Below are 57,671 nucleotides of genomic sequence, written 5' to 3'. Positions count from 1 at the left end.
TCGATCTGCCGGAAGTCGGTGTCGTGTTGCGGGTTGAACGGCGCCCGCAGCATGGCGAAGCTGACCAGTTGCTGATCGATGTATTCGCCGTCGCCTTCGCGACGCAGCAGTTGCAGGTAGCTGCCGGCCGGCCAGAGGTATTTGGCTCCCGCCTCCCAGGTATTCAGCACGAAACCGCTTTGCTGGCTGAACGTCTGGCTGTTGCTCTGCTCGGTATTGGTCAGGCCGCCGAGCAAGCGCCAGCCGCCGCGCACCTGCCATTCGGCACCGAGATGATTGACGTCGGTCTGCCGGACGTTCTTGCGCCGCTCCGGGGTGCTTTCGGTGTAATCGACAAAACTGTTCTGGGCCTCGGTCCGGCTGGCCGACAGAACACCGGTCAGGCGATGCGACAGCGCCCAGTTCCAGGCGCCGTTATAGTTCTTCGCCTGATAGTCGAGGTAGTCGTTCTTGCGGTAACGGTAGTCGATCAAGCTCGCATCGAACGAAAAGCGCTGCTGGGCGAAAGGTTTGCTCAGCGCCAGGGTCAGCGAGGTGGTCTGCACCGTATCGCTCTGCTCATTGGCGGCCTGGCGAAACAGGTTGCTGTCCTGCTGCGCGCCAGCGGCGACGTAGATATTGAAGGTATCGTCGGGATCGGCGAAGACCGGCGAGACGAGTGAAACGGCCAGCGTGCTGGCAACGAACAGACGATCAAGAATCGGCACGAGAAAAAATCCAGTCAGAAACCGGCCGGCAGAGCGCCGGCGCGGCAGGCAGCGGCGGGAGCGTCAAGCCTTTTCCGAAACGATGGAAAAGCGATATCCCATGCCGCGTACCGTTTGCACCATGCCGTCCAGCGCGTAGTTTTCGAGAATGCTGCGCAGGCGCCGGATGTGCACATCGACCGTCCGTTCCTCGATATGCGAGCGGCCGCCCCAGACCGAGTCGAGCAACTGGCTGCGGCTGTGCACCCGCTCGGCATGGGTCATCAAGAAGTGCAGCAGGCGGAATTCGGTCGGGCCAAGGCAGATCGGATCGTTGCCGGCCAGCGCCTGCCTGGTATGCGGCTGCAGGCTGAGACCGCCGAGGGCCACCGCCCCTTCGGCCATCTGCGGATCGCGCCGGCGCAGTACGGCCTTGACCCGGGCGACCAGCTCGCGCGGCGAAAACGGCTTGGTGACGTAGTCGTCGGCGCCGGCCTCGAGCGCCGAAATTTTGTCCACCTCGTCGGAACGCGCCGTCAGCATGATCACCGAGATATCCCGGTAGCGACTGTCCGCCCGGATATGGCGGATCAACTGATAGCCCGACATGCCGGGCAACATCCAGTCCACCAGCATGACCTCGGGCGGGGAGGCGATCAGCATCTGCCAGGCAGTTTCGGCATCCTCCGTCGCCATCACCTTGAACCCGGCGTGCACGAGGTTTACGACAATCAATTCATTGATCGCCGGTTGGTCTTCAACTACCAGAATTCTCGCTGACATCACTTGCCCATTTACGAACTTTTACGACTTCTCAGGATATTCGCTGCAGATTACGGGAATATGATGCTCAGATTGCCGACGGCATTCCGCTACCAGAAATACCAGGCGCCGGTCGCCAATACCCACAGGCCAAGCCCGGCGTTGGTCACGACATGGGCGAGAATCGCCGGCCACAGATTGCCGCTGCGCCGGTACAGCCAGCCATAGGCCAGGCCGGCCACGATACCGGCCGCCCACTGGCTATGCTCGAAGCCGAAGACCACGCTGGAGATGAGCAAGGCGGAAATTCCCACCCTGGCCGGGGCCACCGCGGCGAAGTCGGTAGCGACCAGCCAGCGCATCACCAGCGAGCGCCAGAACAGCTCCTCCATCACCGGCACGACCAGCGCCGAACCGGCCAGCCGCATCACGGCCAGCGGCCAGTCGAGCCTGCCGTCCGGCTGACGGGGATCGAAGCCGGACCCGGATTGGCCGATCACGAAAATGCCGGCATCGAGCATCAGCCAGGCGACCAGCACGGCCAGCCCGACCCCCAACGCCTGCAGGCATTCGCCAATCCCCGGAAAACCGGCCCCGAGTTCGCCATAACGCCGCCAGAACAGCGCCAGCCAGCCGGCCACGACAATCGACCGCCAACCATAGAGCCAGCGGGTATCGAAGACATTGACCAACTGCCGGGCCAGCCAGGGCTCGAGCGCCAGCAGGCCGATGAAGACGGCAAAAGGGATGAGCCGGATCAGCAGGGCCGACGAGAAAAGACCGCCAGGCCGGACGCCCCGGGCGGTCACAAACCGGCGCGCTGGCTATCCAGCTTGTCGCGCAGATCCTCGACGGCATTCTCGATCTCGACCCGTTTCAGGCCGGTCAAGGGTTCACGCTGGAAGGCGCTATCGAAGCAGGATTTCTTCTCGTAAAGACTGAGCACCTCGCCACTCACCTTGTGCATTTCCCGGTTGCGTTCGATGGCCACGGCAAGTTGCTGCTTTTCGCTAGCCAACGCCGCCTGCAGGCGCTTGCCTTCGGCTTCGGCGAGGCGTTGCTGCTCCTGGGTCCGGCGCAACTCGGCCTCGCTTTCGGCGAGTTTGCCGGCCACGGCGTCGCGTGCCGTGCGTAATGCACTCAGCTCTTTTGCCAGACCGGCCGCACGTCGCGTCTCAGCCTCGGCCTTTTTCCGGGCTTCGCCGAGCTCAGCTTCGACCGCCGCCTTCTCTTCGCCCAGTTTCGCCTTTTCCTGCTCCAGCTGGCGCTGCGCCTGCTGCAAGCGGCGCACCTGCTCCTTGCTCCGGTCCACGTTTTTCTCGGCAGCAAAGGCCGGCGCGGTCAGCATGACTGCCGCCAGAACGGTCGCGGCGAGCAGCACGGAAAGCAACGGTGATTTAGAAACGCACATTGACGTCAGCCTGCAGGAGATCCACCGCAAAGCGATGGGAAGGATTGAGCGAGAAGGATTCGATCGACTCGGCCGACATCCAGCGCAGGCTGAGCCAGGCATTCTGATCGACCCCGTAGGTCATGCCGAGCTGGTAGCCCTTCAGGTTGGTGCCGCCCAGCCCGAAATCGGAGTCGGTGAAGGCATCGACCGTTGCATCGGAGCCGAGATAACGATAGGCGAAGGATGCCTGCCAGTCGTGCCGCTTCTCCAGCTTCGGCATGCCAACGGTGAGCTTGTACATGTAGCCGTAGTTTTTGCCATCGGCCAGACGGATCTGAGTACGACGCTCGATTTCGCCACGATCGAAGGCGATGTTCTTGACGTAGTCGGTGGTCAGCACGACATGCACCGGGTCGAAATGGGCCAGATCGAGCGAAGCCGTCAGGTTGACCGGGCGGAACTTGGAAGCGAGGCCCCAGACCGAGGCCGAGGTGTTATCGGAAATGGCATTGGTACGAAACAGAGTATTGCCCTTCTGACGCAAGCCGGAACCGTATTCGTACTGGCCATAAGCCGCGTTTCCGAGCAGGAACTTGTTGTCATCCTCGACCCGCCCTTCCAGGTTGTCGTAGTCATACAGGGCAGCCCCGACGGTCAGGCGGGAATTGGGCATGAACTGCCACTTGGCGCCAACCTGGGCGCCATTGACCCAGCGGTTGTTTCGGGTTGGGGGACCTTCTTCGCGCAGGGGAAAAACCCCGACGGTCACGAAGGGGCGGAAATCGCCATCGGCGAAACTCGGCTTGAAGGTCGCGGCAAAGCCCTCGAAATTGATGTCCTCATCCCAGACCAGATCGGTCGAGAACCACGGATTGGCGATGCGACCGCCGGAAATCGACAGCCACTCGGCGGGTTCGTACTTGATATAAGCGCGATCGACCAGCAACTGGTACTTGTTGAAATCCTGGCCCATCGTCTGATTGGTCGACACGCGATCCGTCGTGTTGCCGGTGGCCAGCCGAACGCCGGCACTCCAGTCGTCGGAAACCCTGGCCAGCACGCCGAGGCGGGCCCGGACGCGGAAGCGCTCGCGATCATCTCGGGTGTTGCCGGTCGGCGCCGTGTTGCTGGCAGTCAGAAAGCCCGCAGAGCGCGTCACTTCCTTACCGGTCGGGTTGCTGCCAATGGCGGCGACGATGTAGTCGAGCGGCTCGGTATTGCTCTTATCGAACGCTTCCGTCTGATAGCGCACCCGCATGTCTCCTTCCAACTTGATCCGATCAAGCCAGGACGGCACGGCATTGGGTTCGGCCCAGCGCTCGTTCTTGGCCTGGGCCAGCACTTCCTGCTTCAGTTGCTCACGGATTTCGTTCTTCACCGTTTCCGGCACGTACTGAACGCGCACCGGGGCGCCGGCCTTCGGCGCCTGTTTCGCCGCCGACCGCGCCGCCTTGGCCTGGGCGGCCTTGATCACGGCGTCGGCTTTTTCGCGGCTGAAGATGCCCTGCTCAACCAGCGCATCGATCAGGTTCAAGGTCGTTTCGCGCAGCGCTTCGAGCGATTCGCGGTCATCGGCCTGGGCCGGTGTGCCGGCCACCAGCATGCTTACCAGAACGCCGGCCATGGCCTTGTGCAAAGGCTTTAGATTGAATTTCATCGATTTCTCACTGGATTGCTTCATAACAATTATTTACGTTGGGTCGGGCGGCAGCCCGACCTACGGAGAGCCGCGGGCGGTGACGCGGATACGGATCGGTTGCGGCATGTTTTCCGGCGGCGCATCGCGCATCGCCCCGACTTGCAGCAAGGTTTCCTTGAGCAGTTCATCGAGCGCGGCACTACCCGTGCTCTGCGCGAGATCGGCTTTCTCGACCGAACCGTCGCGGCGCAGCCAGACGCGCAGCGTGACGCGATAGTCGGATTCCTTCAGCTTGCGGTTGCGGTTCAGTTGTTCCTGCAAATGGCGTTGCAGACGGCCGGCATAGATGCCCTGCTGCGCCCCGCCACCGATATTGCCGCCGACGTAATCGCGGCCGACCGAACCGGCGCCGAAGGCGCTCGGACCGTCACCGGCCGCCCCTTCCATCTTGAGCGGTTCGTTCTGGGCCGGCGGCGCCTGTTCCTTCGGCTGCTCGACCTTGACTTCCTTCTTGTCGTCCTTCGGCGGTTCCGGTTTCTTTTCTTCCTTGGGTGGCGGCGGCGGTGGCGGCGGCTTGTCCGGCAGCAAGGTGACGACTGGCGGCTTGCGCGCCTTGCCGGATTTGCCGCCCATCAGGCTCATGACGCCCCAGACGGCCAGGCCAATCAGGGCGAGGCCGAGCAGTCCAAGGACAAGGAGGGTCAGCCAGCGACGCGGCCTTGATTTCGGGTTGGCCATGATCTTCAGTTGCCGATTCTGGCGGTGACAAGGCCGACCGAGCCGATGCCCATGGCGCCGGTCAGGTCGAGCACTTCGACGACGCGGGCGTAGTTCACCGCCGGGTCGCCCTTGAGCACGACGGACGCCTTCGGATCGCGCGCCATCGTGGCCTTGAGCTGGACTTCCAGCTCGCGCACGGTGACGCCGGCACCATTCAGATGCAGCGAGCCGTCGGGCCGGATCTGGATGACCTTGATCTCGTGCTTTTCGGTACTCGGCTTGTTCGACGGCTTGGGCAGGTTGATCGACATGCCCGATACCGAGGCCGTCGTCATCAGAATAAAGATGACCAGCAGCACATAGGCGAGGTCAAGCATCGGCGTCACGTTGATGCTGTCGTAGGGTTTGGTTTCGCTCTGGACGTGCATCGCCTTACCTCGTCGCCCGCGTCGTCGCCAGGCCGAGGTCGGTGATGCCGTTGCGCTTGAGCAACTCCATCACTTCCATCACCTTGGCGTACTGCGCCCGACCATCGCCCTTGATGACGATGGACAGCGCCGGGTTGGCCGCCAGATATTGCGCCAGGCGCACATCAAGCTGCTCCATGGTGACCGGGTAGGCATCGAGAAAGACGTCGCCGTTCTGCGCCACCGTCACCGCCTTGGTGCCCGGCTTGGCCAGGCTGGAACTGGCCACCGACTTGGGCAGATCGACCTTGACGCCCTGCACCGAGGCAGTCGTCATGATGATGAAGATGACCAGCAGCACATAGGCGAGGTCGAGCATCGGTGTGACGTTGATCTCGTCATAGGGCTGGTTGTCTTCCTGAACGTGCATGCGACTCGCCTGCGCTTAGACGGAGTAAAGCTCGGCCGACTTGGTCAGGAACTCGTCGGCGAACACCTGGGTGTCGGCCGAGACGTTCTTGATCTTGATCGCCAGCCAGTTGTAGCCGAACAGCGCCGGAATCGCCACGGCCAGACCGGCCACCGTCGCCACCAGCGCGGCGGCGATACCCGGCGCGATGGAGTTCACATTGACGTCGCCGGCTGCGGCAATCGCCGCGAAGGTAATCATCACGCCGACCACGGTGCCGAGCAGGCCGAGGAAGGGGCCGCCGGAAATGGCGATGGTCAGCAGCACGATCTGGCTGTTCAGGCGCTGGTTCTCGCGCACCATCGCGGCATCCATCGCCGCCCGGATGGAATTGAGCGCGGCGCCCGACAGGCTGATTTCCGTGCCGCTCTGGGCCTGGGTTTCAAAGCGGTGGCGCATTTCCTGGATGCCGATCTTGTACAGGCGATAGATCGTCGAATGGACCATCGCATCGTCTTCGGAGATCGCCTTGGTCTCCATCGAATCCGGCCGCAGCAGCTTGCGCGGGTTGTCGCGGAAATTGCTGAGGAAAGCGTTGTTGGCCTTGTCGGCCCGGCCGAGAAACAGCGTCTTGCCGATCATCACCGCGACGCTGACCACCGCCATCACAGCCAGAATGCCGATGACGATCCAGCCGTCCAGCGTCAGGGCGCCGAGCAGGATGCCGATGTAGGAAGCGCTTTCGCCCGCCGCCTCTTCCTCGGCACCGAGCATCGGACTATCCGATTGCTGGCTGCCATGCAGGGCCTTGATGTAATCGGCCGAACGCGAGGTGGCAGCCAGCGTGACCTCATCCAGCTCGCCGCGAAAACCGCTGCCGATCCGGATATCGCCGCCGCTGTCGGCAACGACAACGTCGGCTGTGCCGGCCTCAGCGCCTTCGATGTAGAAGGTCAGCCGGCCGCCGATCAGGGTCATCGCCACGTGTTGCCAGGCATCGGCCAGTACGGTGGCTTTCGCGGCGAATTCCTTGCCGTTGACCAGGGCCACCAGCTTGCCGCCCTTGATGGCCAGCGCCAGACTCTTGCCCGCTTCGCCCTGCTCGAACAAAGTGCCGGAAAGATCGGCGGCCGGCTTGATCCAGGCAGTAAAGGTCAGACCATTGGGAGTCACCAGTTTCAGCGATGGCGAAGCCGGAACGATCAGCCCGCCGCTGCCGTCCAGACTGAGCGCATCGCCGAGCGGACCGGCCACGGCCTTGGCCGTGAAATCACGCGGGTGGTTGCCATTGCCCGTCGCATCGCGCACCGGGCCGTTGTCGGAAAAATGCAGCACCAGACTCTGCGCGGCATCGTAGCTGCCCGGCGCATCGCTGGCGGCAGCGGCCTTTTCGTTGCCCCAATAGAGCGTCAGCGCATCGGCCTTGGCCGAGGACGGCGTCAGCTTGGGCTGTTGCACCCAGATCACCGCCAGCTCGTTGGTCGCATCGTATTTTTCAATATGGAAGTGCAATGGCGTCTTGCCGTCACCGGCCGTCACCCGCAGATCGCTACCGTCCGGCTTGGCCTCGGCAAAAGCGAAGTTGCCGGTATGCAGGCGTAGCGCCAGCGGCAACTGGGCGGCGCCCTGCTTCAGCTCCACCCCATCGGCGGTGGTGTTGATCACCGTCTTCTGCTTGTACTGCCAGTCATCCGGGTTGAAGCCGTCGGCCGCGTGCGCAGTCAGGGCAAGCAGACTTGCCGAAACGACCATCCAGTTTGCAATGTTTCTCATCATGTCGATCTGTGTTGGGTTATTGGAGTGTAGAAATCTGTCATTGCGGCTTTGTTACCCGGGGTTACAGGATTTGTCGTCGCTACCCTTGCTGCGGGCGGCTTCCGAACATTCCTCGCCGCCCAGCACCTCGACCGTGAGCATTCCCTGCGCCGTATTGCGATTGCCGGCCGCCGTCGGCGACTCCTCCAGCATCCGGTCTTCGGCGCTGGTCGGCGAAGTAATCGCCGCCACCGGCGTCGCAGTGGTCGCCGCAGCCGGCGCCCCGCTGACGCCACCGGCCGCCTGGATGTTGCTGGCATTGAGGATGGTCGGTGCGCCGAGCGTGATCCGGCCGGTACTGCGCAGACCGGCATCGCCGGCATCGATCGCGCCATTCGGGGCGAAAAGATCCATGTCGCTGGCCGGCGTGTCGTCGCGCGAAGCGAGTGCGCCGATGCCGGAACCGGAAATCGAGTTGGAAGCATCCAGGAATATCTGTCCGTCACGTACCACCAATACCGGCGGCGGCGTCGCACTGACCGTCTTGGCGCCATTGCCGGCATCAATCATGCCGTGGTCAGCCCAGACCAGAATGTTGCCGCCATCCAGCGTAAATACCCGGGACTGGTTGACCAGGAAGTTGTCCAGCACAAATGCCCGGATAGCCCCACCCTGGAAGGTAAACAACCCCTGATCGGCTGCCTTTTTCTCCGGTATGGTCTTGGATGGATTGGCGATACCGACCGTCACGCTGCCGCCAGGTGCCAGCAAGTCGATGCCGCCATCCTGTTCGGTCTTGACCGCGCTATAGAACAGATCGATATTGCCCTTGCTGACGCTGGAAGCAGGGAACAGCGCCTGAATTACGGCCCGTCCCTTCTCGTAGCTGGCATCACCTCCGCCGCTCTGGGCTTCTCTGCCGAAATCGAGCAACAAGGCATAAAAACGGTCACGCAACGCATTTGGCGAGAGGTCATTGCCTACAGGCAGGCCGTTATCCCGCATGTACTTCACGAATCCCGCGTAATCCGGCGAGGTCGTGCCTGCCAGGACCATGATGTCAGCACCGCCCACCGGTAGATAGGGGTTTTCAAGATTCCCCTTGGTGACAATCCCTTTGCTGTCGGCAAGGTCGACGCTACCACCGGCTATCACTTCTACCCGTCCAGGTCCATTAACCTTGATGCCCTGGCTGGGCAACGCACCGCCGTTGATGGTGTAGGTAATATCCCCCTCAGCCACGATCTTGCTGACGCTGTCTGTGGTCAGGTGCTGAACCGTCAGATTGAGATTCTTGATGTCGCCACCAGCCTCAATATCTACTGCTTCGGAAAACTCCGCATAGTTATCCCTCCCGCCAACGCCGGTGATGTCGCCCCTACGGGCGACCAAACGACTCGGTTCGCTGTCTTCCAAGTGCCAGGATGTCGCTGCATGCTTGCTGGCCGGCGCTGCGGTAAGCAAGCCTAGCAGTTCAAAATTTCGGTCCCCAAGCGGGTTGCGAACACTGGGCAAAGCGCTGGCCGGCACATCAAGCTGCTTGACCGACTCTGCACCAAGCTTAATGGCACCATCAGCCAACAGGTCAAGTTGGCCGCTATTGCCCGGTGCCTGATACAGGCTGCCGGAAATATTGCCGTTTAACGCCGCTACCTTCATTTTCGCTGGTGCCAGACGGTGTGCCTGGGGGTCATCCACCCCATAAAATAGAGCGCTGCTGTTGAGGTCCACATTGCCACTGACCGATACGAGATCCACTGCCGTCGCGTCGCTATAGGTACCAATGCGGACCCGATAGTCGTAATCACTGATACTGGCAAGGGATACCGAACCACTACCGCTATACGTGTTGTTGGCAGTTTTCTCGGCAAGAGTCCATAGCGGATTGAAAACATTACCAAGTGCCACATCGCCATCGGCAACAATTCGTGCCGTTGTATTGCCCAAAGCAATGCCGACATCGGCCTTTATTTCCGACGCATCGATCAGCAACTTACCGGTTTCGGCATAGTACAAGCCGCCAATCACAGCCCCACCAGCCCGCACGGTCAGATCGCCACCACCTTGAACCTCGACCAGATCAGGCTGGCGCTGACCATTGATGGTCGGTACGCGCCCGTTGGTTGGAATCGCCACGACAAAGTTCTTGATGTCGGTACCGGCCGTCAGAGCGATATCGCCGCCACCGAAAGCTGCCACCCCTTGCTGAAAAGCAGAGATGCGCGGCCACCACTGCAGGTCGCGCGTCTCGCCTCCGGCACGGAACAGCCATTGGTTGATGTGGCGTTTGTCTGGAGCTGTTTCCCCTGACTTGACCATCACGATACGCTCACCAGCCGTCAGGCTGATGTCACCGCCGCCCGACGGGAATACTGAATAAATACTGGTCGCGGTAGTTCCCGTGCCAGCTGGCGAGAACCCGGTCGGTTGAGTCGTATCGGCAACACCTGCGGTATATACAGCTGCTCGATCAAGCAGCTTGATATCCTTGCTGGCGGCCATGGCAATACTGCCGTTTCCGGTGCGCACCAGTTTGTTGGTTGCCACCTGCAGAGTCCCCAAAGAACCCGCCGCCTGGGTTGTCAGGGTAGCAGCGGCGGCGGTGTCGGCACCGGCGACCAGTCGATAGGACCAAGCGTTGCCACTGGTACTCAGTTTGGCATCTCTTGAAACCGCGGAATAAACTGGGCTAGCGCCAGAATTGGTGACAAAACCGTCGCTCAGAGTACCGTTGATATTCAGATTACCCTGCGCCCGCACCGTCAGCACGCCGGCCTCGTTCAGTACGCCCGCGTAATCCGGAAAGCGCAGACTGCCAAAGTCCAAGTCCGCCGTGCTTGTGCCAATATTGAAGTCCGCCGTCGAACTGCTCTTGATCTCAACCCCTGGCCGAACATGATAGATGGGGTTATTCGCGAAGCCGAGCAGCTTGCGGATTTCGTCCACATTAGTTACTGACTCGCCGTTTTTGTCCAGATGAGTTTCTGAATAGAGCGTGGTCAGGTCACCCTTGATTGATGCCAGACTCGCGGCCGTCAGTGAATTCGCGGTATAAGCGCTGACGATCTCGGCACCAACATCGCTGGCCCCGGTAATCTCTCCGCCAAGCTTAATGTTCACATCGGCAGCCGCCTTGATGACCGTCGCATTCGTTTTCCCAGCCCGGAAGGTTACCTTGCCACCTGTTGCCACGCTATCAGGTGCCGCGCCAACATCAATAGTGCTACCTGTCGCGGTAATCACACTTCCAGTACCGTCAGCCGCCAAGATGACGGTACCCCCTTGACCACGGGTACCGGCGTTGGAAGCAACGGTGATCCGCTCGGTTGCCTTGGCAATCAAATTACCCTCGAGATTGACGTTACCGCCGCCAGCATATAGCTCGATGTTGCCGCCCTTGGCTCCCGAGGCATCGATCTTGCCGGTCTTGTCAATTTGCACCCCACCCTTGTCGGCGGCAATGGCCACCTGGCTGGCCGAGATGGTTTTGGACAGACTCAGACTTCCCGTTCTTGAACGGATGTCCCACTGTCCTCCAAGATTGGTGCGCGTCGTCGTTTTGGACAACGTCTCGCTAACAGCCCCAGCCAACTCATCGAGCGAAACCGTCGCCGCATCGACCTTGAGAGTTCCCTGGCTCAGGCTTGGGTCAGCCTTGGCGGTGCCGCGCAAGGTTCCGTCTCCAACGGAAACTTTGCCCTCCGTGGCAATCAATGCCAATGTCCCCGCATCACCTCCGTCGGCATCAGCAGAAACCGAGATCAGAGCCCTCTTGGTGACTTTTTCGGTGCCCCCCTCGGTGACTACCGTGGTGACGGTAATGTCCCCCTTCCTGGCGGTCAGTTTTATCTCGCCGCCCGGGGCGTAAGCAAAGGTATCGGCAAATGCTACCTTGCTGCCTTTGGCAGCAATCACGGCCGTTTCTGTGATGGTCACGTTGTCGCCCCCATCTTCGCCGGTGGCAGCAAGCGTAAGTTTTCCGGACGGAGTTTCGATGCGTCCCGAAACATCGACGGACTTGCCTTGTATTTCAAGCGAGCCACCGAGACCGGTCGTCCCCCCCCCTTCTACCCCCCCCTTGATTTCGGTCTTGTCACTGGCAACCAGCAGGTGGTCAGCGGTACCGACAGTAACGACACGGCCGGCGTTGACCGTTAGTGCCGCCGTCTTGCCATTGCCCCCATAAATCACCTTGTCACCGCCAGTAAGTCCGTTGTCGGTGGCGTTGTTGACCGCCGTTACGCCCAGCCCCGAAAAGCGGACGTCTCCCGCGGTCGTCAAGTTGACTTTCTCGAATCCGCGGAAGGCGAAGCCAGTCGCCTTGGCGTCCCGCTTCGCCTGATCTTTGACGTTGCTCGCAAAACTGATGCCATTCTCAGCTGTAACGTTCAGGGTGACAGCACCCAGTCCGCTGTTGTCAAATTTGGCACTATCCGGGTTCGGGTTGTCGAAAACGACACTCTTCGCCGTAATCTGCGCTTCCCCACTCCCGTGACCGGCAATACCGGCTGCGCCGATGATCAGTTCGTTGAGATCTGATGTTCCAAGCGATGCATCGCCATATAGATCGAGGGTGGTGTAACTGGTCAGCCGCAACTGGTCGGTCTTGGCGAAAGCTGCCAGAGTGTTCTTATCCAGAACAAGTCCGTTGCTTGGCGCGCCGCTGTCGCCGATCACATTGATGCGTCCAGCGCCTATGCTCAGGGCGCCACCGCTGCGCGTGCCGTCAGCCTGAACGACACCGACCAAGACCGAGCCATCGATGATGGTATTTCGGGTGCCATCATTTTTCGTCGCGTCTAGAATGACCGACTTCCCGGCCACCGTGGCTCCGTCATCAACCACGAGGCTGCCGTTCTTCAACTTTACATCGCCGGTTCGGCTGATGCCCGCCTGATCGCCTTCGGCCACGCGCAAGAACGCACCATCGCCGTCAAGGACCACTTGACGCCTGGGAGCATCGCCCATCGACTCGATTCGGCTACCGGCTACGACCTTTAATTCATCCTTCGCCGTCAGCATCAGTTCCGGGCCGGTCAGCGCTTTGCTCTGGTCCTCCTCTGCCTCCCCCTTGTTCTCCACTCGCAGCAGGCTGGCGATGGTCTCTATTTTTGTCGCTTCGCCATCAGTCGAGCGTACCCCTCCCAAAAGCAGACTGGAGGCGCCAAGTGCTATCAGTTTGGCCTGCTCCAGCACCGACCATTCGGCATCCGGTGCAACCGCACCATCGGAGACCATCAACTTTTTCGCAGCAATATCGAGTTGCAAACCTTCACCGGCTCGTTTGCGTCCATCGGCAGCGGAAACTTCCGCCTGACGCAAGGCCGCAATGGTCGGATCGAATATCAGCTTGTCGCGCCCGACCACCGAAAGGAGGCCAACATCCCCCGGCAGTTTGGCGCCCGCCGTATCGTAGAAGAAATCGCTGGCACTGGTTACCTGATAGCGTGCCCGGGCATCAACCACCGTCGGGTTGGCCACTTCAAATGCCTGGGTTTTCTGCGAATAGGCAGTGGCACTGCCATCGGCATTGGCCGCCAGACGGCTACCGCTAACCAGCCATGATCCGTCTGCCTGGGCCTGGGCACCGGCAACGACGCTATTGGTAGCTGTTTTGACGGTCACCAGCCAGGCGCCGGGCAACAGCGCATAACGCGCCGGCAGCAAGGTGTATGAACCAGCGGCGAGGCCACTGCCATTGGCGGCCAGTTGGACCTGATCGCCGGCTTTGAGGGTTGGCACCGAGTCGTAGCGGTAGGAAACATTACCTTCGCTGTCCTTGACTGCTACCGGATTGGAAACGTTGTAATAGCCCGCCTGGCTATCTTGTGGAGCAAACTGCCCATTCCATCCGGGCAATACGGCAAACACCGTAGCCGCGCCATTGTTGGCGGCAGCCATTTCGGCTTCGTTTCGCACCAAAGTCGCCAGAATGTCGGTCTTGCCGCCAGGCCCGGGCGTGAACTCGGCAGCGATAGCTTCGCCTCCGGCGGAAAGATCGAGTTTCGCACCGGTCTTCACTTCGCTATCGGCTGCATCGATGCGGATCGCCTTTTCCGGAGCCTTGACCACATCGTAGGTAGCCGAGGTCAGGGCACGGGTCTTCGGGTCCCAGTAGGTTGACTCGAACCGCCAGTAGCGCCCCGACTGGTCCGTCTGACCCAATATCAGGGTTCGGTCGGCAGCGACCGAAGTAACACTGTTTTCATCGAGGGTCACTTTGCCGCCCGAGGCGCTGAAAACGATTTCCCCAAGCGGCGCGGTGACCGTACCGCTATGAAGAATTTTCTTTGCTGCAAATTCGAGGCGGCCACCGACCGACAGCGACTCGCCCGCCACCGCGTCAGTTGGCCGGGTAATGGTGATACTGCCGCTGGCATCCGAACTCAGGTCAACCCGGTAATCGCTATAAGTAGAGGGCGACAGGCGGGCGGCAGCAAATTTGACTTTGCCACTTGCCGTCATCTGGCCGCTGAAATTCCGCCCCCCAAGCCGATTGGGGGCGGAATTGGCCGTACTGTCGAAGTGAATCTCCCCACTGCTGTTGAAATCACTGGTCGCAAAGCCGTTCCAGCTGAAATTGCCGCTGATGCCGATATCGCGGGCCGAAAAAACCGCCGAGGCAGTACTACCAACAATGGCCGAGGAGGCCGGAGCCGCAGTCGGCGCGTAACTGCCAAGTTGAAGAGCTGCGGCAGTGAAGTCCACGCTCGTGCTATCGCCAGCAGCCGAAAATTTCGGCGCATCAAGGCGAAGTTGATTGTTTACGGTGGCACTAAGCGTGCCGTCGAAACCCATCTCACCGGGCGTACTTAGGTACCAGGAACCGAAGCCGGCCGACACCAACGGCGCAATATCAAGCCTTGCCTTGCCGTCGTAATCACCTGAGGCCAGCGTTTTTTTACCGGCCAGATAGGCTGCGGTATCGGCCGCAGAGAGCTTCCATTCCAGCGGATGGTCGTCGGGTGTCCATTGCAAAGGGGGGGTGCTACTGGATCTGGATTGGAATAGCGTCAACTGCCGCGGGCCGTTCATCGAATCAGGAAGTCCGACGCTATCCCAGGTAGCGGAGGAAGCCAGTTCGTAAAAGCGCAGCGAGAAGATGCCGCCCAGTGCGCCGTTCTTGCCGGCGGCCGCATAACCACCATCGAGAAACATCCCTTCGCGCGCCGCCAGCCCGATACGGCCGCCAGCGCTGCCCTGTGCTTGCACCGGGTAACTGACGCTATTGGCGCCACTGGCGATGGGGGTATTGAGCCGATCCTGTGCCCCGGAAACATCGATCAGGGATCCCTTCGCCATAACTAGATAGCCAAGACCGGCATCGACATCAACCGAACCACCGGCCAACACCTCGCCCTTGTAGCGATACAGCGCTCGCAGCGCATCCGCCGATATGCCCGCATCAAGTGCAACACGTGCCGTGGCATCGAGCTTCGTCGTCCCGCCGGCCAGAATGCGACTATCGGCACCGAGGAAGATCGACTCGGACTGCTTCCCCTCGGAGAAGGCAATGCTGTCCGAATTGTAGAGTTCCTCGGCACGATTGGCCGGTCGACTCAGGGTGACGGTGCCGGCTGGTGCTTCCAGCGTGCCGAGCATGGTGAGTTGAGCCCACGACTCAAGCTTGATGCTGCCTTGCGGCGACACCCCGAGATAAGCCCCCTTACCGATGACGAGGTCACCGTAATTCAGGCTGCGCGTTGCCAGGCTCAGTCGGGTCGGGGCGCTACGCAGATCCGGGTGGAGAACCACCGGCTGCGCAAAGCTGCTGATGGCGCTGCCGGTTGCCTGGTTACGATACCCGGCAACCTTGGCCAGCGACCAGCTGACCGGCGACGGCGCGATATGCGCGTCAGCCACGACATTGACGCCATCGCGTCCGACCAGCTTGAACTCATAGAACCCGCCGCGGTTGAAAAATCCGCCATCGAGAGCGACACCCACCTGTCCAGATGCCAAGCGATCGGCGCGCGACCATTGTCGGCTATCAGTGAAACTGCTTCCAAGTTGCACGGCCGAGGTATTGATTTCCAGCTTGCCGCCACTACCCAGCGCATAGCCTGCCAGCGTGCCATCCAGGAAAAGACTGGCATCCCGGCGATCAAGATCATTGGTGAAATTGAAGGCACCACCCTTGAGCATGCCGCCTGTTGTCAGCGAAATGCTGCCCGCGTTGCCCGCTTCAAGCTTGGCTTTGTCGTCGACGAAGGCACCTCCTGAAACATCGAGCGTGCTCCCGGCGCGCAAATCGATGTCGTAAGCCGAGTCCAGGGTTATCTTGCCGCCCTGGATGGCCTTCACAGCCGTCGATGCAGCGCCATCCTTGGCATCATTGACCCATCGCCCAGCTGTTGACAGGGTGGCGCCATTTTCGACAACCAGGGTCGAATACTTGGCATCTGAAATAGTCGGAAATGGCCCAGCCGACTGACTCATGTCGCTGGTACTGAGCGTAATGCTGCCGCCAGGCGTCGTGATATCGCCAGCAATATGGACCTGCCGGCCACTGAGCTTGAATTCACCACCGGACGCAAGATTCAGCGCCACATCGGCAGCCACATCGATACGCCCATCGCTCTTGATGTCAAACCGCGAGAAGCCCGAATCGACAAGCCGGCTCGAAAGCTCCAGAAGCGGCCCGGCCGTACTGTCGGCATCGAGACCATCTGCCGCGTGTGCCGCCCCACGGACAAAGGCAATTTGCGCCTGGGTGTAGGCGGCCATCTTTTCGGCCTCGCTGGCTGTGTCACGATCCGCCACCGCGTAGTGCTGGCCGGCATCCTTGATGATGAGTTGGCCGCCTAGTGGAATGGCGTGGCGGTCGGACGAGGCGCCAACATTACGCTGCTTGGCCCCGGGTGTTGTTGTCGCTTTCAGATTGCCATCCACAGCCAGACTGTGGCCGGTCAACTCGACCGTACCGGCGCTCTTGCCTTCGCTATAGGCCGCCACCTTGCGGGTCACTGTGGACAGACCGACATACTTGGACGAGACGGGCGCGTCATTGAGGCGGAAATGCTGGCCGCCGATCGTAATGGCGCTGGTCTCGGAGACATATCCCTCGGCATAGTCGACACGGCCACCCGAAACATCGATTTCTGCCTGTTGCTTGACGACAACGCTGCCCGTACTGCGTAGCGAGACGGTGCCGCCGCCAGCCGCCTTTTCCTCAACTGTCTGGCCCACCTTGCCGGTATAGCCCGTGAGGTCGGCAATCGCGATCTTGTCGCGAATATCGACCCACGCACTTTCGCCACGCAGCGCACCGTTGCGTTGAACGGGGTTGCCGGCAAAATTGTCGCCGCGCAGTTCAACCTCGATGAACAGGTCGGACACCGACTTTCTGGCGGTGACACCTGAGACATCGAGCTTGGCACCGTCACCGACAAAAACTCCGACACCTGCCGGTGGATTTGCCCCCTGCGTGAGGCTGATCGGGTCCCCCATGAACGCCCGCGTTAGGTCGAACGTTTCGCTGGTCAGCGCCTGGATCCGACCGCCGTGCGCCGTCAACTGGGCGCCGGCCTTGCCGTTGTCAGCCCCCTCAATTTCTATCTTCTTGGCGATCATATCGATCAGAGACGAGATAAAAGACTGATCGGGTGCGATGGTCTTGCCGCTACTGCCATCGATTGCAACAGTTGTCGTGCTTCCTTCGCCAAGAATCACGGTACCACCGGCACGACCAACCGCGAACAAAGGCTGGTTGGCCTTGTCATCGGCTTTATAGGTCTCATTCGCGACGTAGGCCGCCACCCCCTCGGAGTTGATGTTGCGCTGACCGGAAATGACCGGCGGTTCGCTGCCTTCGGCGGCCAGCCCCTTGTCGGCCAGTTGATCTCGTGCCAGAAGACGGATCGAGCCATTGGCCGTGGCCGAGGTGCTCGTCCACAAGTCGCCCAGCTGATTGATATTGAAACCGACCAGCGAAATATTGCCGAGTGCGGCAGCAATATTCCCCGTGTTGGTCACCATACCGTGGTCGATGACGCCCCACTTGTTTCCATCGTAAATCTTGACTGCATAGAGCGGATTGACCTCGGCCATGAAACCGCGCAAGCCCGCCGCGAAAGGCGGCCGGAGGTACACATCGGCACCAGCGGCAAGCAGGGTCTGCCCCTTGGGTGTTCTGATCTCTCCGTTCTGCTCGACCGTACCGCCGATCAGCATCACAAATCCATTATCGGCAGTGGTTGCGATCTTCGCCCCCTTGGCCACGACAACAGCAGCATCGGCAAAGGCAGCGCGCGCGCTGGCGCTTACACTGGCAAACGCGGCATCGCTAGCCGCGGTCAGTTGTTTTTTTGAAAGGTAGAAAGCGCGGCCACTGACCCCATCCTGGGCAAAAATCCCGTCACTCACCAGCGTCGGGCTAACCCCAAGGGCTGACGCAACGAAATTGGCCGCCTTGACGTCGGCCTTGGCGCCAAACGAAATTCCCTTTTCATTGATCAGGAAAAACTGACCGCTGGCCTTTAGAATGCCGTCAATACTGGATTTTCCGGCTACGTTCAAAACGCTGCCATCAACGGCCTTGCGGTCCGGATCGTAGACGTAGTTGTAGGCCACAGCCCCGGTCGACGACTGGACGAACTCGACCGTCTTGCCGGCACCGACATTGAAGCCGCTGACCCAGTCGATCTCGGCCTTGTCGCCGCGCTGATTGACCGTCAGCCGGTCGGTTTCGATGCTGCCCGAGACCAGCATCGTCGTGCCGTTCAGATTGACCGCCTTGGTCGCGTTGACGATGCCCTTCTGGTTCACGGCCAGGGCGGCAAGGCTGACCACGCCGCCATTACCCATGTCGATACGGCCATTGTCGCTGCCGGCGACGCCGTCGCTCTTGTTGGTGACCGTGCCATCCAGCGTCACGCTGTTGCCAAGTGAGTCCCGGCCGGTGAAGGACTTCGTTTCGACCAGCAGACCGCGCAAGGAAGGATCGTCCGGCGCCGTCAGGATGACCTTGCCGCCGGCCGCCAGAATGGCCTCGGCGCCACCGCCACCTTCGATCAACCCCATGTTCTCGACCGTCTTCGGGGCAATCAGCACGACCCGGCCACCGGACGGCGTGCGGATGGCCGCCCCGGCCTCAACGGTGACAAAACCGGCATTGAACCCGGCCGCCGAACCATCGAAAGCAAATTCAAGCTTGTCGCCCTTGGCGCTCGGCAAGCCGTTGTTCAACAACTGGCTGGCCATGCTCTCCGACAAATTCAGTGACGAAGCCACTAGGCCGCCGACATTCACCTGCGCGCCATTGCCGAACAGGATGCCGTTCTGATTGATCAGGTAAATCTGGCCGTTGGCACTCAGCTTGCCCATGATCTGGCTCGGATCGTTGCTCCAGATCCGGTTCAGCACCCGCGACGTGGCATCGGGCTGGTTGAAGGTGACCGAGGCACTACTGCCGATGTTGAAGCTCTGCCAGTTGAGGCCGAGCATCCGGCTATCGGTGTTGATCGTCATCGCATTGCCGACCGTGATCGGCTGGCCGCCGGTCACCGTGCCACGGTAGACAAAGGGCATGCTGCCGCTCGCCGGCACCGGCAGTGCATTGCCGGGCGGCGGCGCGGCGATTGCCTGGCCGCCACTACCGGCCGCAACAGCCGCCAGCCCGAGCAGAACGGCGGCGGCGCGGCGCCGCGTCGTCTTCTTGCCTCGTCCGCGTACATGTTCGGCGACCGCAACGAAGGCGTTGCGCTCGTGATTGAAAATCAGCCGATAGACTCCACGGTTCATGGCAAGCTCCTGTATCCGGCGTCGCGACGATCAGAATTCATAACCCAGCCGCACATGCACCCGCTGCGCGCCTTTTTCGGTACGCGGCCCGGCTTTCAATGCCTGTCCGGCATCGACTACCAGTAGCGGACCACCCTTTTCACCCTTCAGACGCAGCCCGAAACCGGCGCTGGCCAGCGAAAACTCGCTGGTCTGGCCGGGCAGCGGGCTGTTCAACCACAGCCGCGCGCCTTCGACGAAACCGATGGCGCGCAGGCCGAGGTCGCCGAAGGCGATCAGCGTCGGCGTCTTGATCTCGCCGCGCAAACGCCAGCCGGCATCGCCGGCCGTCTCGCCTTCGTAGTAACTGCGCACGCTGTCCATGCCGCCGGCCAGAATCTGCTCCGGCGAAACCAGCGGCTGCGAACTGATCTGGAAATCGAGACGGGACATGCCCTCCCAGCCGAGCAGGCGTTTCGAATAGGAAAGATCGCCGCGCACCACCGAAAAGCCGGCGCGGGCATAGGCCCGGCGACACTCGAACTGGTCCATGTCGACGCCCTGGCAATCGACGCGCCGCGAGCTGGTATTCAGATTGACGACCAAGCTGAGGTTGCCGGTGAACTCGCCGGACTCGCCAAAATTGCTGAAGGTGTATTGGGCGACCAGCGGCGTGTAGCGCAGCGGCGTGTCCTTCTTGTCGGCGCCCAGCGCGTTCTGCGATTCCGCCAGATTCTTGAAATCCATCCCGAGCGACAGCGAATGAAAGAAATTGGCGATACCGGCCGGTTGCGGCAAGGTCTGCGAGAACCGGGCGCCGAACGTGGTGCCCTTGCCGAGCACGGTGCTGCCGAAAGAGGTGGCGATGTTGCTGTTCGAGTGCTGGACGAAGGTCGACAGCGAACGGGTAGCGCTCAGCGGCGCGTTATAGAAAGCGGCCAGCACGCTCACTTCATCGGGATTCTCCGGGGCGACCACGTAATTGAGGCCGGCGCTGTGCTGTTTCTGGAACAGGTTGGCATAGCGGATGCCGGCCTCCAGCCGTAGCGGCGAGGTATCCGGGCTTTGCCGGTTGTTCAGCTCGACATTGCCGTGCAGCGGCAACTCGTCCTCGACGGCGAGTTCGACTTCCATCGTTCCCGGCCGGACACCGGGGCGCAGCAACGGCGTCACTCGGCGGTCGGGCGAACGACTGGCCTGCGCCAGTTCGGCCTGCATGGTCGGAAAATGCGGCACCGAACCGGCGGCAAGCGCCGGCACCTCGGCGCGCAGATCGCTACGCGCCGTATAGCGGTTGCCACTGACTTTCAGACGCTCGACCTGCCCCTCGATGACCTGCAACCGGATCACGCCGTCCGCCACCGACTGCTCCGGCACAACGACCGAAACCGACAGATAGCCGCTCTGCTGATAAGCCGCCTCCAGCGCGGCGCGCGCCTTCTCGACATCGGCCGCGGTCCTGCCCGGCCCGAGCGAGGGATAAACGGCGCGCTCGATATCGACATCGGCCAGCACGCTGTTGCCTTCGACCGCGAATTCGAACAGATCAAAAGTCGCCGCCGCCCGGGCGGTAGCGGAGAAAAAGACCGTGCCGAGCAGGGCCGCAGAGAGGAGATGTTTGACGAAATGCATAGCCCGCGGATTATCGGCAGGTGGCATTACCCCACTGTGAATAAGCGGGGATCGAAAGCTAGTCCGATCGGACTAGCGGCGAGAGGGCTTGTCGGGCCGAAGCCCAACCTACGACAGGAAAATTACCGAAACAAAAACGGCCCGCGGATTACGCGGGCCGTTCTGTGCAATGCCTGTTTTGGGCAGGCAGAGACCGATGCTGATTAGTCGTTGTAGTTACGCTGATACGGGTTGCACTGGTTGTTACCGAGGTACTCGGCATCAAGCGCGTACGACCCGGAAACACCGGCGTTGCTCGGAATGCCGGCCGCGACGAACTTCAGGTCGGCAGTGGCTTGCAGGACGGCGGTAGACTGTGCATTGGAAATGAACTTGTTGAGGAATTCCAGCTTGGCGCCAGTGGTACGAGCCGGCACGTTGAAGGAGACCCAGCCTTGCAGATCCCAATCACCATTCTCGTAAGCATCAAAAGACGGCACCTTACCGGCGCTATAGCCAGCCGGAACGACCGTCGTCGGCGCAGCACCGGCGGTATCCTGAACGAGCTTACCGACGCCATCGAGAGCACGGAACTGCCACTTGCCGCTGCTCAGCGAATCCTTCAGGCTATCCATGGAGAGCGTGCCGATGGCCTTGTTGCCACCAGCAACGAAATTCACCGTCACCTCCTGGCCGCTGCGATCGCTGGTTTTGTACGTGCCGCCATTGACCGCCGCATTCAGACAGTCGCGGACATTGCCCGAGGTCGAGTTTTCGATGACCACCAGACCATTTTTCGGGCTGGCCGGATCGTAGGTAAAGGTACGCGCGCCGTCGTCCCAGGCATCGGAAGCATAACGGTCAGCCGGATCGACCGAAGTACCCGGGCAGGACGTGTTGTTGGCCCACATGTTATAGACGGCCTGGGTACCGGAACCCGGCACGCGACGGCAGACGATGATGTCGCCCGAACCGGCATTGGCGACCGAAGACCAGGTACCGACGTTGCCGGACATGATGGCGGCAATCGTGGCACGATTGAACTTGACGGTATCCGGAACGGTATTGGTGACCGGAATGCCGAAAGCCAGGCCGTACAACGGGGTCGAGGTCAGCCGGCCGATTTCGATGTCGTTCAGCGCTTCAGCGGGAATTTCACCCTCGGTATTGACGCCATAGACGAAATGCTTCGGGGCAATGTCGGAAACACCGGCATCCGGCGCCATGGTGGTGGTGCCACAGGAGTACGGATCGGCGGACGTGCCGGTACCGGACGTACCGCAGGCTGTCTTGGTGACCAGCATGGACTCGATCATGTCTTCACGAGCCACGGAATTAACGCCGTAGACCGAGCCACCCTTGACACGGTAGATGACGATGGCCTTCTGGCCAGCCCAGGTACCGGTACCGGCTGCCAGCGTGCCGGAAACGGCAACGAAATCGGCATCGGTTACCTTGGTTGACTTGCCGCCGCCCTTGACCGAGTAATAAACAGGGGTGCCGGTGAAGGTGCTGGCGATGACGCTGGTAAAGCCCTTCTGCACAGCGGAGGCACCAGAGATGAAGACGATGCGGCCGGCTGGAACGGCAGAGTCCAGATCGGCGATGGCGGCGGCGGACAGGGCTGCGTGAGCTGAAGACCCGGCCATGGCGGCACAGGCGAGAGCGCACAAGGAAACGATTTTCTTGACTTGCATGGGTTAACTCCTGAAAGGTGTGTTACACGGACGTCCCGAACGGAACGCCCGCTATTTCGCTAGGGAATTAGGCGCGCTTGTTGCGACGGCCAGCCATGAAACCGATCATGCCGAGACCGGCCAGCAGCATCGCGTAGGACTCCGGTTCAGGAACCGCAGCAGCAGCGATATGCAGGGTCTTGCTGGAGTCGAGGTACACATTGACTACGGAGGTACCATCCATGTACTCGTTGTAGGCGGAAGCGGCCGTGCCAGTCGTCTTGGCATCGATACGCATGAAGCCGAGGCCGCTGGCAAAGCTGTTATTGGCCAGCGAGCCAGTGGTTTCGAAATTCAAAATATCGCCCAATTTGACACCAAACACACCGTTAGCGCCTGCATAGGCCGCGCTGCCAGAAGTCACAGCGACGGAATCGTTGCCGCCAATAACCTTGTTAACCTCAGAGGCAAAATTGCGCACACTGGTTGAGGCCGCTTTGGTCACGCTGTCCTTGAGCGGGGCAACTTCCGGCGCAGTGTAAGTCGTCAGGATACGCAAGGGATTCACGGCATCGGCGGCAACAACGTTCCATTTCAGCGTAGCCAAGTCAGCACCGGCCAGGAAAGTGGCGAAGGTCGCATTCTGGGTGAAGCTCAGGTCAAGGCTGCCACCGGCGGCAACCAGGGCTTCAAAGCTGTTGATCGTGATGTTGAGGTCACGGGTGTAGGAGCCGCTGGCATCCCATACATTGAAAAACAGTTCGCCGTTGCCGGTAGCGCCGGCATCGATGGCAGCGTTCGCACCGGAAGCGGCGACAACCATCACGGCTGCGGCAGCAAGAGTCTTGAGAGAAAATTTCATTGACAAACCCCTATCCAAAAAAGATTGAAAATCACCCCCTGCGGGCGACCATGCGACATGTCCGGAGAGGGTCTGCTGCGGGTGCCCGCTCATCAAAACCGCGGGTACTGTGCTTGCCACCCGGCACCAACCAACAACCGCCATGTCGACGGATGCCACTTTAGGGAGGGGAAATGACGTGGGTTCGGGGCCTTGGGGAGGTTTTTTCCAGCCGATCGGACCAGTCGACCGGTCCGTTCGGCTCAGGGAAAGCGGCGCGTTTTGTCACACTGGGTAATATTGCCGGCGGGTGCTCGGGCAGCGACCCGGATTGCGGCGGCGGCCGGGCCAGCCAGGCAAAAATTTGCCGGCGGAATCGATCCGCCGCCCTTCAACTGCCGACGGTATCGCCGATCAGCCGTGCCTTGACGGCCTTGGCTACCGCCTGGGCGCGGTTGGCGACTTCCAGCTTGCGCAGCACGTTCTGAACATGGTTCTTGACGGTCAGCGGACTAAGTTCGAGGACTTTGGCAATCTGCTGGTTGGTGTTGCCATCGCGGACCAGCGAAATGACCTGGGCTTCGCGCGTGCTAAGCGTCAGGCCGGGGCGCAGGCGGCGCGACGGCATCTCCTTTTCCAGCTGCAGCATGCGGTGCAGCGTGGTGTGCAGATAGGGCATCAGCATTTCGGCAAAGTAGGCATGGCGGCGGCCGGGAGCATCGGCCATGCGCATGAAGACGAAAAATCCCGAACAGTCGCCGGGAAACTCCTTGGCACCATGCGCCAGCGCGTGGCCAAGGCCAAGCCGGTCGAGGGCCTGGCCGATGACGCTGCCGCCCGCCCCGCCCTCGTCGCTGGCCGGGCCGAAAAAGCGGGGGATATGGCCGCTGCTCTGCCAGTTTTCCACCATCATCTGGACCAGGCGGTTGAGTTCGGCATGCAGCGCCCTATCCTCCCAGGTATTGTTGCGGGCCAGCACTTCGCAGCGGAAATTCGGCGTGCCGTACTCGCCATGCCCGAAGACCAGCACGTCATGCGGCAGAAAACTCTGTAGCGCGCCCTGCGACCAGAGGAAGTACTGATGCCGCCGATGCACCTGTTGCGACGACTCGATGGTGATCAGCAGACGTTCGAGTTCGACCGGGCTCAGGGTGATCAGGGTATCCATCGCCGGATCAATCGACCACGATCGGCCAGGCTTCCCGGCTGGCGCCGTGCTCAACCAGGATGACCTCGGCCAGCGCCTGGTCGTAGCGGCGCGCCCAGTAGAGGGCGGTCAGGCCGGTCCTGTCGGGGATATCGGCATCGACGCCGGCCTCGAACAAGGCGCTCAGGCAGGCCAGACGGCCGAGGGCTGCGGCCAGGGCCAGCGGATGCAGGCCTTCGCGGTCATAGCGGGCCAGCTCGGGGCCGGCCGCCATCAGTTCGCGAACAATCCCGGGATGATCGAATCGGACCGCTTCGTGCAGCGCCGTCGTGCGGTTGTCGCTACGCGCATCGACCACGGCACCGGCCTTCAGCAACAGGCGGACCATGCCGGGATTGCCGGCCGCCGCCGCCATGCTCAGCGGGGCGAGGCCCTGCGGCCCCTTGACGTTGGGGCTGGCCCCGCGCTGCAGCAGCAGGCGCACGATTTCGCCATGCTCGCCGGCCACGGCTGCCAGCAAGGGCCGTTCGCCGAGCGCATCCGGCGCATTGGGCAGGGCGCCGGCCGCCAGCAGTTCCTTGACCGCCTCCAGTTGGCCGGCCCGGCTGGCCGCGATCAATTCGCCGGTGGCGGCGGGAATGGCCGGCAGCCGGTCGTCCCAGGCCGGCTGGGCGACAGCTGAAAATTGCTCGGGCAAGGCGCGCTGCCGGCCTTCGCCACCGGGTCGCAGACGTTCCGGCACGGCGGGCGATTCCTCGAAGGCATGGGCGGCAGGCAGCAAGCCACAGGCCAGCAGCAGCGCGTAAAGGGTGGATTTGTTCATGACTTTGTTTTATTCCGGACTACGCCAATCAAGAACATGAATATATGCGCGGCGGGTTACGCCAGCGTTGTGGAATTATTTCAATGGCAAGAAACGATCAACGCCCGCCCTCGCCCTGCCCGGCGGCAGCCCCGGCAGCGGGTGCCGGATTGTTGCTGCCGCCGCTGTGGGTGAAGCGCCACTCGGCATAGCGGGTGGCGCCCTCGAAATCCTGCTGCTCGGCCGGGAAGCCGGCGATCTTGACCGGTTTCCCGGGCGATGCGCTGACCACGCCGATGATCCGCCCCTGGCTCCTGATCAATTCCCAGGCGCCATCCGCCGTCATCGGGTCGCGGTAGAGGCGGCGCAGATGGCGAACCGGCATCGGGAAGCGCTTGTCGAGCAACAGATCGTCGAGTTTTTCCGGATATTGTTTATCGGCACCGGGCGAAATGTCGTAATAGCTGCCGATCGCCCGGCGGAATTCCTCGCCGATGAACAGCAGCTCCTTTTCCTTCTCGCGCCGGCTTTCCAGTTGCCACAGCGCGCCGGTGCCGGCCAGCGCAATGCCGGCGATGGCCACCGCGAAAAGCAGGCCGAGATAGGTGAAACCGCCCTGGCTTCTATCGGCAAAAGGCAGCGGCCCGGCGCAATTCACCATGTCGCGTAATCGCTGCCGTTTTGTCCCTGTCCTTCGGCACCGCTGCGCACGTCCCAGACCTTGCGCTGGCCCGGTTCGTCCGGCGGCGGCACGAGAACCCAGCTTTCAGTACTTTCGGTAATCGGGTCGGGTGGCACCTTGCGCAGGTAGCGCTTGGTCACCAGTTCTTCGAGCGTTTCCGGGTAGCGGCCGGTGTCGCCGCGGTATTTATCGACGGCGTCGCGCATCACCGCCAGCGACTCGCGCAGCGCCGCTTCCCGCGCCCGGTCGAGATGCTGGAAATAGCGCGGCACGGCGATGGTCAGCAAGGTGGCGATCACCGACATGACGACCAGCAATTCGATCAGCGTGAAGCCCTTTTTGCGCGCCGCCATGGCTCACCACTCCCGGTAAGGAATGCCGTTCAGGCCGCGGCCCGCCGACAAGGAATACACATCGAAAACATCCGCCCCTTCGAGCGGCGCATCGGGCGGGCTGGCATAGCTGCGCTTGCCCCAACTCTGCGCCGCCGACTGCGCCGGGTCGTCGTTGAACGGGTCGCGCGGTAAACGGCGGAGGAAATAGAGCTTGGCTTTATTGGGGTCGAGGATGTTGTCGACACCGCGAATCAGGTCTTCCAGGCGATGCGGATAACCGCTTTCGTCGACCTTTTTTTCGATCTTTCCCTCGGTCACCGCCCGCCGATAGGCGTCGATCCCGCCGCGTATTTCACGCAGCGCGGCGCGCAGCTCGACTTCCTTCTGGCGCTTGGCATTCATCTCGATCATCGGCATCGCCGCCATGGCCAGAATACCGACAATGGCGACGGTGACGACCAGCTCGATCAGCGTGAAGCCCCGGCTGGCCGATGCCGGCCTTCCCCTTCCCATCACGGCGATTTGAGTTTCAGCACATGCGAGCCAGCCGCGCCGGCAATCGCCTCGCCGCCTTCAAGCGCGGCACCAACCACGTCGACCCGGGTTTCCCCCTTGGCGCCCGGCAAAGCCCGCAAACGCAGGCTGCCCCGGCCCTGATCGACGCGCAGGCTGACCCGGCCGGCACCACTGGCGGCCGGCAGTTTCGCTTCAAGCAAGGTCGGGTCGAAGGCGATATCGACGATCACCGGCGCGCCCTGGCCCGGCGTGGCGATGCCGATATCGATCTCGCTGCCGCCGGTTGCCTCGGCCGGGCCGCTGATCTGCAGACCTTCGGCCACCGCCGATGCCGGCGCCTGGGCCGTCGCATCGACTTCGACGATAGCCCCAGGGGTTCCGAGCGGCGGCTGGACGGCCGCGCTGCCGCCGCGCGGGCTGATGCCGAGCGACTTGGGGCCTTGCGTCTTGATGGCCAACGGCAGCGCGCCTATCGTCGATTCGGTACCCGAGGGCAAGGCCGGTTGCCCGAAATCCGGCCGATGGATGTTGCGCAGCACGCGCGGCGTGATCAGCAGGATGATCTCGGTCTTCGACGAGGTATCGCGATGGCTGCCGAAAGCCCGGCCGAGGATGGGGATTTCGCCGATGCCCGGCACATGGCTCGTGCTCTTGCGCTCCTCGTCACTGATCAGGCCAGCCAGCACCGAGGTTTCGCCGTTCTTCAGGCGAAGCACCGTGCTCGCGCTGCGGGTGCCGATCTGATAGGCCAGCGAATTGGACGGCCCGGCAATTTCCTTGGCGATACTGCTCACCTCCAGGCCGATCTTGATCGACACTTCGTCGTCGAGCATCACATTCGGTTCGACATCGAGCTTCAGGCCGACGTCGAGGTAGTTAACCGAAGCCGAGACGCCGACATTGGCAGTCGAGGTGGTGGTGAAGACCGGCAGTTTGTCGCCGATGTGGATCTTGGCCTTTTCGCGGTTCTTGACCCGGATGCGCGGATTGGCCAGCACATTGGTGTCGGCGTTCTGGCCCTTGATGTTCAGCGTGAAGGCCGGGTTGGCGACAAAGGAGGTCAGGCTGCCGATTTTCTGCGCATTGACGAAACCGGCCGCCAGCGTGCCGCCGGGCGTGACATTGTTGAGCGTCACGCCATTGGCGATCGTCTGCGTGCTGATTTCTTTCTGCAGGGCGCCGTAGCCGATCGAATCCGGCCAGTCCAGCCCGAACTCGTTGAGCCGGCTGCGCGTCACTTCCAGCACCTCGACCTCGAGCATCACTTCCGGCTCGGCCAGGTCGAGCGACTCGATCAGCCGCTCGATCAGGCGAATCGCCTCCGGCGTGTCCTTGACGATCAGCAGGTTGAGCTTTTCATCGGCGAACACGTCCTTGCTCTTGGCCACCGTCTTGACCAGGCTCATCGCCTGTTTGACATCGGTATTGGCGAGATAAAAGCTGCGTACCACCAGCTCCTGGTACTCCTTGCCCTTGGCCGGGGAATTCGGATAAATCAGGAAGCTGTTGTCGTTGAGCTGGCTCTTCTCCAGCTGATTGGTCTTGAGGATCAGCCGCAGGATGTCCTCCAGCGGACTGTTGCGGACGAACAGCGTGACCTTGCTGTCGCCCTTGACGTCCTTGTCGAAGACGAAATTCAGGCCCGACGAACGAGACAGCACTTCAAAAACCGACTTCAGCGTCGCATCGCGGAATTCAAGCACCACCGGCTTGGCCAGCGCCGCCTTGACGGCCGGGTTGGAGAACCCGTTGCCCTCCTTCTCGCGCTGCTGATCGACCTGCTGTTGCAGCTGGCGCGCCCCGGTGTTGAGCGGGTCCTGCGCCCGCACGGTGCGGATGACCCGCTCGGCGCCGATCAGGTCGCTCTTTTTCAACAATTGCTCGGCCTGCAGCAACTGCTCGCCATTGCGCCGGTCCGCCACCAGTTGTTCCATGCCCTGCCGGGCTCGGGCATTGCCGGCATCGAGGGCGAGCACCTGGCGGTAGGCCTGGCCGGCCGCTTCCGGCTGACCGGCCGCCCGCTGGCGCTCGGCCTCGGCAAGGTAGCCATCGATCGTTTCGCCACGATGACGAATCAACGAGGCCTTCATTTCGGCGTTGCGCGGTTCGTCGCGTACCGCCTTCTCCAGCGAACTGATGCCCTCCTCCTTCTTGCCCAGCGAGAGCGCCGCCAAGCCTTCGCGGAATGCCGGGTGCGAACAACCGCCAAGAGCCAGCGCCATGAGCAGGAACAAACCGCGTCGTTTCAAGCAAGCATCAAATCCGGGCTGCATCGTGGAGAACCATGAGGAAAGCGGCCAATGCTAGAAAGGGCGCGTTACAGTGGTGTTAAAACCATTCAATTAACATGCGGTGCGATGTCATGGCACCGCAACATTCGCTGGCTACCGTGTGAGGCTTTTTTGTCACCTCCAGCGAATGACAACGGTCCGTTCCCCTCGCCGCGGCGCCCGCCCGGCCATCGCCCTGCTCCTCGTCGGCCTGCTGCTCGGTGGCTGCTCCCCCCGCCAGATGGTGATCGGCGGCATCGCCGACGAACTCGCCGCCCAGGGCCAATCGGCCGAGCCGGACCTCGATCTGGCCCGTGAAGCCAGCGCCTTCTACCTGAAACTGTCCGAATCGATCCTGCGCCAGCAGCCGGGGCATCGTCCGCTGGCCGAAGCGGTGGCCGGCGGCTTCACGCAATATGCCTACGCCTTCGTCGCCGGCGAAGCCGAGCAGATCGAAGCCCGCGATGCCCGGGCCGCCCAACGCCTGCGCCAGCGCGCGGCGAAACTCTATCAACGGGCCCAGCGCCATGCGCTGCAGGCGCTGGAACAGGAGCACCCGGGTTTCGCCAGGGCCCTGGCCAGCCCGCAGCCGCAGGACTGGCCGCCGCTCAAGCCGGAACAGGTCGGCCTCGCCTACTGGGCCGCCGCCGCCTGGGGTGGCTGGATTTCGCTGAGCAAGGACGATCCCGAGGTGGTGGCCGATCTGCCGCTCGCCGTGCGTCTGGCGCAGCTTGCCTGGGCGGTCGATCCGGCCTGGAGCGACGGCGCACTGACCGGGCTGCTGGCGACCTTCGAAGCCTCGCGCCCGGGCGGCAGTCAGGCGCAGGCGCTGCGCTGGTTCGACCAGGCAATCGCCCAGTCGGCCGGCAAAAGTGCCGGCCCCTTGCTCGGCAAAGCCGAGTCCTACGCCCTGCCGGCCGGCGACCAGGCCCTGTTCGAAAAATTGCTGCACCAGGCGCTGACCATCAAGGACCAGGCCGACAGCCCGCTGACGCTGCAAAACGAGGTCATGCGCCGCCGGGCGCGCTGGCTGCTCGACAAAACGGCTGACTTGTTCTGAGCCAGCCGACCAATATCAGGGAGAGAACGATGAAGAGACCATTTCGCTGGGCTGGGCTACTGCTTTGCGCCGTGCTGGCACTGAACGTAACGGCGGCCGACCAGCAGTTGCGCATCGGGACGCTGGCCCCGAAAAACTCGCTGTACCACCAGCAATTGATGGAGCTGGGCGAGGCCTGGCGGAGCACCCAGGGCGACAAGGCCAAATACCTGGTTTATCCCGATGGCAGCCAGGGCGGCGAAACCGACATGGTGCGCCGGATGCGCGTCGGCCAGTTGCAGGGCGGTCTGCTGTCGGTGGTCGGCCTGCGCGAAATCGAGCCGTCGATTGCCGCGCTGCAGAACATGCCGCTGATGTTCCGCAGCTGGGAAGAAGTCGATTACGTTCGGGAAAAAATGCGCCCGGCGATGGAAAAGCGTTTCCTCGACAAGGGCTTCGTCGTGCTCGCCTGGGGCGACGCCGGCTGGGTCCGCTTCTTCTCGAAGGAAGCGGCCGTTCGTCCCGACGACTACAAGAAGGTCAAGTTCTTCGCCTGGGCCAGCGAGCTGGAGCAGCAGGAGATCATGAAGAGCCTGGGCTATACGCCGGTGCCGCTGGAAACCGCCGACATCCTGCCGGCCATCCAGACCGGCATGATCAATGCCGTGCCGTCCACGCCCTACTTCGCGCTGGCGACCCAGATCTATACCAGCGCCCCGAACATGCTCGACCTCAACTGGGCGCCCATCGTCGGCGCCCTGGTGGTGACCCGCAAGACCTGGGACGGCCTGAGCCCGGAAGCCCAGGCCGTGGTCCGCGAAGCCGGCCGGAAAGCCGGCGGGCAGATCCGGGCCCGGGCCCGGCAGGAGGTCGATGAAGCGGTCGAGGCGATGAAGAAGCGCGGCCTGATCGTCAACAAGCCGAATGCCGAACAGTTGAAGGAATGGCACGATCTGGCCGAGCGCCTGTATCCGAAGATACGCGGCAAGCTGGTGCCGGCCGATACCTTCGACGAGGTGGTCGGCCACCTGAAAGCCTACCGCAGCGGCAAGGCCAGGTAAGCGATGGGCGGCTTGCGGCGCCTCGGCGCCTTCGACCAATGGCTGGCCGGCCTGGCGCTGGTGCTGATGCTGCTCATTCCGCTGCTCGAAATCGTGCTCCGCCCACTGTTCGGCGCCGGCATCGAGAACGGCCCGGGGCTGGTCCAGCATCTTGGGCTGGTTCTCGCGATGTTCGGCGCGCTGGTCGCCGAGCGCCAGGGCGAGCTGAGTTCGCTGTGCAGCGGCCTGGCCAACTCGGCAAACCCGCTGCTCCGCAAGGCGGCCGATTATTTTGCCCGGGCCAGTTCGGCACTGATTGCCGGCATGCTGGCTGAGGCGAGCTGGACCTTCGTCGTCAGCGAAATGGCGGCGCCGCGCAATCTGGCCTACGGCATGCCCGGCTGGCTGATCGAAGCAGCGATGCCGCTCGGCTTCCTGCTGCTCGCCGTCCGCTTTGCCGCTCGCCTCGGCCACAACTGGCCCGGCCGGCTGCTCGCGGCGGTCGGCCTGCCGCTGTGCGGCATGCTGTTCGCCGGGCATTTCGACGGCGACACCCTGCCCCTCTGGCCCTTCGCCATCTGGCTGGCCGCCATGCTGTTGTGCGGCGCGCCGATCTTCACCGTGCTCGGCGGCCTGGCGCTCGCCCTGTTCTGGCAGGAAGGGCAGCCGCTCGCCGCGGTCTCGCTCAGCCATTACCAGATCACCGTCAATCCTTCGCTGCCGGCCCTGCCGCTGTTTACGCTGGCCGGCCTGCTCTTTGCGCGGAGCGGCGCGGCGGCCCGTCTCGGCCAGCTATTCACCGCGCTGTTCGGCAGCGGGGTCAGCGGCACGGCCATCGCGGCGGCCGTGCTGTGTTCGTTCTTCACCGCCTTTACCGGCGGCAGCGGCGTCACCATCCTGGCGCTTGGCGGCCTGCTGCTGCCGCTGTTGACCAAGGCCGGCTTTCCCGAGCGGCGCGGCATCAGCCTGGTGACCAGCGCCAGCGCACTCGGCGTGCTGCTCGCCCCCTCGGTGCCGCTGATCATGTACGCGATCATCGCCCGCCAGCCGATCAACACGATGTTCCTCGCCGGGCTGCTGCCGGCCGTCGTCATGGTCGGCTTCCTGCTGCTGGCCGGCGGTTATCTGCGACGGAGCCCGACGGTGCCGCTGGCCGGCCCGGAAAAAGCCCCGGCGCTGCCGGTCAAAACCGCGCTGTGGGCGGCCAAATGGGAAGTCCTGGCGCCGGTCGTGGCCATCGGCTCGCTGATCAGCGGCCTGGCGACGCCGACCGAGAGCGCCGCGCTGACCACGGCCTACGCACTGTTCACCCAGGCCCTGGTGCATCGCGAACTGGACTGGGCGCAGATCGGCCACACCCTGCGCCAGTGCGCCGCGGTAATCGGCGGCATCATGGTCATTCTCGGCATGGCGCTCGGCCTGACCAATTACCTGGTCGACGCCGGCATTCCCGATGCGGCGACTGAATGGGTACAAGCTATCCTGCCCAACAAGTTCGCCTTCCTCGTCGCCCTCAACCTGTTCCTGCTGCTGGCCGGGGCGCTGATGGAAATCTACGCCGCCATCGTCGTGCTGGTGCCGCTGCTGCTGCCGGTGGCGATCAGCTACGGCATCGACCCGGTGCACTTCGGCATCATCTTCCTGGCCAACATCGAGATGGGCTTCCTCTGCCCGCCGGCCGGCATGAACATCTATTTCGCCTCGGCGATGTTCGGCAAGTCCATCCGCTATGTCGCCGGCTCGGTCTTGCCGGCGCTGCTGGCGATGTTCCTCGGCGTGCTGACCATCTCGGCGCTACCCTTCCTCGCCAACTGGCTGCCGGCGGTCTTCGGGCACTAGCCGGTCGGACTCAGCGCGCCTCGACCGGCGCCGTCTGGGCGGGCGGGGTGCGCGCTGCGCCGAGCAGGGTGTTGTCGAGCTGGCGGGTTTCCCGCTCGGGAATGATTTCCAGCACATTGACCACCTTGCGCACGCCGTCGGTGGTGCGGGCGATGGCGACGGCCACCCTGGCCTCCTGCTCGTTGACCAGGCCCATCAGGAACAGCGTGCCGTTTTCGGTAATCGCCTTGATGTGATTGACCGACAACTGATTCGACTCGACCAGCCGGGTGCGGAGTTTGGACGACACGAAAGCGTCGTTGGAGCGCGAGGAAAACGCCGCCAGCGGTCCGACCACCAGTTCGTTATGAACCTTGCGGATGCCTTCGATCTTCTCGGCCATCGCCCCGATCGCCTGCCGCGCCTCGTCGTCGGGCACTTCGCCGGTGAGCAGCATGACCCGGTTGAAGGCGGTGAAATTGACATGGGTCGAATTCCGGTAAGGCGCCGGCATCCGGTTGCCGCCTTTCCATTCCGATGTTTCGTCGTCGGCCTGGGTGCCGGTCGACCGGCGGTCGTGAGCGCTCAGCACGGTGACGGCGGCGCCGGTGGCGAGCAGCGCCGGGACGCAGCCCTGCAACAGTGGAAAGAGGCCGACAAGCGCGGCGATGAGCACATTTCTGACGTTTGGCATGACTGGTTTTCCAAAAAGATGACTGAACGATGCAGGGCATTCTCGGCACCCGGCGTTACACCTTGTTGACTGCCGCCCACATCCGACAAGCAGCCGCTAGGCCGAACGGACTAGGTTGCGGCTCGACCAATTTTCATGTCACTCGCCTATCGTGCCGCAACGCTGGATCGAACCGGCCGACCACTCTCGTTTCCCGGCAGCCTCGCCTTTCCTGTTGCGCGGCCGCCAACCAATTCGCAATTCGTCATCCCCGCCCGACGGGGGATTCATTGTTTCCTGGAGATCCATCGATGCGTACTTCGTTGAAACCCATCATTCTCGCCCTGGCCCTGGCCATTCCCGGCCTGGCCGCCGCCGAAGGAATTACCGTGTTGCATGTCGGCGACCAGGAAAGCTGGCTGCTTTCCGCCCAGGGCAACCTGCGCGACAACGCCTCGCAAGCCATTTCCTACTATGGCGGCATCGACCGCCTGGCGACCGTCATGGCCAATGCCGCGGCGAGCGCCACGGCGGCCGGCCGCTCGGTCCTCAAGCTGAATGCCGGCGATGCCTTTCTGCCCGGCCCGCGCCTGAACGCCAGCTTCGTCAATCTCGCCACAGCCCATGCCGACGGCGGCCAGGACTTCTACGACAGCATCGCCCTGCGCCAGATCGGCTTCGATGCGGCGGTCTTCGGCAATCACGAATTCGACCTCGGCCCGACGGTCGCCGCCCGCTTCGCCGAAGTGTCCGGTACCACCTACTTGTCATCCAATCTCGATTTCACCGCGACGCCGGAATTCGCTGCGCTGGCTGCCGCCGGCAAGGTCGCTCCGTCGAAGATCGTAACGACGACCGGCGGCAAGAAGATCGGCATCGTCGGCGCGACCACCCCGCTGCTGCCGACCATTTCCTCGCCGGCCGCCGACAGCATGCTGGCCTACGATGCCAACGCCACGGAACTGCAGAACCTGCAGGCCATCCTGCCGCTGCTCCAGGCCGAGATCAACGCTCTGCGCAACAAGCACGGCGTCAGCGCGGTGATCGTCATGAGCCATCTGCAGAACGTCGCCAACGAGCGCAATGTCATGGTTCCCGGGCTGACCGGCGTCGACCTGGTGATCTCCGGCGGTGGCCATGAACTGATGGCCGATCCCGACGACCTGCTGATCAACGGCGGCGTCGCCCCGACCTTCAACACCCATCCGATCTACGCCAACGATGCCGCCGCCAAGCCGGTCGCCATCGTCACCGGCCACTTCGGCAACCGCTACGTCGGCGAAGTGAATGCCACGCTCGACGACAGCACCGGCGCCCTGACCAGCATCGACAGCACCCGCATGCTGCGCGTTTCCGGCGCCGCCGCCGATGCCGACAAGGTGGCCGGCGAGCCGGTCATCGCCGCCAGCGTCATCGCCCCGGTCAACAGCTTCATCGCCGCGCTCAACGCCCAGATCATCGGGACCACCGCGGTCAAGCTCAACGGCCCGACCCACGTTGCCTGCGCCGCGCTGCCCTGCACCTTCACCGCCGGCGTGCGCAATGCCGAAACCGGCCTCGGCGATCTGGTGGCCGACGCCATGCGCTTCGCCGGCAAGGCCGATGTCGCCATCCAGAACGGCGGCGGCATCCGTACCAATATCGCCGGCCCCGGCAATCTGTCGGTCGGCGATACCTTCAACGTGCTGCCCTTCACCAATCTGGTCAAGCGCGCCCCGGTGATGAACGCCAGCCAGTTGAAGGACCTGCTCGAACACTCGGTCGCCGCCTCGACCCCGACCGGTTCGGCGCAAGGCCGTTTCGCCCAGGTTTCCGGCATCAAGGTGACCTTCGACACCACGCGCACCGCCCGCAGCAGCGTCGCCGCCAACGTCGGCAGCGGCGACCGCATCCGCAGCATCGTGCTCGACGACGGCACCGTGCTGGTCAAGGATGGCGTCGTGGTCAATCCGACCCGGACCTTCTCCTTCGCCACCATCGACTTCACGGCGGCCGGCGGCGACGGCTATCCCTTCGCCGCCAACGGCGTGGCCTTCGAGAATGCGGTCAACACCGTCACCTACCAGGAAGCGCTGGCCAGCTTCATCAACACGCCGAAGGCCGAAGGCGGCCTGCAGCGGCTCAACGCGGCGGACGGCGACGAAGTCACCAGCAACATGTACGGTCTGGAAAACGCCTATGACCGGCACGGCCGTCTGACCGACCTGGCCATCGCCGTCGCCCTGCCGGGCGTCACCAAGACCGGCACCGCCGGCCGCGACGTGATCGTCGGCACGGCCGGCGACGACACCATCATCGGCGGCCTCGGGGCCGACACGCTGACCGGCGGCGCCGGCGGCGACAAGTTCGTCTATACCAGCCTGCGCGATGCCGGCGACACCATCACCGACTTCACGCCCTACGCCGACAGTATCGACCTCAGCGCCCTGCTGGCCGGCATCGGCGCCAGCCAGGCGACGGCTTTCGCCGACGGCTACGTGCGCATCGTCGATGTCACCGGCGGCGTCAGCCTGCAGATCGACACCGATGGCAACGGCCCGCTGGCCGCCCGCCCGCTGGTCACGCTGAAAGGCCTGACCGCCAAGCAAATCGCCCCGGCCCGCGACCTCGGCCTGTAACCAACCTCATCTGAATCAGGAGATTTACCATGCAAAAGTTCTTCCGCACCACCGCGCTGGCCGCCCTGCTGCTCGCCGCCCTTCCCGCCGCCCAGGCCGCCACCCAGAATTACATCTTCAGCGGGACGCTCGACTCCGGCATTTTCAGTGGCCAGTCATACTCCGGCAGCTTCAGTTTCGACGACGCCGCGCTCACCAACCTCGGCTCCGAGTGGCTGGGCGTCGGCAATCTGAGCTTCAGCTTCCTCGGCAACCACTTCACGCTGAGCGATGCTGCCGCACCGGCCGAAGTAGGCTATTTCAACGGCAACTTCCTCGGCCTTTCCTTTTCGGTGGAGAGCAGCGAACCGAAGTTCTCACTGATCGCCGGCTATGAGAACGCCAGCGAAGCCTTCATCGCCTACGACACCTCGGCAATCGGTGGCTCCGGCGCCGGCAACGTGATCTACGCCGCGGTTCCGGAACCCGAGTCCTACGCCTTGCTGCTCGCCGGTCTTGGCTTGATGGGCGCGCTGGCCCGCCGCCGGGCGAAGATGGCCTGATCGATCGGCCCTGCGCACTGTCCGACTGACGAAATGGCTCCTTCGGGAGCCATTTTCCCGATTTGCCGGCCGGCCCCCGTGCCGCCCCTTTTTCGAGATTCGAAGACCATGAAAACCCGCCCCACCGCCCCGCCCCGTTTCACCCGCCGCGTCATCGCCGCCAGCCTGCTGCTCGCCAGCCTTCCCGCCCTGGCCGATGGCGTCTATCAAACGCTGCCCTTCAGCCAGAACTGGTCGAACATCGACCTGATCACGACCAGCGACAACTGGGATGGCGTCCCCGGCATCCTCGGTTACCGCGGCGACGACCTGACCGGCTCGACCGGCACCGATCCGCAGGGCATCGTCGCGCCCGGCTCGATGGTGCTCGACGTCAATGCCAACCAGACCGCGCCGAACACCTTTTCGACCGGCGGCGTCGCCGAGTTCCACCTCGCCGACCCGACCATCGCGCTGACCGGATCGGGCACGGCCGATGCGCCGTTCATCCTGCTGCACCTGAATACCGCGGGTTTCCAGAACATCCAGGTGGCCTACAGCGTCCGCGACCTCGACGCTTCCGCCGATAACGCCGTCCAGCAAGTTGCGCTGCAGTACCGCATCGGCAACAGCGGCAATTTCGTCAACGTCCCCGCCGCCTATGTGGCCGACGCGACCGAGGCCGGCACGGCGAGCAAGACGACGCCGGTTGCCGTCACCCTGCCGGCCGCCGCCGACAACCAGGCGCAACTGCAGTTGCGCATCATCACCAGCAACGCCGTCGGCAACGACGAGTGGGTCGGCATCGACGATATTGCGGTCAGCGGTTCCTCGCTCGGTGCGGTGAACCAGCCGATCATGCCGACCTGCCTGGCCGGCAGCATCAATCAGGGCAGCGCCGGCAGCTTCCCGCTGAGCGCCAGCGATGCCGACAGCCGCGTCAATGCGGCCAGCCTCGCCGCCGGCACGCCGGCCGGATTCTCGCTCAGCGGCCTGGTGGCAGCCGGCGCCGATGGCGGCACGGCAACGGTCACACTCAACGTGGCGAGCAGCGTCGGCGCCGGCAACTATGCCGTCGTCGTCAATTTCGCCAATGATGAAACGCAGACGGCGAGTTGCACCGTCGACATCGCGGTAGCCGGCCTGACGCCGATCTACAGCATCCAGGGCAACGGTCCGAGCAGCCCCTTCGCCGGGCAGAGCGTGACCACCCAGGGCGTGGTGACCAAGATCAACAACAGCGGTTTCTTCATGCAGGACGCCAGCGGCGACGACGACGAAACGACCTCGGACGGCATCTTCGTTTACACCGGCAGCCTGCCGACCGTCAGCCTCGGCGACCTGGTCCGCGTTGCCGCGACGGTCAGTGAATTCGCCGTCGGTTCCGGCGCCGTGGCGGTCGCCAACCCGCTGACCGAGCTGACCAGCCCGACCGTCAGCGTGCAGAGTACCGGCCATACGATCGCGCCGCGGACGATTACGCTGCCCGAGGCCGTCGAAGGCGACCTGGAGCGTTACGAAGGCATGCTGGTGCACATCGACAACACGCTGACCGTCAGCCAGAACTATTTCCTCGGCCGTTACGGCCAGCTCACCCTGGCCGCGGGTGGCCGCCTCGAAAAGCCGACCAACCGCTACCCGGCCGGCAGCGCCGAAGCCATCGCCATGGCCGACGACAACGCCCGTCGCCGCATCCTGCTCGATGACGGCAGCAGCCTGCAAAACGTCAATCCGACCCCCTACCTGGCCGCCGACAACACGGTGCGGGCCGGCGACACGATCAACGGCATCACCGGCGTCATCGATTACGGCCTGGCGACCAGCGATACGGCCGGCCTCAGCGACTTCCGCATCCATCCAAGCGTCGCCCCGACGATCACCCGCGCCAACCCGCGCACGGCCGTGCCGGATGCGGTTGGCGGCAACATCAAGGTGGCCAGCTTCAACGTGCTGAACTACTTCACGACCATCGACCAGAGCGGCGCTTCCTGCTACCCCGGCGGCACCCGCAGCGATTGCCGTGGCGCCGACAGCGCCGCCGAGTTCGCCCGCCAGAAGGCCAAGATCGTCAATGCGATCAAGGCGTTGAATGGCGATGTCGTCGGCCTGATGGAGATCGAGAACAACGGCAACACCGCCGTCCTCGACCTGGTGGCCGCGCTCAATGCCGCCATGGGCGCCGGCACCTATGCCAGCGTCGCCCTGCCGAGCGGCGGCAGCGGTACCGATGCGATCCGCGTCGCGATGATCTACAAGCCGGCCAAGCTGTCGCCAGTCGGTGGTGCGGTCAGCGACACCAACGCCATCCACAACCGCCCGCCGCTGGTCCAGACCTTCGCCGCCGCCAACGGCGAGAAATTCAGCGTCGTGGTCAATCACTTCAAGTCGAAGAGCAGCTGCCCGACTTCCGGCTCCGATACCGATCAGGGCGACGGCCAGGGCTGCTGGAATACCCGTCGGGTCGAGCAGGCCCAGGCGCTGCGCAGCTATATCCAGGGTCTGCAGGCGAGCAGCGGCGATGCCGACGTGATCGTCATCGGCGACCTCAACGCCTACGGCAAGGAAGACCCGATCCTCGACTTCACTGCCAACGGCTATGTTGACCAGGTCGCCCGCTTTGAGAACCTCGGCTATTCCTACGTTTTCGACGGCGAATCCGGCTACCTCGACCACGCCCTGGCCACGCCCAGCCTGAGTGCCCAGATCGCCGGGGCGGCGCATTGGCGGATCAATGCCGATGAACCGGCCATCATCGACTACAACCTGGAGTTCAAGCAGCCGGCCTGCGCCACTTGCGGCCCGGACTACTACACCAGCACGGCCTATCGCTCATCCGACCACGACCCGGTGGTGATTGGCCTGAATCTGTTCAAGTCGATCTCCGGCACGGCCGGTCGCGACACCCTGGTCGGCAGCGCCGGCGACGACGTGATCAGCGGCGGCATCGGGGCCGATACCCTGACCGGAGGGGCGGGGGCCGACCAGTTCGTGTTCGCCAGCCTGCGCGACGGTACCGATACCATCACCGACTTCCAGCCGGGCATCGACCGTATCGTGCTGACCCAGGTGCTGCAGTCGGCCGGCATTGGCAGCAACGCACCGCTCGCCGATGGCTACGTCACCTGCAAGGCGACCGGCAGCGATGCGCTGATCGGCATCGATACCGATGGCGCGGGTCCGTCGGCCAGCCGCAGCCTCGTACTGCTCAAGAACCAGAGCTGCGCGGTGGCGATCCCCAGTAATTTCGTGTTCTGAAGCAGGCGGTAAATCGGCGGCACAACGGGGAGGCATGGCCTCCCCGTTTTATTTCAGCCGCCAACCGCCGACTAGTCCGTTCGGCGCATATTGGTGGCGCTATCGGAAGTGATAGCGGTAACGCCGCCAACCTAAACTGGCAGGCCGTCGCTCGCATCAAAAGCTTGTCGCCGCAGCCCGCCGGGACAAGACCCAACATGCGCGACCAGCGATAACACCTTGAGACTGCTTTCCGGAATGCACAAAAAATGAATGTGGCTGCCAGCATCAATGCCTTGATGCGCATTCCGAAGACTTTTGCCGGCCAGCGCATCCTGATCGTCGATGACGAACCCCGTTTCCGTAACGCCTATCGCGAACTGCTGGCCGGGGCCGGCCGGACGATCGAGGAATGCGGCACCGGCGCCGAAGCCATCCAGCGGCTGGCCGGTGCCGACATCGATGTCGTCGTCCTCGACCTCAAATTGCCCGACATCGGCGGCAGTCAAATCATGGAGTGGATGGCAAGGAATTTCATTTCGACCGCCGTTATCGTTTTCAGCGCCGATCGCGCCATCGACTCAGCGATCCACGCCCTGCGCCAGGGCGCCTTCGAATTCGTCCGCAAACACAGCGCCCCCAGTGAGCTGATCGAAAGCGTCGACCGCGCCTTGCGCCGACGCCGGATGGAACAGGAGCACGCGGCGATGGCCGGCCAACTGGAGCAGTCCGAGAGCCTGCACCGTTTCCTGGTCGAACAGTCGCCCGATCTGATCTACTCCCTCGACGAGACCGGCCATTTCATTTTTCTCAACCAGCGGGTCGAGACGCTGCTCGGCTATCGTCGCGAGGAACTGCTCGGCCGGCACTATTCGGTCATCGTCCATGAGGGCGATATCGAGCAAGCCCGCTACGCCTTCAACGAACGGCGCATCAGCGAACGCGCGACCAAAAACTTCGAAGTCCGGCTCAAGGCAAAACCGACCGACGCCCACTCAGGCGAGCCGCGGCTGGTCGTCGTGATCCTCAGCTCGCAAGGCGTCTATGCCCCCGAAAAATCGGCGTCGCCGGCGTTCTATATGGGCACCTCCGGCGTGGCGCGCGACATCACCGAACGCAAGCGGATCGAGGAGACCATCGCTTTCCAGGCCTTCCATGATCTGCTCACCGGTCTGCCCAACCGCACGCTGTTCACCGACCGGCTGGAACTGGCACTGACCCAGGCCAAAAGGCGCCATCAGCGGGTCGGGGTGATGTTCCTCGATATCGATCGTTTCAAGCTGATCAACGACACCTACGGCCATCCCGCAGGTGACAAATTATTGAAGGATTTCGCGCTGCGCACCCGCAACTGCCTGCGTTCCGGCGACACCCTGGCCCGCCAGGGCGGCGATGAATTCACCGTGCTGCTGCCCGACATTGGCGGTCATGACGATGCCAGCCTGATTGCGCGCAAGATGCTCAATGCGCTGAAACAGCCGTTCACCGTCGCCGACCAGGATTTCACCGCCACGGTCAGCATCGGCATTGCGATGTTCCCGGAAGACGGGGTGACGCCGGAGGAGCTGATTCGCAATGCCGACATTGCGATGTACCAGACCAAGGCACAGGGCAAGAACGGTTACCTCGAATTCAATCCGGCGATGAACACGACGCATGTCGAACGGCTGTCGCTGGAAAACGATCTGCGTCTGGCCATCAAGCAGGGCGATCAGTTCGAGCTGCATTACCAGCCGCAGATCAGTCTGTCGCGGCGCCGGGTGGTCGGGCTCGAGGCGCTGATCCGCTGGAATCATCCGACCCAGGGATTGATCAGTCCGGATTCGTTCATCCCGCTGGCCGAGGAAACCGGCATGATCGTGGCGATCAGCGACTGGGTACTGCAGACCGGTTGCGCGCAGTTGGCGAAGTTGCAACGCCAGGGCTTTACCGATCTGAAACTGGGCATCAATTTGTCACCCCGCGAGTTCGAGCGCAGCGACTTGTTCAAGCGGATTACCGGCCCGATGGGCGAACATGGCTTGCCGCCGGAATCGCTGGAAATCGAAATCACCGAGAGCCTGCTGATGAAGGATGCCGAAACGGTGATTGCCAAAGTGCGCCAGTTACGCCGGGCCGGTATCCGGATCTCGATCGACGATTTCGGTACCCGCTATTCTTCGCTCAATTACTTGCGCCGCTTTTCGGTGAACAGCATCAAGGTGGATCAGTCCTTCGTCCGCGATCTCAGCTCGGCACATGGTTCCGGGGCGATTGTGCACGCCATCATGGGCCTCGCTCAAAGCTTCGATCTCGGCGTCCTCGCCGAAGGGGTCGAGACCCCGGCCCAGCTCAAGGCGCTGGCCGACCTCGGCTGCGACCAGATGCAGGGCTACCACTTCAGCCATCCGCTGCCGGTTGGCCGCCTGGAAGAATTTCTCACTGCCAGCCCAGTCTTCTGAGGGCGGGCGCCATCTAGCGAAAGGGTGAATATGAGCCTCTCCAGCTTCGGACCGGAACACAACCCGGAAGACCTCCAGGCCTTGCGCCGACTGATCGCACGCCTCGCCCCGCCATGCGGCCTCGACTTGAGCGACAAGTCGGCGGTCCGCCGCTTTCTCGACGGCGCCCAGGCGCCAGGTGACGCAGCAGAAACCGGCCAGGAACTGCGCGCCATGCTGATCCTGCTGTTCCGGCTGGAAACCTGCAGCAGCGAAGACCTCGGCTTCGCAGGCCTACGCCGCCTGTGGCTGGAGCACAGCGAAACGCTCGCCCGCTACTACCGGCCCGACGCGCTGCCCACGGCGCTGCGCCATGGCTTGCCGGACAGCCGGCCAGCCGCCGGCGAATAGTCCGATCGGCCCATATTGGAGCCAAGCGGCCTTCACCGGCACGAAATATTCGATTGCCATAATTAACCATCGGCAGGCCTGCCAAACTCACCGGAAGAACAACATGCGCCTATCCTTCTTCGCTATCGCCATCCTGTTGCTCGCCGGCCAGGCCCAGGCTGATATATCGCTGGCCGCCGGAGGAAATATCCAACTCGGCGCCGACCGCCCCCTGGATCTGGCGGCAAGTCGCAGCAGAGAGCTGAGTGGAAAAATCGAGCTTGTCGCCGGAAATATCAGTCTCAGCGAGGGGGGATCATTGCTGATTGTCGGATCTACTGCGCCACTCGTTATCGAATCCCCCTTGTCGGCCGCAACACCGGTCCGCCCGCCACAATCAACAACCACCGAAGGCGGCGGCACCATAAACTTCATTCCTTTCGACATCGGCAACTCGCCAAGCATCAGCATTGTGCAGCCGGATAGCGGATTGGCCGCCCTACGGATGGCCGCCGTTCCCGAGCCGAAGAACTACGCCATGCTGCTCGCCGGCCTTGCCCTGATGGGCTTCATCGCCCGTCGCCGCAACGCCCGTTGAACGAAAAAAAGCCCCCATCCAAAACTGGGGGCTTCCTGACCATCGGCGCCGACAAGGCGCCGCGTCTTATTTCGACGGGCGCCCGGTCTTGATCCGCTCGACGGCGGTCAATGCCTTGAGCAGCGACGCATCGGACATCGCCACCAGGGCAGCCAGACCGGCGCGCAGCAATTCACTCTTCTTGATCTCGTGCCCGGCACTCAGGGCCCGTTGCTTGAGCGCGGCAAGCTGCGCGTAATCGTTTTCGGGGAAGGTGAAACTGTCCCGCACCAGCTTTGGCTTCTTCACGGCGACTTTCTTGGCCTTGACTTCCTTGCCCGATTTAGCCGGGACGACCGGTTCGGCGCTGGCCGCAACGCTCTTCGCAGCCGGCTTGGCTTTCGCCTTGCTGACCGGCTTGGCAACCGGCTTGGCAACCGGCTTGGCAACCGGCTTGGCAACCGGCTTGGCAACCGGCTTGGCAACTGGCTTGGCAATCGGCTTGCTCGCCGGCTTGGCGGCCGGAGCCGGGAGCGTCGCAGCTGCCTTGGCGACTGGCTTGGCCGGCGCCGCTTTCTTGGCCACCACTTTATTTGCCACAGCCTTCTTGACCACGGCCTGCGCGGCGGGAAGCTTCGCCGCAGCGGCTTCGACTACCGGTTTGGCTGGCACAGCCTTGACCGGAGTTTCTGCGACGGGGGCGACTTCCGCCACGACTTTCTGTACTGCCACGCCAGCTGCTTTGCTCATGACCCACTCCTCAAATGATTAAAACGGTACAAACAGTATATATTGTTTATACCGATTTTCCAGCACCGCAGATCAAAAACCGTTCAACCATTCGGTAATCAAGTTGAAAGAGCAGCTTAACAATCCCTTGATATCGTTCCCGTCATCAACCGGATCAAGGATCAACCCATCATGAAGCTGATCGACCTGGAAAAAATAATCGACGACTTTTTTGAAAATAGCTGGGCGATGGCCTGGTTGCTTGGCGATTATTAGCCCGGAGCAGGAATCGCCGGCTAAATCAATTCAAGCCGCATCAACTCGGCTTTGACATAGGCGTAGAACACCGGCGCCACAGCAATCCCCGGCACGCCAAAAGCAGCCTCCATCAACAGCATGGCAAGGAGCATTTCCCAGGCTCGGGCATTGATCTGCTGGCCAAGAATCTTCGCCGAGAGAAAGTACTCGCCCTTGTGCAGCGCCACCAGAAAGGCCAGCGAAGCCAAGGCGGCATTGAACGAAAAGGATGCGCTGACCACGACGATCACGGTGTTCGAAATCAGGTTTCCGACCACCGGCAGAATCCCGACGATCAGCGTGATGACCAGAATGGTCTTGATGAAGGGCAGGTGAATGCCGGCCGCCGGCAGAACGATCGCCAGATAGACGGCGGTAATGCTGGTATTGATCAGCGAAATCTTGCCCTGCCCGATCACCACCCGCTGGAAGGCGTTGTAAAAAATGCCGACCCGCTCATGCAGCGCGGCGGCCAGCGGTTTGCGGTCCGGCTTTGCGCAAGTGCTGCCAACGGCGATCATGGCGCCGAGAATGCCTCCGATCAGGACATGCACGAAAGCCACGCCGATTTCCTTGCCGGCGCCCTGAATCTCGGCGCTATGGGTGTGCAGCCAGGAAACGACTATCGTTTTCCAGTCATCGGCCGATCCGGGCAGGCGCTCGACCACCCAGAGCGGCAATATCGTGTTGGCGCCTTCGATGATTTCCGCCAGCTTGATCCACAACTGCGGCACCCCGGTCGATTCGCCGTTCTTCAGATGGAACAGCAAGGCAAATGCGCCGACGCTGACGGCGGTCACGGCGATTGCGGCAACAATGGCGGTCGCCGCAATCTGCGCCGCCTGCCCGGCAAACAGTCGGGAGAGCAAGGGCGAGAGTTTGTCGATGAGCGTAAAGACCAGCATGCCGGCAAACAGCGCCGAAACCAGATTCAGATGAATACTGGCGACCAGCAGCGCCACCGCAACGGCGTAGCTGAAAATTTGTACAGGAACGGATTTCATGGATGGAAGCTCGATAGTGACCCAACCCGCCCAGCTTATCGCGGCAAACCGTCTGCGCTGTAGCAGCCTGTAACCCGGCCGAAAAATCAGCGACAAAACGACCACCGCCGGCAATTCCAAAGAGATATCCGGCGCGCCGATTTTGCCGCAACATTCAGATACAAAGCGTTTCAATGGTCATACGTACTTCGCCACTTGTTGGCGCCAATATAGGCTCCGGTTTTTCCCCACGGAGGTCCGCCTTGAACACTAACGAACAACAACAGCTCAACAGTTTTCTGCAACAACTGGTTCAGGCCCAGATCGGCAGCAAGGATGCCGAGGCCGAACGAATCATCCTGGAAGCCTGCCGAAATCAGCCCGATGCGCACTACCTTCTGGTCCAGCGCTGCCTGCTGCTCGATCAGGCACTGCAAGCCGCCCAAACCGAGCTGGCAAAACTGAAGGCACAGGACAGCCATCGCGAACCGTCCGGCAGTTTTCTTGATGCCAATGGCGCCTGGGGCAACTCGGCGGCGCAACGTCCGGCCGCCCAGACGGCAGCCCCATACGCCCCCGCCGCGCCCGGCCCGGCACCCTCCCCGGCCGCTTCGTCGTGGGGTTCCGGACTGCTCGGCACAGTGGCCTCCACCGCAGCCGGCGTAGTCGCCGGTTCCTTTCTGTTCCAGGGGATCGAGCACCTGATGGGCAGCCACAACAACCACGCCAGCCCTCTTTCGGATACCGGCAATCTGACGCCGAAGGTGCCGGCTGAAAACACGACAGCCAACAATTTCATGGATACCGGCAGTTCTTCGCTCGACGACCTGAGCGCGCTAGATGTCAGCGACGGAGACACCGACTGGATTTAATCTTGGGAGCCCCCGATGACTCAAACTGAAAATCCCCCGCAGGCCGCAATCATCCAGGCCTTCCTCGCCACCTCGCGGGCCTATCTGGCGCTCGACGACGATCCTGATGCGGCCAGACATCGGAGCATCGTTTCAAACACGACAGCCAAGCCGGACAAGACGAGCACGAATTCATACCGCAAAACGCTCCGGTCAATTCTGCTCGCCGTTGGTTTGGGCGCCTTCGTGGCCGGGCCGGTCATGGCTGACCCGGGCTGTGGCCAGACCGAGGAGCATCGGACACGACACTGACAGCTGGCCAGCCGAAAGCACTTGTCGTTTTCCCCGCCGTGCCGTCGAGCGCCCTGACGCAATGAAGCGAATCCTGTTCTTTTGGCTTTTACTCGCCCCCGCCGTGCTGGCGCTGGCCGATCCGGCACGCCCCGGCGCAGCCGAGGATGTCGGCGATGCGGCGTGGGATTTCAAACTGACGCCCTCCTACTATGCGACGGCCCATCAGACCGGAGCGAGCGACCTCAACCTGCGGGCTGACTCCGGTCCGCACGCGGTTTGGCTGGGCTACTACCGGCGCGGCAACGAGTTCGAGCAAACGCGAACCGGCTATGAGTTCACCGCCGAGACGCCATTCGGGAAGATCGTGCCGTCCCTGCAATTGGCCAGCCACGGGTTTGCCGGCGGCTCGCTGAATGCCGAAGTCGGTCAGGCGATATTTGCCCTTGTCGGTTTCGGCAGAACGAATGCCAAGGATTATTACAACCTGAATTTCGACCCGAACGATTCGATTACCTACGGCCTGGGTACCCGATTGTTGCCCAAGAGCACGCTGTCCCTATTCACCGTCAAGGACAATCGGCTGCATACCGGCCAGATGGTGACGCATGCCGTCTGGCGCTACCTGCCGGCCGAACACCAGCGGCTGACACTTGATCTGTCGAGCAAGCACGGCCGGGCAAGCGCGGAAGACGATAGCGTCTCGGGCAAGGCCATTTCGGTGACTTACGACTATCAATCGGTTTTTGTGCGTCTGGCCCGTGATCGAAAAGTCAATTTCACCGCCGACGACCAAACCCGGCTGTCGCTCGGCTTGCGCTTCTAATCCTTGATTTCAGCTAACCCGACCGGCAACGCCGGATGGAACGAATCCAGATATTCGGAAAACCCCGCGCCGACCTCGGGATGCCGCCGGCCGAAAACGACGGTCGCTTTCAGATAGCCGAGCTTGGAACCGCAGTCGTAGCGGGTTCCGGCATAGCGATAGGCCAACACCTGCTCTTCGCCAAGCAGCGCGGCGATGCCGTCGGTAAGCTGGATCTCGCCGCCGCTGCCCGGAGTGACGTTTTCCAGATGGTGGAAGATGCGCGGCGTCAGGATGTAGCGGCCGACCACCGCCAGCGTCGATGGCGCGTCTTCGGGCTTCGGTTTCTCGACGATGGCGCGGATGCTTTCCAGGCGCTCGGCCACCGGGCTGGCGGCGACGATGCCGTAGCTCTTGGTCTCGGCGCGCGGCACGTCCTGAACGCCGAGTACCGAGCAGCGGTAATAGTCGTAGGTATCGGTCATCTGCTTCATCACCGGCACTTCGCCGTCGAGCAGGTCGTCGGCCAGCAGCACGGCAAACGGCTCGTTGCCGATCACCGGCTTGGCGCACAGCACGGCATGGCCGAGGCCGAGCGCTTCGGGCTGGCGGATATAGATGCAGTTGATGTTCTTCGGCAGCAGGTTGCGGACGAATTCCAGCATCGCGGTCTTCTGCTTCAAGGCCAGTTCGCTTTCCAGCTCGTAAGCCTTGTCGAAATGGTCTTCAATCGCCCGCTTGCTCCGGCCGGTAACGAAGATCATGTCAGTGATGCCGGCCGCAGCGGCTTCTTCCACGGCGTACTGGATCAGCGGCTTGTCGACAATCGGCAGCATTTCCTTCGGGCTGGCCTTGGTCGCCGGCAGAAAACGGGTGCCCATGCCGGCCACGGGGAAGACTGCCTTGGTGATTTTTTTCATGATATTTCCGGTATCTGGTTGAACGATCAGGACTTGTAACCACGCGGGTTGTTCTGCTGCCAGTTCCAGGCATCGCGGCACATCGTCGCGATATCGCGCGTCGCTTGCCAGCCCAGACTGGCTGCGGCAAGCGAGGGGTCGGCATAGCAGGCAGCAATATCGCCGGGCCGGCGCCCGTCGATGCGATAGGGCACGGCCTGGCCGCTCGCCCGGGCGAAGGCGGAAACCATGTCGAGCACGCTGTAGCCCTGCCCCGTCCCGATATTGACGGCGAGCAGCCCGGCCCGCGACGGCAGCGCGTTCAGCGCCGCGACATGGGCCTGCGCCAGATCGACGACATGGATGTAGTCGCGGACCCCGGTCCCGTCCGGCGTCGGGTAGTCGTTGCCGAAAATGCGCAGTTCGGGCAGGCGGCCCACCGCAACCTGACTGACATAGGGCAGCAGATTGTTCGGGATGCCTTCGGGGTCTTCACCGATACGCCCGCTGGCATGGGCGCCGACCGGATTGAAGTAGCGCAGCGTGATGATCCGCCAGGCCGGATCGGCAGCGCTCAGATCGCGCAGGATCTCTTCGATCATCAGCTTGCTGCGGCCATAGGGATTGGTCGCCGAAAGCGGAAAATCCTCACCGATCGGAACGGTATGCGGATCGCCATAGACCGTTGCCGACGAACTGAAGACCAGCGACTTGACGCCGAACTCGGCCATGGTTTCGAACAGCACCAGACTGCCGGAGACGTTGTTGTCGTAATAATCGAGCGGTTTGGCGACTGACTCGCCGACCGCTTTCAGCCCGGCGAAATGGACCACCGCGCCGATCTCGTGGGCGGTGAAGACGCTGCGCAGCAAGGCGCGGTCGCGCACATCGCCCTCGACCAGTACGACCGGGCGGCCGACCAGTTCGGCGACACGGCGCAGCGCCTCCGGATGGCTGTTGGAAAAATTATCGACGACAACCGGCTCGTAGCCGGCCGCCATGCACTCGACACAAGCGTGGCTGCCGATATAACCGGCGCCACCAGTGATCAGCAGCTTCATACAGATATCCTTCTTTCATTCATTCGACGGTAACGGACTTGGCGAGATTGCGCGGCTTGTCGACATCGGTGCCGCGCACCAGGGCAACGTGATAAGCCAGCAGTTGCAGCGGAATCACATGCAGTAACGGCGACAATCGGCCGTAATGCTCGGGCAGGCGGATCACATGCACGCCTTCCGATTCGCCGATGGCGCTATCGGCGTCGGCGAACACATACAGCTCGCCGCCGCGCGCCCGCACCTCCTGCAGATTCGATTTCAGTTTTTCCAGCAGCTTGTTATTCGGCGCCACGGCGACCACCGGCATGTCGCCATCGACCAGCGCCAGCGGCCCGTGCTTCAACTCGCCGGCCGGATAGGCCTCGGCGTGGATATAGGTGATTTCCTTCAGCTTGAGCGCCCCTTCGAGGGCGATCGGGTAATGGCTGCCGCGCCCGAGAAACAGCGCATGGTGTTTGTCGGCGAAGGCTTCAGCCCAGCCCTTGATTTCTTCCTCAAGCGCCAGCACCCGGCCCACCGCTACCGGCAGATGGCGCAGCGCTTCGAGTTCGACCGCCTCATCGCAGGCCGACAGGCGGCCACGCAGCTTGGCGAGCAGCACGGCCAGCAGGAACAAGGCGGCGAGCTGGGTCGTAAAGGCCTTGGTCGAGGCGACGCCGATCTCCGGTCCGGCCCGCGTCACGAAGCGCAGCGCCGTTGCGCGGACGATGGCGCTTTCCGGCACGTTGCAAATGGCCAGGGTCAGCGGATGGCCAAGCGCCTGGGCGTGGTGCAAGGCGGCCAGCGTATCGGCCGTTTCGCCGGATTGCGAGATGACCACGACCAGCTGGCGCGGATTGGCCACCGACTGGCGATAACGGTATTCGCTCGCCACCTCGACGGTGCACGGCAGACCGGCGAGCGATTCGAGCCAGTAACGGGCGACCATGCCGGCATAGCTCGACGTGCCGCAGGCCAGGATCAGCACCGAGTCGGCGTGGGCCAGCAGGGCCTCGGCCCCGGCCCCGAAAATGCCGGCCTGCACCGAGTGCGTGGCGCCCAACAGTTCCAGCGTGTTAGCCAGCGCTTCCGGCTGCTCGAAAATTTCCTTCTGCATGTAATGGCGATAGCGGCCCAGCTCCACCGCATCGGCCGAGAGTTGCGAGGTAACCACCGGACGCTCGGCAAGGCTGCCGTCGGCCGCGAAAATGCGATAGCTGTCGGCGCTCAACTCGGCGAGATCGCCGTTTTCCAGATAAATCACCTGGCGCGTCACCTGCAGCAAGGCCGAAGCATCGGACGCCGCGTAGCAGCCCGCCGTATCGCCCTGGCCGAGGCCGAGCAGCAGCGGTGAGCCACGGCGCGCCACGACGACGTGCCGCGGATCATCGAGGCGGATGACGGCGATGGCATAGGCGCCGATCAGTCGCTGCATCGCCGAACGAACCGCCGTCAACAGCTCGCCGTCCTGGCGCAGCCTGTCCTGGATCAGGTGGGCGATGACCTCGGTATCGGTATCCGACTCGAAGCGATAGCCCTGCCCTTCCAATTCGCGGCGCAGCGCCTCGAAATTCTCGATGATGCCGTTGTGCACCACGGCCAGCCCGCCCGAGACATGCGGATGCGCATTGCGCTCGTTCGGCACGCCGTGCGTTGCCCAGCGCGTATGGGCGATGCCGCTCAGACCGCTGACCTGCTCGCGTTTCGCCTGGGCCGCGAGATCGACCACCCGGCCGGTCGAGCGCAAACGATGCAGCCCCCCGTTGATGACCGCCAGACCGGCCGAGTCATAGCCGCGATACTCCAGCTTGCGCAAGCCCTCGAGCAAGACCGGAACGATGTCGCGACCAGCGGCCGCAGCAACAATGCCACACATTGATTCTTCTCCTGCCCAGCGGAAAAACGGTTCGCCGGGTACGCCCCGACGAAGCTCCTAATTGCTTCCCGGCGAGTATTCACAACAAATATTGAAATCTGATGAAAATCCGGATGCACAAAAAGAAACGCTATGATGCGCGGCGTTGAAACTGGCTACGGCACAAAAAGGGATTGGCGTGAAATTTGATCATCGATTTTTTGCCCGGTTCGGCGCACTGCTGCTCGCCATCTATCTTGTAGCGGCAACACCAGCCCTGGCCAGTGCCCGGATTCTGCTGCCACGCACCGGTCTGACGCCGGACGAACTCGCCGTCATCATCAATGACGATGACCCGCTCTCCCGCCAGGTCGGCGAGTACTATCAAAAAGCCCGCAGCATTCCGGCAAGCAATCTGATTCACATACATTTTCCACCGGGACGCAGCGCCTTGGGCAAGGATGAATTCACCCAACTGAAAACAGCGATTGATCTCGCCACCCCAGCCCATATTCAAGCCTACGCGGTCGCCTGGACAGCGCCTTATCGGGTCGGATGCATGTCACTCACCTCGGCGCTGGCCTTTGGCTTCAACGAAGAATACTGCTCGTCGAAATGCGGCCCGACTGCCGCCAGCAGTTATTTCAACTCCCCCAGCCTCTACCCGGCCAGCGACCACCGGCTGCGGCCATCGATGATGCTCGCCGGCCGCAGCTTTGAACAGGTCAAGGCGTTAATCGACCGCGGCATCTCGGCCGATCGCCAATTTCCAGCCGGACGCGCCTACTTGCTCAACACCCCGGATAAAACCCGCAGCGTGCGCGCCGCCTATTTTGAAAAAACGGAACGAGAGCTAAGAGATGTGTTCCCCATCGAAATCCTCCAAACCGGGGCCATCGAGAACCGCCCCGATGTCCTCTTCTATTTCACCGGCCTGCCGCAAGTGCCACAACTGAAAACCTTGGGCTTCCTGCCGGGCGCGCTGGCCGACCACCTCACCTCATTCGGCGGACAACTGACCGATTCGAGCCAGATGAGCAGCATGCGCTGGCTCGAAGCCGGCGCCACGGCAAGCTACGGAACGGTGATGGAACCGTGCAACCACGTCCAGAAATTCCCCTTCCCGGCCATCGCCATGTTCTACTACTCGACCGGCGCCAGCGCCATCGAAGCCTATTGGAAAAGCGTCGCCTGGCCTGGCGAAGGTGTCTTCATCGGCGAACCGCTGGCCCGCCCGTTCGCCCCGAGACTCAGAGAGATTCGACCGAATCACTTTGCGTTGGACATTTTTTCGCCACACAAAAGGCTGCTCAGGATCGAGCAATCCACCTCGATGATGGGGCCGTTCACGTCATTCGGCCGGGCACAGCCTATTGGCCGAGGCCGGAATCTGCTGCGTTTTAGCCTTCCCGAGGAAGATGGCAACGCGTCCCCGCAGTTTTACCGCCTGCAGATTTCCGACATCGGTGATGGAACACCCCGATAACGAATGATCCTCCGGCCAAGTAGCAAGATATCCCCCGCAGAGGGCTCTGACATGGGGTACCAACCGACTTAATACTTGGCTTGAATGCAAAAAGCCCGACTTCGTAACCTATTAAATAGATTAAGAAATCGGGCCTTGCGGAAGCCTGGCGGAGAGACCGGGATTCGAACCCGGGGTAGGGGATTACCCTACACACGCTTTCCAGGCGTGCGACTTAAACCACTCATCCACCTCTCCAGGAGGCGCGCATTGTAGCAGAAGAGCGGAGACGGTCAAATAAACTTTCGCATTACAGCCAATCCGAGCCAAAACAGCAGCAGAAGCGCAAAACAGACGATACCGATGGTCGTTGCACTTGCGCGCTGCGGCAGCAGCCAGGCGACCAGGCGACGCGGCGGCGCGGTGATTATTGAAAACAGTTGGTAGATCGGATTGGCCGCCCTTCCCCTACCGGCCAGAATGTAGAGCATCCCCTGGGCGACCAGACAGAGACCGAGCATTTCAACGATTGCCCGCAATGCACCGATAACGAAGAGCAACATCCTGATCAGCTACTCGTCGTCAATGTTGAACTCGGCATCCAGCTTGCGCATCCGGTAGTTGTAGAACCAGATGATCGCCAGAAAGAAGAACAGAAGGCCCTGAGCCCCCATGTAAAAACCGAAAGGAAAGCCGAAGATGACCATTTCGTTCAGTTCGCGGGCAAACCAGCCGCCCAGGAAAGTGACAACCACCCACAAAAGAAACAGCACGATGGTTAACGCGCGTGTCTTGCGCCAATAGGTATCGCTGTCGGCCATGTTAGCCCCCGCCTCCGCGCTTGCTCCGCCGGATGCCATGCAGGAAGTTCTCGGCTTCCGGGTAGGGCTTGGTCATCAGGCTGACGATGACAATGATGACAAAGCCGACACAGACGCCGAAGACTCCGGCCGACGACGATTGGACATGGAACCACGGCGCCATTTTGATGCCGCTGATCCCCAGCCACGGGATGCCGTCGAACTCGACCCGCACGATGTAATAAATTGTCAGCATGACCCCGGTCAGCATGCCGGCGAGCGCCCCGGTGCGGGTTGCGCGGCCCCAGAATATCCCGAGAACGAGCGCCGGAAAAAAGGCCGAACCGGCAATCGAGAATGCCCAGGCGACCATCGACAGGATGGTTCCGGGCTTTTCCGCCGCGACCGTGGCGGCCAGAACGGCGACGACCAGCAGCATCGATTTCGAGATGACGAGGCGAAGCTGGGTCGAGGCATCGGGACGAAGTATCCGGTAATAGACGTCATGGGACAGCGCGCTGGTGATCGTCAGCAACAGGCCGTCGGCCGTCGACAATGCCGCCGCCAGCGCCCCCGCCGCGACGAGGCCGGAGACCACGTAGGGCATGCCGGCGATTTCCGGGGTGGCGAGGACGATCACGTCGGGGTTCATCGACAACTCAGCGAGTTGCAGGATGCCGTCCCGATTGATGTCCTCGATCGTCACCAGGCCAACCTTGGTCCACGCCGCGACCCAGCTCGGCAGCTTGGCGATGGGCAGCTCGGCGAGGTTCGACAGCACTTCGTATTTGGCAAAAACGGCGTAGGCCGGTGCCGTCATGTAAAGAATCAGAATCAGCAGCAGCGACCAGAAGACGGACTCCCGGGCCTGACTGACGGTCGGCGTCGTGTAGTAACGAATCAGCACATGCGGCAAGGCAGCCGTGCCGACGGTCAGACAGAAGATCAGGGCAAGGAAATTGATACGCTGCGCCAACTGCTCCTCGGGGTCTTCGGCCGGGAAGGCCTCGGCGTGGTGGATGGGCGGCTTGCTGCGCTCGATGGCCGAAAACATTTCGGCTTCCCAGATCAGCCGGGCCTGATCCGGGTCATGCGGCAACTCCCGGCGCTGACGCTCGAGGGCGACGATATCCCGCATCTGGCTATCGCTGGCCTTCAACTGGTTGATCTGGGTCGACAACTGCTCGCGCTCCAGTCTCAGCGACTCGGGGAGTTGCATGATTTTCTGGGCATAGTCGTCGGCCCGTGCGTGGTACAGGGTACGCACCTCGATTTCGGCCGGCGTGTCGAACAAGCGGTTCTCAAGCTGTGTCACTTGCTGCAGGACCTTGCCATAAACGACTTGCGGCACCGGAATGCCGGTCACATTGTAGGAAAGGATAGCGACCGGCGTCACATAGGCAACGATCAGGATCACGTACTGGGCGACCTGGGTCCACGTGACAGCCCGCATCCCGCCCAGGAACGAACAGACGAGAATGCCGGCCAGCCCGACGAAGACGCCGATCTCGAACTGCAGACTGACAAAGCGGCTGGTGATGACCCCGACGCCGTAAATCTGCGCCACGACATAGATGAACGAGGCAAGGATGGCGGCACCGACGGCGACCAGCCGGATTGCCGTGCCACCGTAACGGGCGCCGAGAAAGTCGGGAATGGTGTACTGACCGAAACGCCGCAGATACGGCGCCAGCAACAGCGCGACCAGCACGAAGCCGCCGGTCCAGCCGATGACATAGGCCAGCCCCTGAAAGCCGGAGAGGTATAGCGTGCCGGCCAGCCCCATGAAGGATGCGGCGCTCATCCAGTCGGCGCCGGTTGCCATGCCATTAAAGAAGGCCGGTACGCGGCGGCCGGCAACGTAATACTCGGAGACGTCGGAAGTCCGGCTGGCAATACCGATCGCGGCGTACATCGAGATGGTGAAGAACAGGAAGGCGTAGCCGATCCAGCGCGGCGGCATGCCATGGTCTTCAAGAACCGCCAGACTGAGGACGAAGGCCAGGAAACTACCGGTGTAGTAAAGGTAGTAGCGCTGCAGCTTGGTCAGGGAGTGAAGCATTCGGCGCGACTAATGGGTACGGCGCAGGAAAGTGCTGGCCCGGGACTCGTCGATTAGCCGGGCCGCCGTATCGATTTCCTTGGCGGAAGCGCGAACCAGCAGCATCTGGAAAATCCGGGCGAGCAGCAGCGTGTTTTCCATCGCGCTGCGCCGGCCGCTGCCGGCATCGAGACCGAAGACGCCGATCCAGTGATCAAGCGGCATCACGCTGCTTCCCTTGTCGCTGAACATCGCCGGCAGCAGCCAGGCGAGATCGATCCACTGCGGCTGGAAATCGACCCCCAGGCGCTCCCTGAAAGCCCGTTGCAGAAATCCGCCGACATACGACACGTGATAGGTCACCAGCGGTGCCTTGCCGGCAAACTGCAGAAAGGCCATCAACTGACGGTCGAGCGATGCCTCGTCGGCGGGAGCATCGTTGTCGGCCGATGTCTCGAGATCGATGAACAATGCGTCGGCCGGCAAGATGGTAGACCGCTGCACCGTGCTGGCCGCGATTTCCAGCAACTGATCGGACTCCGGATTCATTCCGCGGCTGGCGATATCGACGATCACGTAACGGGTGTGAAAATGGAAATCGTCCAGCGTCGGGGCCGGCGTATTGCGCCAGGCATCGAGCGCGGCCCGCACATCGTCCGGCAGATGCGCGGGAGCGTCGCTCTTGAACAGCAAACCTTTCAGTCCGAACATGCTCAGTTCACCTGATAGTCGAGTTTGAGCCGCGACTGGATCTTGCGGGCCTGACGGAAGGATTCCTTCAGAATGCGCCGATCCAGTTCGTTGAGTTTGTCCGGATCGATCAGATTGTCACCCTGGCTGCCCGGCTCCCCTTCCAGATACTGATGCTGCAAACGCAGCAGCTGGATGAAATTCAGCCCATCGAGCACGGCATTGATTTCCTCGCCGCGCGCTGCCAGACGCTGCGAAGCCAGACGCAGGCGCTGCACCGAGTTGGTGTTGTGCACGCCGGTGGCCAGCGCGTAGATGCGGGCCACATCGACGAAGATCCGCGAGCCGTATTTCTTGAGGTCGATCTTGCCCGGATGATCCGGTTCAAGATCGGTCAGGAAATCGCGCAACTTGCCCAGCGGCGGTGCGACATCGAGCGCATTCCTGGCCATCGACTGCAGGAAGATCGGACTGGCCGCCGCCTGCTCGAGCAGGAAACGACGCATGTTGTCGGCCAACTCGTGCTTGCCGTACAAGGGCCGAAAATCGAAGAAGATGGTCGCGTTGAGTAGCGCCGTCGGCTCCGGCATACGGATCCACTTGCTGAACTGAGTCTTCCACTCGCCGAGCGTCAGGCACCATTGCGGATTGCTCGCCATGATGTTGCCCTTGCACAGCGGAAAACCGCAGCGGTCGAGATCCTTGTTGACGTCGAGGGCGAAGGTCAGGAAACGCTGGCGAAGCGCGTCGACCGCCGCACCGTCGGGGCAGGCAAAGACGATGCCGTTATCCTGGTCGGTGCTGAAAGTCTGCTCGTCACGCCCTTCCGAGCCGAAGGCCAGCCAGGCCCATTCGATGCCGTCGAAATTATGCTTTTCCAGGTTGAGCTGGATGACCCGCCGGGTCAATGCGTCGTTCAGCGCCGAGATGAACTGGGTCAACTGTTCGGCGCCGATCCCCTGCGCCAGCATGTTGAAAGCCAGCTGACGGACATCGGCCGCCGACTGCAGAAGCGCCTCGACGTCGTGTGCCGAATCGATCGACTGGCGAATCTGGCGCAGACCGACACGCTGCAGCGAGAACAGATCCCGCTCGGAAACGACGCCGGTCAACCGGCCTTCGGCATCGGTCACCAGCACGTGACGGACGCCTTGCGAAGCCATGGCGAGCATCGCGTCGTAGGCCGTGGCGTTTTCGTCCAGACACAAGCGAGCCGCCGACAT

43 protein-coding genes and 1 tRNA gene (2 of these 44 running past the window's edge) are annotated in these 57,671 nt (G+C 62.5%); 13 read left to right on the top strand and 31 right to left on the bottom strand.

Translation table 11 applies throughout. The features are described 5' to 3' along the window. The 19 genes from epsL to KI611_RS09460 all read right to left on the bottom strand — a co-directional run. Positions 1–707, bottom strand: partial view of an XrtB/PEP-CTERM-associated polysaccharide biosynthesis outer membrane protein EpsL gene (gene epsL, locus KI611_RS09550; protein ID WP_226419585.1) — the 5' portion only. The gene continues 499 nt to the left of window position 1, outside the view; 707 of the gene's 1,206 nt are visible here — the first part of the coding sequence; its start codon is at positions 705–707; the stop codon falls past the left edge of the window. 63 nt (positions 708–770) lie between these two features. After that, positions 771–1,469, bottom strand: coding sequence for a phosphate regulon transcriptional regulator PhoB (gene phoB, locus KI611_RS09545; RefSeq protein WP_226419584.1), 699 nt, complete (start codon positions 1,467–1,469; stop codon positions 771–773). 89 nt (positions 1,470–1,558) lie between these two features. After that, positions 1,559–2,257 carry a CAAX prenyl protease-related protein gene (locus KI611_RS09540; RefSeq protein ID WP_226419583.1) on the bottom strand — a complete coding sequence of 233 codons (699 nt, stop codon included), beginning with the start codon at positions 2,255–2,257 and terminating at the stop codon, positions 1,559–1,561. Then, positions 2,254–2,859: a hypothetical protein gene (locus KI611_RS09535; RefSeq protein WP_226419582.1), complete on the bottom strand. Its 606-nt coding sequence runs from the start codon at positions 2,857–2,859 to the stop codon at positions 2,254–2,256. Before KI611_RS09535 ends, KI611_RS09540 begins: the two co-directional genes overlap by 4 nt. Beyond that, positions 2,846–4,498, bottom strand: a complete 1,653-nt coding sequence (locus KI611_RS09530; RefSeq protein ID WP_226419581.1) for a putative porin — start codon at positions 4,496–4,498, stop codon at positions 2,846–2,848. The genes KI611_RS09535 and KI611_RS09530 overlap by 14 nt, the downstream gene beginning before the upstream one ends. Positions 4,499–4,558: 60 nt before the next feature. Beyond that, entirely contained in the window at positions 4,559–5,218 is a 660-nt protein-coding gene (locus KI611_RS09525) for an energy transducer TonB (RefSeq protein ID WP_226419580.1), read from the bottom strand. Between the two features lie 5 nt (positions 5,219–5,223). Further along, on the bottom strand, positions 5,224–5,628 hold the full coding sequence (locus tag KI611_RS09520; RefSeq protein ID WP_226419579.1) for an ExbD/TolR family protein: 405 nt from the start codon (positions 5,626–5,628) through the stop codon (positions 5,224–5,226). A 4-nt stretch (positions 5,629–5,632) separates the two neighbouring features. Next, positions 5,633–6,037 (bottom strand): ExbD/TolR family protein, encoded by a 405-nt coding sequence (locus tag KI611_RS09515; RefSeq protein WP_226419578.1) that lies wholly within the window; start codon positions 6,035–6,037, stop codon positions 5,633–5,635. A 15-nt stretch (positions 6,038–6,052) separates the two neighbouring features. Beyond that, the gene (locus KI611_RS09510) at positions 6,053–7,792 is read right to left on the bottom strand and encodes a DUF2341 domain-containing protein (RefSeq protein WP_226419577.1); all 1,740 of its coding nucleotides are present in this window, start codon (positions 7,790–7,792) and stop codon (positions 6,053–6,055) included. Between the two features lie 51 nt (positions 7,793–7,843). Further along, positions 7,844–19,513 carry a filamentous hemagglutinin N-terminal domain-containing protein gene (locus KI611_RS09505; protein ID WP_226419576.1) on the bottom strand — a complete coding sequence of 3,890 codons (11,670 nt, stop codon included), beginning with the start codon at positions 19,511–19,513 and terminating at the stop codon, positions 7,844–7,846. A 30-nt stretch (positions 19,514–19,543) separates the two neighbouring features. After that, entirely contained in the window at positions 19,544–21,124 is a 1,581-nt protein-coding gene (locus tag KI611_RS09500; protein ID WP_226419575.1) for a ShlB/FhaC/HecB family hemolysin secretion/activation protein, read from the bottom strand. 203 nt (positions 21,125–21,327) lie between these two features. After that, positions 21,328–22,800 (bottom strand): substrate-binding domain-containing protein, encoded by a 1,473-nt coding sequence (locus KI611_RS09495; protein WP_226419574.1) that lies wholly within the window; start codon positions 22,798–22,800, stop codon positions 21,328–21,330. 67 nt (positions 22,801–22,867) lie between these two features. Beyond that, entirely contained in the window at positions 22,868–23,641 is a 774-nt protein-coding gene (locus KI611_RS09490; protein WP_226419573.1) for a PEP-CTERM sorting domain-containing protein, read from the bottom strand. 370 nt (positions 23,642–24,011) lie between these two features. Further along, complete coding sequence (epsA, locus tag KI611_RS09485) at positions 24,012–24,788, bottom strand: XrtB/PEP-CTERM-associated transcriptional regulator EpsA (RefSeq protein WP_226419572.1); 777 nt, start codon at positions 24,786–24,788, stop codon at positions 24,012–24,014. Between the two features lie 7 nt (positions 24,789–24,795). After that, on the bottom strand, positions 24,796–25,590 hold the full coding sequence (locus tag KI611_RS09480) for an ankyrin repeat domain-containing protein (protein WP_226419571.1): 795 nt from the start codon (positions 25,588–25,590) through the stop codon (positions 24,796–24,798). Between the two features lie 97 nt (positions 25,591–25,687). After that, on the bottom strand, positions 25,688–26,230 hold the full coding sequence (locus KI611_RS09475; RefSeq protein WP_226419570.1) for a type II secretion system protein: 543 nt from the start codon (positions 26,228–26,230) through the stop codon (positions 25,688–25,690). After that, complete coding sequence (locus KI611_RS09470; RefSeq protein ID WP_226419569.1) at positions 26,224–26,604, bottom strand: type II secretion system protein; 381 nt, start codon at positions 26,602–26,604, stop codon at positions 26,224–26,226. Before KI611_RS09470 ends, KI611_RS09475 begins: the two co-directional genes overlap by 7 nt. A gap of 3 nt (positions 26,605–26,607) precedes the next feature. Further along, a complete protein-coding gene (locus tag KI611_RS09465) occupies positions 26,608–27,099 on the bottom strand; it encodes a type II secretion system protein (protein ID WP_226419568.1) in 492 nt (163 codons plus the stop codon). Next, positions 27,099–29,351, bottom strand: a complete 2,253-nt coding sequence (locus KI611_RS09460) for a secretin and TonB N-terminal domain-containing protein (protein ID WP_226419567.1) — start codon at positions 29,349–29,351, stop codon at positions 27,099–27,101. Before KI611_RS09460 ends, KI611_RS09465 begins: the two co-directional genes overlap by 1 nt. A 169-nt stretch (positions 29,352–29,520) precedes the next feature. Between KI611_RS09460 and KI611_RS09455 the strand changes: the two genes are divergently transcribed. The 3 genes from KI611_RS09455 to KI611_RS09445 are packed head-to-tail and all read left to right on the top strand — an operon-like array spanning position 29,521 to position 33,290. Then, complete coding sequence (locus KI611_RS09455) at positions 29,521–30,432, top strand: TRAP transporter TatT component family protein (RefSeq protein WP_226419566.1); 912 nt, start codon at positions 29,521–29,523, stop codon at positions 30,430–30,432. A gap of 29 nt (positions 30,433–30,461) precedes the next feature. Further along, positions 30,462–31,472 carry a TRAP transporter substrate-binding protein DctP gene (dctP, locus tag KI611_RS09450; RefSeq protein WP_226419565.1) on the top strand — a complete coding sequence of 337 codons (1,011 nt, stop codon included), beginning with the start codon at positions 30,462–30,464 and terminating at the stop codon, positions 31,470–31,472. A gap of 3 nt (positions 31,473–31,475) precedes the next feature. Next, on the top strand, positions 31,476–33,290 hold the full coding sequence (locus KI611_RS09445; RefSeq protein ID WP_226419564.1) for a TRAP transporter large permease subunit: 1,815 nt from the start codon (positions 31,476–31,478) through the stop codon (positions 33,288–33,290). 10 nt (positions 33,291–33,300) lie between these two features. On the opposite strand, the gene KI611_RS09440 is transcribed toward KI611_RS09445, so the two are convergent. Next, on the bottom strand, positions 33,301–33,963 hold the full coding sequence (locus tag KI611_RS09440; RefSeq protein ID WP_226419563.1) for a BON domain-containing protein: 663 nt from the start codon (positions 33,961–33,963) through the stop codon (positions 33,301–33,303). Between the two features lie 290 nt (positions 33,964–34,253). On the opposite strand from KI611_RS09440, the gene KI611_RS09435 reads away from it, so the two are divergent. The 6 genes from KI611_RS09435 to KI611_RS09405 all read left to right on the top strand — a co-directional run bounded on the left by KI611_RS09435 (position 34,254) and on the right by KI611_RS09405 (position 43,723). Then, complete coding sequence (locus KI611_RS09435) at positions 34,254–36,560, top strand: 5'-nucleotidase C-terminal domain-containing protein (protein ID WP_226419562.1); 2,307 nt, start codon at positions 34,254–34,256, stop codon at positions 36,558–36,560. 29 nt (positions 36,561–36,589) lie between these two features. Further along, positions 36,590–37,102, top strand: a complete 513-nt coding sequence (locus tag KI611_RS09430) for a PEP-CTERM sorting domain-containing protein (RefSeq protein WP_226419561.1) — start codon at positions 36,590–36,592, stop codon at positions 37,100–37,102. Between the two features lie 108 nt (positions 37,103–37,210). Further along, positions 37,211–40,336, top strand: a complete 3,126-nt coding sequence (locus KI611_RS22150) for an ExeM/NucH family extracellular endonuclease (RefSeq protein WP_319002335.1) — start codon at positions 37,211–37,213, stop codon at positions 40,334–40,336. 248 nt (positions 40,337–40,584) lie between these two features. Further along, positions 40,585–42,756, top strand: a complete 2,172-nt coding sequence (locus tag KI611_RS09415) for a putative bifunctional diguanylate cyclase/phosphodiesterase (protein ID WP_226419560.1) — start codon at positions 40,585–40,587, stop codon at positions 42,754–42,756. A gap of 30 nt (positions 42,757–42,786) precedes the next feature. Next, complete coding sequence (locus tag KI611_RS09410) at positions 42,787–43,146, top strand: hypothetical protein (protein ID WP_226419559.1); 360 nt, start codon at positions 42,787–42,789, stop codon at positions 43,144–43,146. Positions 43,147–43,249: 103 nt separating this feature from the next. Beyond that, positions 43,250–43,723, top strand: a complete 474-nt coding sequence (locus KI611_RS09405) for a PEP-CTERM sorting domain-containing protein (RefSeq protein ID WP_226419558.1) — start codon at positions 43,250–43,252, stop codon at positions 43,721–43,723. Between the two features lie 66 nt (positions 43,724–43,789). On the opposite strand, the gene KI611_RS09400 is transcribed toward KI611_RS09405, so the two are convergent. Continuing rightward, entirely contained in the window at positions 43,790–44,452 is a 663-nt protein-coding gene (locus KI611_RS09400) for a hypothetical protein (protein WP_226419557.1), read from the bottom strand. A gap of 275 nt (positions 44,453–44,727) precedes the next feature. Then, a complete protein-coding gene (locus KI611_RS09395) occupies positions 44,728–45,906 on the bottom strand; it encodes an AI-2E family transporter (protein WP_226419556.1) in 1,179 nt (392 codons plus the stop codon). A 68-nt stretch (positions 45,907–45,974) separates the two neighbouring features. Here KI611_RS09395 and KI611_RS09390 point away from each other — a divergent pair, with 68 nt between their 5' ends. The 3 genes from KI611_RS09390 (at position 45,975) to KI611_RS09380 (ending at position 47,679) form a co-directional block, all read left to right on the top strand. After that, positions 45,975–46,583 (top strand): DUF2076 domain-containing protein, encoded by a 609-nt coding sequence (locus KI611_RS09390; RefSeq protein WP_226419555.1) that lies wholly within the window; start codon positions 45,975–45,977, stop codon positions 46,581–46,583. A gap of 15 nt (positions 46,584–46,598) precedes the next feature. Continuing rightward, the gene (locus KI611_RS09385) at positions 46,599–46,874 is read left to right on the top strand and encodes a hypothetical protein (protein ID WP_226419554.1); all 276 of its coding nucleotides are present in this window, start codon (positions 46,599–46,601) and stop codon (positions 46,872–46,874) included. 61 nt (positions 46,875–46,935) lie between these two features. Continuing rightward, a complete protein-coding gene (locus KI611_RS09380; RefSeq protein ID WP_226419553.1) occupies positions 46,936–47,679 on the top strand; it encodes a hypothetical protein in 744 nt (247 codons plus the stop codon). Here KI611_RS09380 and galU read toward each other — a convergent pair. The 3 genes from galU to glmS are packed head-to-tail and all read right to left on the bottom strand — an operon-like array spanning position 47,676 to position 51,473. Further along, the gene (galU, locus tag KI611_RS09375; RefSeq protein ID WP_226419552.1) at positions 47,676–48,578 is read right to left on the bottom strand and encodes a UTP--glucose-1-phosphate uridylyltransferase GalU; all 903 of its coding nucleotides are present in this window, start codon (positions 48,576–48,578) and stop codon (positions 47,676–47,678) included. The genes KI611_RS09380 and galU overlap by 4 nt on opposite strands. 26 nt (positions 48,579–48,604) lie before the next feature. After that, positions 48,605–49,618, bottom strand: a complete 1,014-nt coding sequence (gene galE / locus KI611_RS09370; protein WP_226419551.1) for a UDP-glucose 4-epimerase GalE — start codon at positions 49,616–49,618, stop codon at positions 48,605–48,607. Positions 49,619–49,637: 19 nt separating this feature from the next. Continuing rightward, positions 49,638–51,473, bottom strand: a complete 1,836-nt coding sequence (gene glmS, locus KI611_RS09365; protein ID WP_226419550.1) for a glutamine--fructose-6-phosphate transaminase (isomerizing) — start codon at positions 51,471–51,473, stop codon at positions 49,638–49,640. 145 nt (positions 51,474–51,618) lie between these two features. Between glmS and KI611_RS09360 the strand changes: the two genes are divergently transcribed. After that, positions 51,619–52,938, top strand: a complete 1,320-nt coding sequence (locus tag KI611_RS09360; RefSeq protein ID WP_226419549.1) for a TIGR03790 family protein — start codon at positions 51,619–51,621, stop codon at positions 52,936–52,938. A 146-nt stretch (positions 52,939–53,084) separates the two neighbouring features. Here KI611_RS09360 and KI611_RS09355 read toward each other — a convergent pair. The 6 genes from KI611_RS09355 to KI611_RS09330 all read right to left on the bottom strand — a co-directional run. After that, a tRNA-Ser gene (locus KI611_RS09355) sits at positions 53,085–53,175 on the bottom strand. 35 nt (positions 53,176–53,210) lie between these two features. Next, the gene (locus tag KI611_RS09350; protein WP_226419548.1) at positions 53,211–53,480 is read right to left on the bottom strand and encodes a hypothetical protein; all 270 of its coding nucleotides are present in this window, start codon (positions 53,478–53,480) and stop codon (positions 53,211–53,213) included. A gap of 9 nt (positions 53,481–53,489) precedes the next feature. Next, positions 53,490–53,738, bottom strand: coding sequence for a DUF4212 domain-containing protein (locus KI611_RS09345; RefSeq protein WP_226419547.1), 249 nt, complete (start codon positions 53,736–53,738; stop codon positions 53,490–53,492). A 1-nt stretch (position 53,739) separates the two neighbouring features. Further along, positions 53,740–55,779 carry a sodium:solute symporter family protein gene (locus KI611_RS09340; protein WP_226419546.1) on the bottom strand — a complete coding sequence of 680 codons (2,040 nt, stop codon included), beginning with the start codon at positions 55,777–55,779 and terminating at the stop codon, positions 53,740–53,742. Positions 55,780–55,788: 9 nt separating this feature from the next. After that, the gene (locus KI611_RS09335; RefSeq protein ID WP_226419545.1) at positions 55,789–56,469 is read right to left on the bottom strand and encodes a hypothetical protein; all 681 of its coding nucleotides are present in this window, start codon (positions 56,467–56,469) and stop codon (positions 55,789–55,791) included. A gap of 2 nt (positions 56,470–56,471) precedes the next feature. Beyond that, a protein-coding gene (locus KI611_RS09330) for a DUF294 nucleotidyltransferase-like domain-containing protein (RefSeq protein WP_413464016.1) crosses the window boundary here: on the bottom strand, positions 56,472–57,671 show its 3' portion. It continues 714 nt past the right edge of the window; only the last 1,200 of its 1,914 coding nucleotides appear in the window; the start codon falls outside the window, past its right edge — the gene reads right to left on this strand; its stop codon occupies positions 56,472–56,474.

It is taken from the genome of Dechloromonas denitrificans, from assembly GCF_020510685.1.
GTDB lineage: Bacteria > Pseudomonadota > Gammaproteobacteria > Burkholderiales > Rhodocyclaceae > Azonexus > Azonexus denitrificans_A.
The sequence above is the reverse complement of the archived record's forward strand: the minus strand, read 5'-3'. Positions and strand labels throughout refer to the sequence as shown.

What these genes read in the sequence shown, in the direction of transcription:
- KI611_RS09380 (WP_226419553.1), top strand. Translation starts at nt 46,936, where the DNA reads ATGAAGCGAATCCTGTTCTTTTGGCTTTTACTCGCCCCCGCCGTGCTG.
- KI611_RS09480 (WP_226419571.1), bottom strand. Translation starts at nt 25,590, where the DNA reads ATGAACAAATCCACCCTTTACGCGCTGCTGCTGGCCTGTGGCTTGCTG.
- KI611_RS09400 (WP_226419557.1), bottom strand. Translation starts at nt 44,452, where the DNA reads ATGAGCAAAGCAGCTGGCGTGGCAGTACAGAAAGTCGTGGCGGAAGTC.
- KI611_RS09415 (WP_226419560.1), top strand. Translation starts at nt 40,585, where the DNA reads ATGAATGTGGCTGCCAGCATCAATGCCTTGATGCGCATTCCGAAGACT.
- KI611_RS09505 (WP_226419576.1), bottom strand. Translation starts at nt 19,513, where the DNA reads ATGAACCGTGGAGTCTATCGGCTGATTTTCAATCACGAGCGCAACGCC.
- KI611_RS09350 (WP_226419548.1), bottom strand. Translation starts at nt 53,480, where the DNA reads ATGTTGCTCTTCGTTATCGGTGCATTGCGGGCAATCGTTGAAATGCTC.
- KI611_RS09410 (WP_226419559.1), top strand. Translation starts at nt 42,787, where the DNA reads ATGAGCCTCTCCAGCTTCGGACCGGAACACAACCCGGAAGACCTCCAG.
- KI611_RS09500 (WP_226419575.1), bottom strand. Translation starts at nt 21,124, where the DNA reads ATGCATTTCGTCAAACATCTCCTCTCTGCGGCCCTGCTCGGCACGGTC.
- KI611_RS22150 (WP_319002335.1), top strand. Translation starts at nt 37,211, where the DNA reads ATGAAAACCCGCCCCACCGCCCCGCCCCGTTTCACCCGCCGCGTCATC.
- KI611_RS09475 (WP_226419570.1), bottom strand. Translation starts at nt 26,230, where the DNA reads ATGGTGAATTGCGCCGGGCCGCTGCCTTTTGCCGATAGAAGCCAGGGC.
- KI611_RS09385 (WP_226419554.1), top strand. Translation starts at nt 46,599, where the DNA reads ATGACTCAAACTGAAAATCCCCCGCAGGCCGCAATCATCCAGGCCTTC.
- KI611_RS09405 (WP_226419558.1), top strand. Translation starts at nt 43,250, where the DNA reads ATGCGCCTATCCTTCTTCGCTATCGCCATCCTGTTGCTCGCCGGCCAG.
- phoB (WP_226419584.1), bottom strand. Translation starts at nt 1,469, where the DNA reads ATGTCAGCGAGAATTCTGGTAGTTGAAGACCAACCGGCGATCAATGAA.
- KI611_RS09530 (WP_226419581.1), bottom strand. Translation starts at nt 4,498, where the DNA reads ATGAAATTCAATCTAAAGCCTTTGCACAAGGCCATGGCCGGCGTTCTG.
- KI611_RS09335 (WP_226419545.1), bottom strand. Translation starts at nt 56,469, where the DNA reads ATGTTCGGACTGAAAGGTTTGCTGTTCAAGAGCGACGCTCCCGCGCAT.
- dctP (WP_226419565.1), top strand. Translation starts at nt 30,462, where the DNA reads ATGAAGAGACCATTTCGCTGGGCTGGGCTACTGCTTTGCGCCGTGCTG.
- KI611_RS09520 (WP_226419579.1), bottom strand. Translation starts at nt 5,628, where the DNA reads ATGCACGTCCAGAGCGAAACCAAACCCTACGACAGCATCAACGTGACG.
- KI611_RS09440 (WP_226419563.1), bottom strand. Translation starts at nt 33,963, where the DNA reads ATGCCAAACGTCAGAAATGTGCTCATCGCCGCGCTTGTCGGCCTCTTT.
- KI611_RS09515 (WP_226419578.1), bottom strand. Translation starts at nt 6,037, where the DNA reads ATGCACGTTCAGGAAGACAACCAGCCCTATGACGAGATCAACGTCACA.
- KI611_RS09430 (WP_226419561.1), top strand. Translation starts at nt 36,590, where the DNA reads ATGCAAAAGTTCTTCCGCACCACCGCGCTGGCCGCCCTGCTGCTCGCC.
- KI611_RS09490 (WP_226419573.1), bottom strand. Translation starts at nt 23,641, where the DNA reads ATGAAATTTTCTCTCAAGACTCTTGCTGCCGCAGCCGTGATGGTTGTC.
- KI611_RS09465 (WP_226419568.1), bottom strand. Translation starts at nt 27,099, where the DNA reads ATGGGAAGGGGAAGGCCGGCATCGGCCAGCCGGGGCTTCACGCTGATC.
- KI611_RS09340 (WP_226419546.1), bottom strand. Translation starts at nt 55,779, where the DNA reads ATGCTTCACTCCCTGACCAAGCTGCAGCGCTACTACCTTTACTACACC.
- glmS (WP_226419550.1), bottom strand. Translation starts at nt 51,473, where the DNA reads ATGTGTGGCATTGTTGCTGCGGCCGCTGGTCGCGACATCGTTCCGGTC.
- KI611_RS09455 (WP_226419566.1), top strand. Translation starts at nt 29,521, where the DNA reads ATGACAACGGTCCGTTCCCCTCGCCGCGGCGCCCGCCCGGCCATCGCC.
- KI611_RS09495 (WP_226419574.1), bottom strand. Translation starts at nt 22,800, where the DNA reads ATGCAAGTCAAGAAAATCGTTTCCTTGTGCGCTCTCGCCTGTGCCGCC.
- galU (WP_226419552.1), bottom strand. Translation starts at nt 48,578, where the DNA reads ATGAAAAAAATCACCAAGGCAGTCTTCCCCGTGGCCGGCATGGGCACC.
- KI611_RS09445 (WP_226419564.1), top strand. Translation starts at nt 31,476, where the DNA reads ATGGGCGGCTTGCGGCGCCTCGGCGCCTTCGACCAATGGCTGGCCGGC.
- KI611_RS09535 (WP_226419582.1), bottom strand. Translation starts at nt 2,859, where the DNA reads ATGTGCGTTTCTAAATCACCGTTGCTTTCCGTGCTGCTCGCCGCGACC.
- epsA (WP_226419572.1), bottom strand. Translation starts at nt 24,788, where the DNA reads ATGGATACCCTGATCACCCTGAGCCCGGTCGAACTCGAACGTCTGCTG.
- KI611_RS09470 (WP_226419569.1), bottom strand. Translation starts at nt 26,604, where the DNA reads ATGGCGGCGCGCAAAAAGGGCTTCACGCTGATCGAATTGCTGGTCGTC.
- KI611_RS09435 (WP_226419562.1), top strand. Translation starts at nt 34,254, where the DNA reads ATGCGTACTTCGTTGAAACCCATCATTCTCGCCCTGGCCCTGGCCATT.
- KI611_RS09345 (WP_226419547.1), bottom strand. Translation starts at nt 53,738, where the DNA reads ATGGCCGACAGCGATACCTATTGGCGCAAGACACGCGCGTTAACCATC.
- KI611_RS09510 (WP_226419577.1), bottom strand. Translation starts at nt 7,792, where the DNA reads ATGATGAGAAACATTGCAAACTGGATGGTCGTTTCGGCAAGTCTGCTT.
- KI611_RS09525 (WP_226419580.1), bottom strand. Translation starts at nt 5,218, where the DNA reads ATGGCCAACCCGAAATCAAGGCCGCGTCGCTGGCTGACCCTCCTTGTC.
- galE (WP_226419551.1), bottom strand. Translation starts at nt 49,618, where the DNA reads ATGAAGCTGCTGATCACTGGTGGCGCCGGTTATATCGGCAGCCACGCT.